Genomic DNA, 56,939 nt, shown 5'->3' with positions numbered 1-56,939 from the left:
GCTTGAGGCCGCGCCGCAGCATGGCCCGCCCGAACACCACGAGGGCCAGCAGGGCGAGCCCGAAGGTGACGGCCTGGATCGTGATCAGCCGGCCCACGGTGTCGTCGATGTCGTCCATGGGCGCCGCGCTGACCAGCACCACGCCGGGCTTCACCTCACACGCGCGCAGCCGGTACGTGCCCTTGCCCTGGATGTGCTCGGTGCGCAGGACCTCCGTGTCAGCGGCGGTCTGCGCCCGGGCCACGGAGGTGAAGTCGTCGACGTCCTCCGGCAGGTCGGCGGGGTCGTCGGGCTTGCGGAGCTCGGCCTTGCCGTCCGACACGTCGTACACGGCGTAGAACCAGCTGTAGTACTTCTTCCCTGTCAGCGTGCCGTAGTCCGCGATGCTCTTGGACTGGGCGATCTGGCCCTGCGCCAACGTCGTGTCGAGCTGGGCCGACAGATAGTCGCGCATATAGGTCGTCAGCGCGGTGCCCACGACCGCGAACACCAAGAGCGACAGCACCCCGAGGCCCAGCGCCAGCCGGGTGCCGAGCCGCAGCCTGCCGTACGACCGCCGCAGCCGCCGGATCACTCGGCCGCCGCCTGCCGGACCACGTAACCGAACCCGCGCACCGTGTGGATGAGCGGCGAGCCGGTGGCGTCCAGCTTGCGGCGCAGCCGGCTGACGACCAGCTCCACCACGTTGGAGCGGCCCCCGAAGCCGTACTCCCACACGTGGTCCAGGATCTGCGCCTTGGTCAGCACGGTCGGGGACTTGCGCATCAGGTAGCGCAGCACCTCGTACTCGGTCGGCGTCAGCGTCAGCGGCTGCTCGCCGCGGCGCACCTCGCGGGTGTCCTCGTCCATCGTCAGGTCCGCCACCCGCAGCACCGAGCGCTGGAAGCCCGGCCCGGCGCTGCGCCGCAGCACGGTCCGCAGCCGGGCCATCAGCTCCTCCACGGCGAACGGCTTGACCAGGTAGTCGTCGCCACCCCGGGTCAGCCCCGCCACCCGGTCGGCGACCCCGTCGCGCGCGGTCAGGAACACCACCGGAACCATCGTCCCGGAGCGGCGCAGCCGGTCCAGGACGCCGAAGCCGTCGATGTCGGGCAGCATCAGGTCGAGCACCACGATGTCCGGGTGGAACTCGGCGGCGCTGCGCAGCGCCTCCTCACCCGTGTTCGCCGTGACCGCGTCCCAGCCCTCGTAGCGGGCGACGGTCGCGACCAGGTCGGCGATGGGCGGATCGTCGTCCACGACCAGGAGTCGTACTTTTTCCACCCGCTCATACTGCGCCACGCACCCGCTCCCGCCACCCCCGGGCACCTCACCCATGTGCTTCGATAAGCACTTGAAAGTTGTACGACAGGAAAACGACAGCTTCCAGCGGCGAAGCTCGGAGTCCTGAGGACCCGATCAAGGAGTTTCGTCCGTGACGACCGTCCAATCGCCACCCGCAGCACCCACGGCGATACGTCCCAAAGTCGTGGCCCGCACCGGCCTCTACGCCCTGCTCGCCGCCAACGCGGCCGTCGTGGCCTTCTTCTTCGTCCAGGCCGGCTTCGACTCGGGCGCTCTGATGGTGCTCGGCCGCTTCACCGGCCTGTACGCCGCTCTGCTCATGGCGTTCCAGCTGCTGCTGGTGGCCCGGCTGCCCTGGCTGGACCGCCGCATCGGCATGGACCGGCTGACCTCCTGGCACCGCTGGGTCGGCTTCGGCCTGCTGTGGACTCTGGTCGGGCACGTGGTCTTCATCACCTTCGGTTACGCGCAGCTGTCGTCGATGGACCCGGTCAGCCAGCTCATCGACCTGGCCGAGACCATCGAGGGCGTACTGCGCGCCCTCGTCGCCTTCGCACTGATCCTGGTGATCGGCGCGGTCTCGGCCCGCTGGGCACGGCGCCGGCTGGCCTACGAGACCTGGCACTTCGTCCACCTCTACACCTACGTCGCCGTGGTGCTGGCCTTCACCCACCAGGTCGCCGTCGGTACGACGTTCACCTCGTCGTCCGCCGCCACTGCGTACTGGTACGGGCTGTGGGGCTGCGCCCTCGGCGCGGTGGCCGTGGGCCGGCTCGTCCTGCCGCTGTGGCGCAACTGGCGCCACCAGCTGCGCGTCTCGGCGGTCGTCCCCGAGACCGACCACGTGGTCTCCGTCTACATCACCGGCCGCGACCTGGACCGGCTGCCCGCCAGCGCCGGCCAGTTCTTCCTGTGGCGGTTCCTGACGAAGGACCGCTGGTGGCATGCGAACCCGTTCTCCCTGTCGGCCGCCCCCGACGGCCGCACCCTGCGGCTCACCGCCAAGGCCGCAGGCGACGGCTCCGCCGCCCTGCGGCACCTCAAGCCCGGCACCCGGGTCTTCGCCGAGGGCCCCTACGGCGCCTTCACCGCGATGCACCGCACCCGGCCCGAGGCCGTGCTCATCGCGGGCGGTGTGGGCGTCACGCCCATCCGGGCCCTCCTCGAGGAGCTGCACGGCCACGCCGTGGTCATCTATCGGGTCGCCACCGACCGGGACGCCGTCCTCTACGACGAGCTGCGCGAGCTCGCCCACGCCAAGGGCGCGGAGCTGCACCTGGTGACCGGCCCGCCCGTCCCCGACCGGCTGGCCGCGGGCGAGCTGGTCCGGCTGGTGCCGGACATCGCCGACCGGGACGTGTTCCTGTGCGGACCGCCGCCGATGATGAACGCGGTGCTGGGCAGCCTGCGCGAGCTGAACGTGCCCAAGCAGCAGACCCACTTCGAGCGCTTCAGCCTGGCGGGATGAGGAGGACGACATCGTGAAGCGAGCCCTGCCCGTCCTGGTCCTCTCCGTCGCCGGCCTCATCCCCGTCTGGCGCTACGAGCCGTCCACCGGCTCGACCGCCACGGAGGCCACCGCCCCCGCCTCCACGCCGTCCGTGTCCTCGTCCCCCGGATCCTCCTCCAAGGTGGTCACGGGCACGCTCGTCCCCACCGAGAAGGGTGACGTACAGGTCGAGGTGACCTACGCGGGCGACAAGATCACGTCCGTGCGCATGCTGAAACAGCCCAACCATCCGCAGACCACGGCCGCGGTGCCGAAGCTGATCGCGGAGACGTTGGAGGCGCAGAGCGCGGACATCGACACCGTCTCCGGGGCGACGATCACCAGCGACGGCTACAAGGAATCGCTCCAGGCCGCGATCGACGCCAAGGGCGCCTGAGGTGCGGCGCGTCGAGCACGTCATGGGGTTCCCCGTGTCGCTGCGGGTCGACGACGAAGACGTCCCCGCGGAGGCCGGGGACGCCGTCTTCGCGTGGCTGCGCGAGGTCGACGAGCGGTTCAGCCCCTTCAAGGCGGGCAGCGAGGTGTCCCGGTTGGACCGGGGCGAGCTGTCCCCGGACGGGCTGAGCGCCGACCTCACCGAGGTGCTCCACCTGTGCGAGGAGTACCGGATCGCCACCGGCGGCGCCTTCGACGTACGGCTGCCCGGACGCGGCCTCGACCCCTGTGCGGTGGTCAAGGGCTGGTCCGTGCAGCGGGCGGCGGAGCTGCTCACGGCGGCCGGCGCGCGGCGGTTCTGCCTGAACGCCGGAGGTGACGTCGTCGTCTCCGGCGGCCCGTGGCGGGTCGGCGTACGGCACCCCGAACACGCCGACAAGCTGTGCACCGTCCTCGCCCTCACCGACGGCGCGGTCGCCACCTCCGCGTGCTACGAGCGCGGCGATCACATCATCGACGGCCGCACCGGCCGCCCCGCCACCGGCCTCCTCGGCGTCACCGTCGTCGCCCCGACCCTGACCGAGGCGGACTCCGTGGCCACCGCCGCCTTCGCGATGGGCCCGGAGGGCATCGACTGGGCGGCCGCGCGGGAGGGGTGCGAGGTGTACGCCGTGGACGCCGGGCGCCGGGTACTGCGGAGCCGTGGGTTCCCGGTGTCAGGTACGTGATCGTCGTCGACGAGACCTCGGTGGCGCCGCCCATGTGGACGCCCACAGCCTGGCCTGCCCGGACGCCGAGACTCGGCCACAGCGCCGCAACACGGGCGGTCTAGACTCACCCGCAACGGCCCGCCCGATCACGGCCAGGGGCGCGGGCAGCGGCTCTGCCAGACCCGAAGGGTGTTCGGCGCTTTGATACGGATAGATTCAGTCACCAAGCGGTATCCGGACGGCACGGTGGCGGTCGACCGGCTCTCCCTGGAGATACCGGACCGCTCGATCACCGTTCTCGTGGGCCCCTCGGGCTGCGGGAAGACGACGACCCTGCGCATGATCAACCGGATGGTCGAGCCCAGTGAGGGCACCATCCTCATCGACGGCAAGGACATCACGCAGCAGCCGGTCAACACCCTGCGCCGGTCCATGGGTTACGTCATCCAGAACGCCGGTCTCTTCCAGCACCGCACGATCGTCGACAACATCGCCACCGTGCCCCGCATGCTCGGCTGGGGCAAGGAGAAAGCGCGGGAGCGGGCCCGTGAACTCATGGGCCGGGTCGGGCTCGACGCCTCCCTCGCCAAGCGGTACCCGTACCAGCTCTCCGGTGGCCAGCAGCAGCGCGTCGGTGTCGCGCGGGCGCTCGCCGCCGATCCGCCGGTGCTGCTGATGGACGAGCCGTTCTCGGCCGTCGACCCCATCGTCCGCAAGGGACTCCAGGACGAACTCCTGCGGATCCAGGACGAGTTGGGCAAGACCATCGTCTTCGTCACGCATGACATCGACGAGGCCGTCAAGCTCGGCACCATGGTCGCCGTGATGCGTACCGGCGGCAAGCTCGCCCAGTTCGCGCCGCCCGCCGAGCTGCTGTCCGACCCCGCCGACGCGTTCGTCGAGGACTTCCTCGGCGCCGACCGCGGCATCCGCCGGCTCTCCTTCTTCCCGTCCTCCGGACTGGAGTTGCTCACCTCCCCGATCGTCGCCGTCGACTCCACCGCCGAGCAGATCGCCGCGCGCGCCACCGAGGACGTCCCCTACCTCCTCGTCACCGACCTGGAGGGCAGGCCCCTCGGCTGGGGCGAGCCGGACGAACTGACCGCCGGGGAGATCGCGCCCGAGCGGCTGCTGCCGTACGGGCGGCCCTTCACGGCCGGTTCGGGCACGCTGCGGGCCGCGCTCGACTGTGCCGTGCTGTCACCCACCGGGTGGGCTGTCGCCGTGGACGGGGACGGCCGGGCCACCGGGGTCGTCTCGCAGCAGACCATCGCCGAGGCGATCCGCGGGGCGCACGCGGAGGGCCGTACGGACGCCAAGGCCGCCCGATGAGCGGCTTCTTCGACATCCCCAGCGACCTCCAGCACAGCTGGCTCGGCCTCGTCGGGCTGCACCTGCGGGAGGCCCTGCTGCCGGTCCTGGCCGGCCTGGTGGTCGCGCTGCCGCTGGCTCAGCTGTGCGTGCGCTTCCGCTGGCTGTACCCGCCGGTGCTGTGGGTGACGACCGTGCTGTACGCCATCCCGTCCCTGGCCTTCTTCGTGGTCCTCATCGACTACACCGGCCAGACCGAGCTCACGGTGATGATCCCGCTCACCGTCTACACCCTCGTCGTGCTCGTCCCGGCGATCGTCGACGGCGTCCGCTCGGTGCCCCAGGAGACCCTGGCCGCTGCCACCGCCATGGGCTTCGGGCCCGTACGCCGTTACGTCCAGGTCCAGTTGCCGATCGCGGTGCCCGCCATCGTCGCCGGTCTGCGGGTGGCGACGGTGTCGAGCATCTCCCTCGTCAGCGTGGGCACCCTGATCGGCAACCAGGGCGCCCTCGGTAACCTGCTCAACGACGCGACCATCTACAACCGGCCCGAACTCGCGTGGAACGCCGTGATCACCATGGCCGTCCTGGCGATCCTCGCCGACGCCGCGCTGGTCCTCGTACGGGTCCTGCTGACCCCCTGGATGCCGAGCGGCACACGCCGCCGCAAGACCGGGGCCCGGCCCGAACCGGCCGCGCCCGCCCTGGAGGACGCAGCCCGGTGATACTCAACTTCGTCAACGCCTTCTTCAGCGACCACGCCCACTGGACCGGTTACGACGGCATCCCCACGCGCGTGGGGGAGCACGTCGGGTACACCCTGCTGGCGCTCGCCCTGGCCGCCGCGATCGGGCTGCCCGTCGGCCTGCTCACCGGTCACTACGGGCGCGGCGGCAACGCCCTCTCCCTCATCGCCACCGCCGGACGGGCCCTGCCCACCTTCGGTCTGCTGGTGCTGATGACGCTGCTGCTGGGCTTCGGCCTGGTGAACGTGATGATCCCGCTGGTCGTTCTCGCCGTCCCGCCGATCCTGGTCACGACGTACGAGGCGATGCGCTCCGTCGACCCCTCCCCGGTGGACGCCGCCCGCGGCATGGGCATGAGCGAGGCGGGCATCCTCTTCCGGGTCGAACTCCCGGTCGCCCTCCCGCTGATCCTCAGCGGCCTGCGCTCGGCGGCCATCCAGATCGTCTCCACGGCCACCATCGCCGCGTACGTCTCCCTCGGGGGCCTCGGCCGCTACATCGTCGACGGCCTCTACCAGCGCAACTACGAGAAGGTCATCGGCGGCGCCTCCTGCGTCGCCGTACTGGCCCTGGCGACCCTGGCCCTGTTCTGGGCGGTCGCCAGGGTCGCGGTCTCCCCGGGGGTGCGCCGGAGCGCCTAACCCCTTTCGACGGTGTCCTGCGGCCGTACGGCGACGGCGTCGACCTCGAACAGCATGCCCGGGAGGGCGAGCGAGGCGACACCGCTCAGGGTCTGGGCGGGCAGACGGTCACCGAAGCGGGCGTGGAGAGCCTTGCCCAGAACCTCCAGCTTGGCGGAGTCGTGGTCGACCACGAACGAGCCCAGCCGGACGACGTGTTCGAAGCCCAGACCCACTGCGCCGAGCGCCGCCCGCAGCCGCTCGAAGGCCAGCTCCACCTGTGCCGCGAAGTCACCGGGGACGGGGGCGCCGGTGGCGTCGGACGCGTACTGACCCGCGATGAAGACGAGTTCGCCGGGCGCCGACACGGCGTGGCTGTAGCCGAAGGGGGTCGGGTCGTGCAGCGTGGGCGGGTTGGTGATCGTGCGCGCGTCGAGGCTCATGGCAGGTGCCAACACCGGTGCCGGGCCGCCCATTCCGGGCCGCCCGCCCAGTGCCGGCTCACGCCTCCGAGCGCGCCAGCGCCAGTTCCAGTACGACCAGCAACGCGTCCCGTACCGAGCCGCGTTCGCGGGCGTCGAAGACGATGACCGGGACGCGGTCGGCCACGTCGAGGGCCCAGCGGACCTCGTCGAGGCCGTGCTCGACCTTGCCGTCGAAGGCATTGACGGCGACGGCGAACGGGATCTGCTTGTGCTCGAAGTAGTCGACGGCCGCGTAGCAGTCGTCCAGGCGGCGGGTGTCGACGATGACCAGCCCGCCGACCGCGCCCTCGACGATGTCGTCCCACATGAACCCGAACCGCTCCTGCCCCGGCGTGCCGAACAGGTACAGCTTCAGGGTGGGGTCGATGGTGAGACAGCCGAAGTCCATCGCGACCGTGGTGGTGGCCTTGCGCGGGGTGTGCGTGAGGTCGTCCACGCCCGCCGCGACCTCGGTGATCGCCGCCTCGGTGGTCAGCGGCTCGATCTCGGAGATCGCGCCGACCGCGGTGGTCTTGCCCACCCCGAAACCGCCCGCGACCACCATCTTCACCGGCAGCGGCGGCCGTACCGCGGCCCGGTCGGCCGCGACGGTGGCGAGCGGTTCAGTCGGAGTCACGGAGTACCCCCCGGGAGTCGGGAATCGCGCGCAGGCCGTCGATGAGCCTGCGCAGTACGGAAGCGTCGTGGGTGACGTCGGCGTCGGGCACGTGCACCGTCAACTGCCCGGCGTCGCGCAGGTCCTCGGCGAGGACCCGTACGACGTTCAGGTGCAGCCGCAGCCGGGCCGCCAGCTCCGCGAGGGACTGCGGCAGGCGGCACGCGGCGACGATGTCGTGCTGCTCGAAGGAGAGCCCGTCGAGCGCGTCGAGTCCGGTGACCGTGGCCACCACCTGGGTCTCGACGGGCATCGTCCGACTGGAGGCGGTACCCGCCACCCGGCCGGCGGTGACCAGGAACGGCCGTACGGCGGGGGCGGGACCGACCTGGGCCGGTACGGGGGGCGGCGCGGAGCCGTCCTCGCCGGCGCCGCTCGCGGTGCGGCCGTCCGCCATCGCTGGTCGTCTTCCTCTCTCGGCCGGCGGTGAGCGTCAGCGCCGCGGTGTGTTCGTGGACTTCGTGGCACCCACGCTGTTCTTCAGCTCCAGCACGAGCTGCGGGTTGAGCGCGGAACCGGCCCGGTTGGCGAACACCGTCATCTCGTAGGCGATGTTCCCCAGCTTGGCCTCCTTGTCCGTGACGACACCGAGCACGGCGCCGCTGCCGATCGCGGAGACCAGGAGGTGGCCGCCCTCCAGGTCGATGATGACCTTGTTGAGACCGCCGAGGCCGTAGTTGCCGGAGGCGCCGGCGGCCAGGCTGGTGATGCCGGAGACGATCGCGGCGAGGCGTTCGGAGTCGGCGGGCTCACGCAACTCCGACACGGCGATGAGCAGGCCGTCGGACGACACGGCGATGGCGTCCACGACGCCCGCGGTCTCGGTGGCGAAACGGTTGAGCAGCCAGGTGAAGTCGGCTGCGGCGGCCTGCAGGTCGGTCGGCGTGGTGCCTCCCGTCGAGGTGTCACCTGTCGACGTGCTCACTGCTCGGCTCCTTCCGGGAGGTGATTCTGGTGCTGCGGTTCACGCGGGCCGGGGTGGTCGTGTCCGTCGCGTGGGGCGGTGGGTCGGGGGTGGTGCGGGTGGTCCTGGACGGGTGGGTGGTCGCCCGCCGAGGGGCGGTCGGCCGTCGTGGGTCTGCCGTCGGCCGTCGTGGGTCGTTCGGCCGTCGTTGTGGGTCTGTCGGCCGTCGTGGGTCGGTCGGCTTTCGTCGGTCTGTCGTCGTCCGTCGCGTGCCGGTCGTTCGAGGCGTGCCTGTCCTTCGGGCGGGGCGTGTCGTGCGGGTCATGTGCGTCCCGCTCGTCCCGCGGGCCGCCGCTGTCTCGGTGCGCGCGCTCCACGGCCGCCTCGAACTCCTCCAGCGCCTGGCGTACGGCGTCGGCGTCGGCGGGGCGGGCTGCCTGGCGCGCGGTCTGCTCGGCGGCACCGGCCGTCGTACGCAGGGTGGCTCCCCGGACGCGTCGGCGCAGGGGGCGTGCGCCGCCGTCGCAGGTGGGGGCGGGCGGGGGAGGCGCCGGGGTGTCCTTCGCCCAGGACGGGGTCGCCCGGATCGGGCCCTCGCTGCGGGGCTGCGGGACGGACGGCGTCTCCCCGGCGGCGGCAGCGGGCGGCAAGGGCGCCTGCGGGCCACCTGCGGCGTCGTCCCGCCTGGGCACACGGCGGGGGAGGGCGCCGGGCTGCTCGCCGGATCCGCCCCGCCCGGCCTGCGCGGGTACGGCCGGCAGGGGGCCCTGGGCCACGGCATTCGCCGTGCGTCCGGTGTCCCGCGCACCGACGGTCGGCTCGGAGACCGTCGCCACCCGCGCGCCGTCGACGTCCGCGTCGGCACCGTCGGCACCGTCGGCCACGGAGGTCACCGGTGTCACGGGCGAACCGTCGGCGGCCACCGTGCTGAGGGTCAGGAGCAAGGTCGACGGGATGGTGATCTCGGAGGTCACACCGCCGCCCGGGGTGCGGGAGAGAGCGACGGCGACATCCCAGCGGCGCGCCAGTGCGCCGACTACGAAGAGGCCGAGGACCTTCGTGGGTACGAGGTCGAGACGCTCGCGGCGGATGAGTCGGGCGTTCTCCTCCTCCAGCCGCTCGGCGCTCATGCCCAGGCCGTGGTCGGCGATGGTGATCAGCGCGCCGTCGGCGCCGTCCCGCACGCTCACCTCGACGGTGCTGTCCGCCGGGGAGAACGACACGGCGTTCTCCAGGAGTTCGGCCACCATCAGGGTGAGGTCGCCGATGATGTCGGGCTCCACCATGACCTCGGCCCGGGCGGACAGCCGGACCCGCTGGTAGCCCTCGATCTGGCCGAGCGCGGCCCGTACCACGTTGGTGAGCGCGGTCGGGCCGGAGTCCAGGACGGTCTCGCGGATGCCGGCGAGCAGCATCAGGCTGTCCGCGTTGCGGCGCAGCCGGACGGCGATGTGGTCGATGCTGTAGAGCCGTTCGAGCAGGGCGGGGTCGGTCTCCCCGCGCTCCACCGCGTCGATCAGCGCCAGTTGGCGGGTGGTGAGGTTGCTGACCCGGCGGCCGACGTTGCCGAACATCTCGGCGGTGTTGCGCCGGCTGAGCACCTGCCGGGCCAGCAGCGCGACCGCGGTGGCCTGCACCCGGTTGAACACCTCGGCGAGCTGGCCGATCTCGTCGCGCGCGGTGACCGGTATCCGGCGCAGCCGCGCCGGCCCGTCGTCCTCGGCGTCGTCGTCGGCGACCCGCGCGAGTTCGCGGTCGGCGACGTCGGCGACCTGCTGGGCGGCGCCGGTGAGGGCCAGCACCGGGCGGACCACGGAGCGGCGGACCAGCACCGAGAAGGCGATCCAGAGGGCGAAGCCGACGAGCGCGAGGGTCAGCAGCAGGCCGGCCCGCCACTGGGCGTCGTCGGCGGCGGAGTCGGCCCGGCCGGCGATCTCGTCGATGAGTGAGGTGGTGATCTTCAGCCGGCTCTCGGCCTGGTCGCGGTAGACGCCGTAGGAGGCCAGCGCGTCCTGGAACGCCTTGCGGGCCTCGGCGGGCGAGTCGGCCTGCAACCCGCTGGGGTCGACGGTGAGTTCGGCGTAGTGCCGGCCGATGGTGGCCTGCGGGACGCTGTGCTCGATGTCACCGAGGGTGTCGGCCTGCGCTTCCGTGGCGAACCGCGCGAAACGTTCCGCCTGGTAGGTGTAGACGGCGTAGTTGCCGACCGCGCCGGTGAACTCGATGAGCGCGTTGGAGTCACCGGTGCGGGCCGAGAACACAGCGGTCTCGTAGGCGGCATGGGCGGCGTCGGCGCGCAGCAGCGAATCGAGCAGGTTGCCGGTGAAGGTGGCGGCGAGGGCGGCGTTGCGGTCCAGGCCGAGGCCGTCGATGACACCCTGGGCGGCGTTGGTGTACGCCGGGTCGATGTTGTCCGCGGGCAGATAGCCCTGCTCGATGGTGTCGCGCAGGCTGTCCAGCCCGGTGATCTCGCGCAGGGCCTGCGCCTCGCCCTCCGGCAGCCGGTCACCGAAGGTCTCGCGCACCGCGCGGACCTGGGAGTCCACCATCACCTGCGCCACCCGGTACGCCGACTGCGAGGGAGTGCCGCCGTCGTTGGTGGCCTCGTGGCGCACGGAGAGCAGGATGGCCTGCTGGTGCTCGGCCTCCAGCCGGTCGACGAGCTTGGCCACCTCGGCGCTGTCCCGGACGAGTTGGGCCGCCGACTCGGCGCTGTCGGACTCCTGGACGAGGTCGGTGATGAGGTAGGCCAGCAGCACCGCCACCACGGCGAGCGGAACGCCCAGCAGGACACTGAGTTTGCGCCGGAACGGCCAGCGATCGGCGAAGGTGTGCATGCCGTGCAGCCGACGGGTCCCGCGCCGCGAGGGCCGTGCGGGCGCGTCCACCTCGTTCGTGGACACCGGACCTCCTTCATGGGGTACGTGACCGGATCTGATCGATGCGGACTGGAACCCCCGTGACCGCTGTGACCGATGTCAACGGTCGTGAGCCTACCGGCTCGTGGAACGGCCGATCGTGTTGCCCTAAGTCAAGAATCCATCACGAAGCGCCGTCGGCCCGATCGGGTTCTGTTTGCTTTCCTTTTACAACCGGTCATGTTTCGAAGCCAATCAGTAACCAGACTGCTCTTGACTGGGCCAGAACCGGCTGGATTGGATCAACTCTGTGATTCCTACCGCGAAGAGCACCTGGCCCACCCCGAAACACCCCGGCGTCGCTGCCGTCGCCGTCGCCGCGGCGGTGCTCGTAGCGGGATGTTCGTCGTCCTCCGGCGACACCAAGGACCCCCTCTCCGGGGGCAAGGCGGACGGCAAGACCGTCGTCGTCGGTTCCAACAACTTCGCCGAGAGCATCCTGCTCGCCGACATCTACGGCGAGGCCCTGAAGGCCAAGGGGGTCGACGTCACCTACAAGCCCAACATCGGCAGCCGCGAGACGACCTACGGCCTGCTGAAGAACGGCTCCATCACCGTCCTGCCCGAGTACAACGGCTCGCTGCTCGCGTACCTGGACGCCAAGGCGGAGCAGAAGTCGAAGGAGACCGTGAACGCGGCGGTCAAGGCCAAGCTCGACAGCAAGCTGACGCTGCTGGAGTCGGCGCCCGCGGAGAACAAGGACTCCGTCACGATCAACGCGGCGACGGCGAAGAAGTACAGCCTGACCTCGCAGTCCACCCTCGCCGACCTCAAGGCGGCCGCGCCGGACCTGGTGATCGGCGGCTCGCCCGAGTTCCAGACCCGGCAGCAGGGTCTGCTCGGCCTGAAGTCGCAGTACGGGCTCGAGTTCAAGTCCTTCAAGGCGCTGGACGCGGGTGGCCCGCTCACCCAGGCCGCGCTGAAGAAGAACACGGTGCAGGCCGCGGACATCTTCACCACGGACCCGACCATCACCAAGGAGAAGTTCGTCGTCCTGCAGGACCCGAAGAACCTCTTCGGCTTCGCGAACGTGACCCCGCTCGTCTACAAGAGCGGACTCTCCCAGGAGGGCGTCGACGCCCTGAACGCGGTCTCCGCGAAGCTCGACACGAAGACGCTGCTCGACCTGGACACCCAGGTGCAGCTGGAGAACAAGGACCCGCTGGACGTGGCCAAGGCGTGGCTGAAGTCCGCCGGTGTCGGCTGACCGTGCCGTGAGCACCACCGCGGACGACCCGACGCGACCGCCCCCGGCCTCCGGGGGCGGTCCCGTCACTCTGGACGGCACCGGCCTCACCGTCGACGAGCTGACACGGCTCGCCGAGGGTGAGGCCGTTCCCGTCGTCGCTCCCGAGGCGTACGAACGGGCCCGCCGCTCCTGGCACTCGGCACAGCGGCTCGCCGCGTCGGGGCGCCTCTACGGCCGCGGCACGGGCGTCGGCGCGCACCGCTCCGTCACCGTCGACGCCGACGACGAGGTCGCGCACGGGCTGCGCGTCCTGCGCAGCCACGCCGGTGGCGCCGGGCCGTTGCTCCCGGCCCGCGAGGTCCGCGCGATGCTCGCCGTCCGCGCCAATCAGCTCCTCGCCGGCGGCTCCGGCATCCAGCCCGCCTTCGTCGACGCCCTCACCGAGGCCCTGACCCTGGGCGTCCACCCCGCCGTCAACACGTACGGCGGCCTGGGCACCGGCGACCTCACGGCCCTGGCCCAGACGGGCCTCACCCTGCTCGGCGAACGTCCCTGGCTGACGGACGCGCCCGCCGGTCTGCCCACCCCCGTCACCCTCCACCCCGGTGACGCGCTCGCGTTGCTCAGCAGCAACGCCCTGGCGCTCGGACAGGCCGGGATCGTCTGCCACGAGGTCGGGGTGCTGTCGCGGGCGACGCATGCCGTGGCCGCGCTGGCGCTGGTCGCGGTGGGCGGGTCGGGGGAGGCGTACGCCGCGTCCGTGCACGCCGTGCGGCCGTACCCGGGGGCGGCCCGGGCGGCCGCGGAGGTGCGGCGGCTGCTGGGGATGGCGGACCAACCGCAGGGCACCGGACGGCGGATCCAGGACCCCTTCGGCTTCCGGGCGTTCCCGCAGGTCCACGGCTGTGCCCTGGACGCCGCCGACATGCTGCGCCGGATCGTCGAGGTGGAGGTCAACTGCCCCTCCGAGAACCCCCTCATCGCCCCCGACGGCAGCACCGCCCACCACCACGGCGGCTTCTTCGCCGCGCCCCTGGGCCTCGCCCTGGACGGACTCGTCCTCGCCCTGCTGCAGACCGCCCAGCTGTCCGTCGCCCGCCTCACGGCCCTCGGCGACCCGGACCTCACCGGCCTGCCCGCGTTCCTCGCGTCGGGTCCCGCGAGCAGTTCGGGCACGATGATCCTGGAGTACACCGCCAACTCGGCCCTCGCCGAACTGCGCGCCTGCGCCGCTCCCGCCTCGGCCGGCCACGCCGTCCTCTCGCACGGCCTGGAGGAGGCAGCCAGCTTCGCCTCCCAGGCCGCCCGTCAGGCCCTGCGCGCGGTGGATGCCTACGCAACCGTCCTGGCCTGCGAACTCGTCACCGCCGTACGGGCGTTGCGACTGCACCCGGTGCCTCCGCCGGCGCCGGTCCTCGCCGTGGCGGCGGCCGCCCTGCCCGAGGGCACGGACGACCGGCCGCTGACGGCGGACGTGACCGCGGCGACGGAACTGCTACCCGCACTCGCCGCGCTGTGAGGCGGGCACGGGCGGGCGGTACCTGAGTGGCCCGGGCTCAGTAGCCGACGTAGAACGTCGCGTCCTGCTTCTCCGTCGTCGTGGAGATCGGGTCGATGCGCAGGACGTAGTTGGAGTGGCGTATGTAGCGGGTCGGGAAGTTGTGCGAGCGGAACGACGACCAGGTCGCGTCCGCCAGGCCCGCCGTGCGGTGGAAGGTCGCGTCCGAGGCGAAGGTCGACGTGCCGTCGTTGACGTCGAGGCGCAGCTCGTAGTCGTAGTGCCGCAGGTACCGGGTCGGGTTGTTGACCGACTGGAAGGAGACCCCCGTGCTGTCGGCCAGCCCCGGCACCAGCTTCCACTGCGAGTCGGGGTACGGGTCGAAGGGGTACGGGTCGATGCGGCCCACGTAGTTGCTGTGCCGCACGTAACGGCCAGGGAAGTTGTACGACTTGAGCCGGTTCCAGGCCGGGGCGCCCCACGCGGCGACCAGGTTGTCGTACTGCGCCGAGGTGATCGGCTGGATGCCGCAGTGCTTGGAGTTGAGCGGCTGGGTGTAGAGGCGCTGGTCGACCGGCGTCCAGGTGCCGGCCGCGAGGTCACTGCTCTGCCAGGCGTAGAAGACGCCGTTGGGGGTGTAGGTGTCTCCCCAGAGGTACCAGGTGCCGGACGACAGCGACTTGACCAGGGTCGGGGCCTCGGTGCCGCCGTGCGAGACCGCGGTGCTGAACGGAGTGAAGCTGCCGGGGTTGAGAGAGGTGGACTTGGTGCCGATGAGGGTGCCGTTCCTGTTGTTCTTGAAGTACAGGTAATTGACGCCGTTCACGCCGACCGCCATGTCACCGTCGATCGCGTCGTAGCCGGGGTCGAAGAAGACCTGCGGGGCCGACGCAGTGACGAAGTCGGTCGTGTAGTTGACCATGATGACGTTGTGGCCGCTGCTGTTGACCGCGGAGTAGATGAGCGCGTACTGCCCGCGGCCCGCGTCCCAGAACGCCTCGGGCGCCCAGCTGTGGGTGTTCATGTCGTGCAGCTTCAGCCGGTGGTAGCCGGTGAAGGTGCGCAGGTCGGTGGAGTTCCAGACGTGGACGTACTGGCTGACGTAGTTCCAGTCGGTGCCCTTGAGGTCGGTGGCCAGCACGACGAACGTGCCGTCCTGCTTGCGCAGGATGAACGGGTCACGCAGCCCGAGCGCCCCCTCGGTCGGCGTGACCACGGGGTTGTTCTGGTTCAGCGGCATCCACTGCAGACCGTCCCGGCTGACGGCCAGGTGCAGGCCGTAGTTGGCCTCGAGCATGGTCGTGGACTCGGTGAAGTACGCCATGACGTACGCCGAGTCGGCCGCCTGCGCGGAGCCGGACCCGAGGGCCAGGCTCAGCGGCACGGCGGCGGCCAGGCCGAGGATCGCGCGGCGGGAGGGTTGGGGGGCCGGGATCATGTGCTCTCCAGGGGGTGCGGGTGCCCTCAGGGCGCGCTCGACAACGAGCGATCGAAATACCGAACGTGGTTCGGTGGAGCGGTCAGAAGGTAGAGCTGGGGCGGGTGAGCGTCAATGAGACGGACGCGCTTGGCGGGAAACCGCCATGCGAAGAGGACGAGGTCCCTGCCCACTCGGGAGGGGCCTCGTCCTCGCGAACGTGGGTTGCCGCGTTGTCACGTCCCTCGGCAGCCGTAGACCGGATTTGATCCGTAGAACGTGGCGTCACCGAACGCGAAACTCCGCCGTCCGCCGTGGCCGGCCAGTACCCCTTGCCGCAGCTGTCTTCGTGCGCGGATCCGGGGGGAGGTGTGCGGACGGGGCGGAGGATCCCGCAGCCTTCAGACGGTGGCGATCAACCGGTCGATCAGCGCGATCAGGACGTCCCGGCACGACTCCCGCTCCCGCGCGTCGCACAGCAGCACCGGCACGTGCTCCGGCAGCGCCAGCGCGTCCCGGACGTCCTCCGGTGGATAGGGGTGCTGCCCGTGGAAGCCGTTGACGCCGACGACGAAGGGGATGCCCCGGCGCTCGAAGAAGTCGACCGCCGCGAAGCTGGCCTGCGGCCGGCGCACGTCCATCAGCACCACCGCGCCCAGCGCGCCCACGGCCAGGTCGTTCCACATGAACCAGAACCGCTGCTGCCCCGGCGTACCGAACAGGTACAGCACCAGGTCGTCGCCGATGGTGATGCGGCCGAAGTCGAGGGCCACGGTGGTGGCACGTTTCTCCTCGATGCCGACGAGGTCGTCGACGCCCAGGCCGGCCACGGTCAGCGGCTCCTCCGTGCGCAGCGGAGCGATCTCACTGACCGAGCCGACCATGGTGGTCTTGCCGACGCCGAAGCCGCCGGCGATGAGGATCTTCACGGTGTCGGGTGCGGCGGTGGGGTCAGAGCCGGCCAAGGCCGTCCCTCACTTTCTGCAGCAGGTCCAGGTCCGGTGTGCCGGAGACGGGATGCGGCGGACGGGCCGTGATCAGGCCCGCCTCCAGCAGGTCGCAGAGCATGATGACGACGACGCTCACCGGGAGGTCGAGATGGGCGGCGAGCTCCGCCACGGCGACCGGCCGCGCGCACAGCCGCAGTATCCGCGCATGCTCGGGCTGCGGCCGGGTGACACGGTCGGGCGGCGGATCCACCGCCGTCACCGTGGTGATGAGGGTGAAGTCGGCTCGGCTCGGCCGGGTTCGTCCGCCCGTGAGGGCGAACGGCCGTACCAGTCTGCCCGCCTCGTCGGCTCCGCTCACCTCACCCGCCGTTGCCGACGGCGGGGCCGACACCGGCCCGCGGGGCCGCGCTGAGATGCTCGCCGATCTTCTTCACCAGCATGTTCATCTGGTACGCCACCACACCGACGTCCGCGCCCGGCCCGGTCAGCACCACCAGATGGGCGCCGGGCCCCGCGGCCGTGAGGATCAGATAGCTGTTGGCCATCTCGATGAGCGCCTGGCGCACCGGACCGCCCCGGAAGTCCAAGCTCACACCCTTGCTGAGGCTCATCAGACCGGACGCCGTCGCCGCCAGCCGTTCGGCGTCGTCGCGCAGGAAGCCGGTCGACTTGCTGACCACCAGCCCGTCGTCGGAGAGCACGACGGCCTGGTTCACGTCGGCGACCCGGTCCACGAGTCCGGTGAGCAACTGGTCGAGAAGGGTGTTCGTGGCGGGGATGGGGCGTGTCATGGCGGTGTCCTTCATGAGCGGTCGGCGGGTGGGGTCGAGTTCGGGGAGGCGCCCGCGGCGGCCGGTTCCTCTACGTCGTACGGCGGTCCTTCGTCGGCCGGCTTCGTTTCGTCGTCTGCTGGAGCCCTTTCTTCGCAGGCCGGCTCCTTCGCTTGGTCGGCCGGCTCCCCTCCTTCGTCGTCCCGCGCCCGGAGCGTGCCGCGCTGGAAGCCGGCGAGCGAGGAAGCGGCGCGTTCCGCGGTGAAGTCGGCGGCGGAGTCGTCCTCCTCGGCGGGCCCGGCCTCCTCACGCAGCTCCACGGCCAGGCTGGTCTGCGGGACGCGCCGGGGCAGCGGGGTGAGTCCGTCGGCCCGGGCGGGCGCCGCGGGGGCGGCGACGGTGGCCGTACGGGCCGCGGCGGCACGGGACGGGAGCACCTCCCGGACGGGCCGCACCGACTCGGCCGCCCCGGTTTCCTCGGTCCCGGCCGGGGCGGCGGGGGCCTCCGGGACCACGATGTCGTGCGGGATCAGCACGATCGCCGTCGTCCCACCGTACGGCGAGGGGCGCAGCGTGACCGCGATGCCGTGTCGGTGGGCGAGCCGGGAGATCACGAACATGCCCAGCCGCAGGTCGTCGGCGAGCCCCACCACGTCGAACTGCGGAGGCTCCGCCAACTGCCCGTTGAGTGAGGCGTAGTCGTCGTCCGACAGCCCCAGGCCCCGGTCCTCGACCTCGATGGCGAGACCTTTGGCCACCACCGAGGCCCGCACCCAGACCGGGCTGGGCGAGGGGGAGTACACGGTCGCGTTGTCGATGAGCTCGGCCAGCAGATGGATCACGTCCGCGACCGCGGGCGGGGCGAGGCACACCTCCTCCTGGGTGTGCACCTCCACCCGCCGGTACTCGGCGACCTCGCCGACCGCGCCGCGCAGGATGTCGATCAGCGCGACCGGCTCGCTCCAGGTGCGCCCCGGCCGCTCACCGCTGATGATCACGAGGTTCTCCTCGTAGCGGCGCAACTGGCTGGCGGTGGAATCCAGTTCGTACAGCCCCTTGAGGACATCGGGGTCCTGGTGCTGGCGTTCCAGCGCGTCCAGCTTGCTGAGCTGGAGGTTCACCAGGTTCTGGCTCTGTCGGGCGATGCCGAGGATCACCTTCTGGAAGCCGCGCCGGATGTCGGCGAGTTCGACCGCGGTGTGCACCGCGGTGCGCTGCGCGGTGTTGAAAGCCTGGGCCACCTGACCCAGTTCGTCGTTGCCGTAGTCGAGCGGGGGTGTCGCCGAGTTCACGTCGACCTTCTCCCCACGGTCGAGCCGTGCAACCACGTCCGGCAGCCGTTCCTGCGCCAGGCCCAGTGTGGCCTCGCGCAGACCGCGCAGCCGGCGGGACAGTGACCGGGTGATCCGCCAGGACATGCCCACGCACAGCAGCAGCGCCATCAGGCCGCCGGCGCTCAGCGACGCGGCCTTCACCAGCAGTCCGTCGGCCCGGTCAGAACTACGTTCGAGGAGTGTGTTCGTCTGCTGCTGGATCAGGTTCGTGTAGTTCTCGGACAGCTTCTTCATCGCGGTGTGCCACCGCTTCGCCGCGTCCGGCAGAACGATCCTGCGGCCGTCACGGCTCGAGATGCGGGCGGCGAGCACCTGGTCCTCCACCGACTCCAGGGTCTGCCACTCGGGGCTCTGCAATATCCGTTCGGTCTGCGCCTTCGCGGCGCCGGTCAGGGCGGGGACGACCTGGTCCTGGACCAGCCAACGGCGTGCTTCCACGAGCTGCGCGTACTCGGTCCACGCCTGGCCGTCCATCTGCCCCGACGGCCAGGCAAGGGTGAGCTGGGCGTCCTCCTGGGACACCAGCTCCGCCGCGTGCTCCAGCGCGACCAGCGGGCCGGCCTGCGAGGTGAGGTCGCCGTCGTCGACCTGGGAGAGCTCCTGGAAGGCGTGGATCTGGTCGTCGATGATCGACGTGTACTGGTCCAGCGCCTGCTCGGCGGTGATGTCGGTGGGGTGGTCCACCTGCCCCCGGTAGTACTCCAGGCTGCCCACCGACGCGACGACCGAGTACATCCGGTCCGCGACCCGGTCGGGCGCCTTCTGGATGGCGTCGGACTGGCGCACCAGCTTCGCCACTGCCTCGTCGGTCTGCTTGCGGGCGGCGTCCAGGGCGGTCCGGGACCCCTTCGGCGAGGCCAGCCACGCCGCGGACAGGCTGCGTTCCCCCTGGAGCGCGAGCGTGGCCTCGGTGCCCATGGCCCCGGTCGACTTGCTCAGGTCCGTCTGCGCGCGCAGCCGCATGCCCTCCGAGAACATCTGGATCGTCGTCACACCCCACATCGCGGCGAGGGTGACGCTGGGGACCAGGGCCAGCAGGATCAGGGAGAGACGTATGGAGCCGAGACGGCGGCGCCGGGCACCTTTCCGTGGAGACATCGTCATCCTTGGGCGATCAGCGGGGAGCGAGGGGAGGGGACTCGGGGTGGGTGAGGTGAGGGACGGTGGGAGGAGTGAGGGACGGTGAGCGGGGGCCGCCCGGTCAGCGGGTTCCGTTGGAGGCGAAATGAGCGACCGCGGCGACGTTCGCCTTGGTGACGAACGCGGGGCCGGTGAGCACCGGCGCCACACCGCCGCCGCTGATATTGCCGTTGGTCTTGTACAGCCACAATGCGTCAACGGCCAGATAGCCCTGGAGATACGGTTGCTGGTCCACGGCGAACTGCACGTCCCCGTCGCGGACCGCCTCGACGAGGTCCTTGTTCAGGTCGAAGGTGGCCACGCGCGCCCTGCTGCCCGCCTTCTTGACCGACTTCACCGCGGCGAGCGCGAACTGCGCGCCCATCGTGACGACCTCGTCGATGCTCGGGTCCTGCTCCAGGCTCGTGGCGACGGCGGCGGACATCGCGTTCATGTCGGTGCCGTCCACGTAGAGCATGTCGGTCTCGCCGCCGAACGTCTTCTTCACGCCCGCGCAGCGCGCCTCCAGGCTGATGTTGCCCCGCTCGTGGATGACGCACAGGGTGTGCTTGACCTTCAGCCCGTTGAGCTTCTCGCCGACGGCCCGGCCCGCGACGCTCTCGTCCTGGCCGAAGTACTCCAGCGCCCCGGCGTCCTGCCAGGCGTTGACACCGGCGTTCAGGCCCACCACCGGAATGCCGGCCGCCTTCGCCTCGGTGACCGGTGCCTTCATCGCCTGCGGCTTGGCCAGGGTCAGCGCGATGCCGTCGACCCGGTCACGCACCGCGTCCCGTACCAGCTCAGCCTGCCCCGCCGGGTCGGAGTCGCTCGCGTACGTCAGGTCGATGTCGTCCTTCGCGGCCGCCGCCTCGGCCCCCTTGCGCACCAACTCCCAGAAGTCGTCGCCACGTCCGCCGTGGGCGACCAGGGCGACCTTGAGCCGTCCGGTGCCCGCCCGGCCCGCCGCGTCCGTGTCCGCGTCGGCCGACGTGCCACCGAACGCGGAACAGCCGGCGAGCAGCAGACATACGGCGGCTGCGAGAGCCGTGACGCGCATGGCTCTGCGGGGGGAGGGAGGCGGGAGGGGATTGTTCATCGGGGGGTGCACCTCGCTGTGCGGCAGAGCAGGAGGAAAGAGCGAGCGTGGCCGGAGCCGCGGGACGGACGCCGGCCGAGACACTTTCGCTGGCTCGGAGCCAACCGTGTGTGACCGGTGGTAGTCAAGTGAGCAACCACATGCAGTGAGTTGCCGCTGCCGCATCGTGATCTTAGCCTCGGAATCAATCCTCCTGTTCCTGGGGCGAGTTGGTGTATTCGCTCGATATTCGGACGTCAGTTTTCCTCAGCGGTGCGGGCACTGAGGCAGGGAAAGCCTCTTCCCCGGGCCTTGGCTGGAACCGATCGGTCCCGTGCCGGGGCCGGGGACCCCGTGCACGGCGCGCGGGCGGGGTGGGCGGGGGACCGGCGCCTAGACTGTTCCGGTCCCGTGACGGGACGCGGTCCGGGCACGGGAGGCGTGAGGCGGTGGCGGTCGGCAGGGGCGGCGGGATCGGCGGAGTCGGCGAACTCGGAGCGGCCGACGGGAGCTTCGCGGATCCGTCCGCCGACGTCCTCGCACGGGCGGCCGAGACCTTCGGGCTGCTGGCCTCGCCCGCCCGGTTGCACATCGTGTGGGCGCTGGCGCAGGGCGAGAGCGACGTGACCGGGCTCGCCGAGCGGATCGGCGGCGCGCTGCCCGCGGTCAGCCAGCACCTGACCAAGCTGAAGCTCGCCGGGCTCGTCCGCTCCCGCCGTGAGGGCCGGCGTCAGGTGTACTTCGTGGACGACCCCGACGTGGTCGACGTCGTACGGCTCGCGGTGGGCCGTCTGACCGGCCGTGCCGCGACCGGGGCCGAGGTCCCCGCGGCACGCCTGCGCGGCGTGTGAGACGTCCGTGGCGCCCGAGACGGCCACCGGGAACACGCCCTCCGCCCTCGGGGTCCTGCGGCGGCTGGAGAGCGGTCCGCGAGGGCTGACCGAGGTGGAGGCCGCCGCCCGGCTCACGGAGTTCGGTGAGAACGCGGTTCCCGTGCCGCGTGCGGTCTCCTGGCCCCGAGTCCTCCTGCGCGGACTGCGGGACCCCTTCACCACCGTCCTTCTGTGTCTCGGCGCCGTCTCCGCCCTCGTGGCCTCCTGGGGCACCGCGGCGGTGATCCTCGTCCTCGTCGCGGTGAGCTGCGTGCTGCGGGCGATCGGGGAGCACCGGGCCGACCGGTCCATGGCGGCTCTGCGCGAACTCGTCACCGGCACGGCCACGGTGCTCCGCCGCGCCCCCGACGGCACCGCACGCGCCCGCGAGATCCCGGTCACCGACCTGGTTCCCGGCGACGTGATCCACCTCGCCCCGGGCGACCTGGTCCCCGCCGACGTCCACCTCCTGAAGGCCCGCGGCCTCACGGTGCACCAGTCGGCGCTCACGGGGGAGTCGGCGCCCGTGCCCAAGGAGGTGGCGGAGGCGGACGTGGCCGCCGGGGTGGAGCGGGACGCCGGTGCTTTCGACCGTCCGTACCTCTGTTCTCAGGGGAGCGGTGTGGTCAGCGGGAGCGCCAAGGCCGTTGTCGTCGGCACCGGAACCCGGACGAGGTTCGCCGCCGGGCAGGGGGAGGCAGGGGCCGGGCGCCGGGAGGCCGGGGCGTTCGACCGGGCCGTGCGCGGGGTGTCCTGGGTGCTGATCCGGTTCACGCTGCTCATGCCGCCGCTGGTGCTGATGGCGGGCGCGGCGCTGGACGGACGCGCCCCGCAGACGCTGCCGTTCGCCGTCGCGGTGGCCGTAGGACTGACTCCCGCTATGCTGCCGGTGATCGTCACCGTCTGCCTGGCCCGCGGCGCGGCGGTCCTCGCCCGCACGCACGACGTGATCGTGAAGCGGCTTCCCGCGCTGCACGACCTGGGCGCGATCGACGTGCTGTGCTTCGACAAGACCGGCACCCTCACCCAGGACCGGCCGGTCCTCGCACGCTCGCTGGGCGCGGACGGACGCGACGACCCGGAGGCGCTGCACTGGGCGGGCGTCAACGCCTGGTGGACCCTCCAACTCGCGGAGGTGCCCACGCCCGACGCGCTCGACGAGGCGGTCCTGGAGGCGACGGGGGCGGTGGGCGAGGAGTACGACGGAGTGGGCGCCGTGCCCTTCGACGCGGTGCGGCGCGTCTCCACGGCCGTGGTCGGCGGCCGCCCGGGCACGCGTTTCCTCGTCACCAAGGGCGCCCCCGAAGCCGTACTGGAGCGCTGTGCGCTGGAGCCCGGCGAGCGGGAACGGCTCCTCGCGCTCGCCGCCCGGGAGGCGGACGCCGGGCTGCGCGTGCTGGCCGTCGCCACCGCCGAACGCCCCGCCCGCGCCCATGCCCGCACATCCGCCGACGAACGCGGGCTGACCTTCCGGGGCTTCCTCACCTTCCGCGACGCGCTCGCCCCGACCGCCACCGACGCCCTGAGGAGGCTGACGTCTCTCGGCGTCACCGTCCTGATCCTCACCGGCGACCACCCGGCCACGGCGGCCCGCACCTGCCACGACCTGGGCCTCGCCCCGGTCACGACGCGACTCGCCGCCGAGTGGAGCCCGGCCCCGGGGGCTCACGCCCCCCACACGCCCACCCTCGTCGCCCGCTGCACCCCCGCCGACAAGGCCCGCCTCGTCGCCGCCCTGCGGGACGCCGGGCACACCGTGGGGTTTCTCGGTGACGGGGTCAACGACGTGCCCGCGCTGCGGGCGGCGGACGTCGGGGTGGCACCCCGGGGTGCTCGGGGCGCGGCCCGGGAGAGTGCCGACGTGGTGCTCGCGGCCAAGGACCTCACGGCGCTGGGGCACGCGATCACCGCCGGCCGGTGCAGCAGCGGCGCCATCGCCTCGTACCTGCGCGTCACGCTCTCCTCGAACTTCGGCAACGTCCTGGCGATGCTCGCCGCCGGCCTGCTGCTGCCGTACCTGCCGATGCTGCCGGCCCAGGTCCTCGCCCAGAACCTCTGCTTCGACGCGGCACAGCTCGCCTTCGCCCACGACGATCCCGGCACCGCCGTACTCGGCCGTCCGACCGTGCTGCGCCCGCCGTCCCTCCTGCGCTTCCTGACCGGCTTCGGCGTGCTGAACGCGGCCGCCGATCTCGCGACCTTCGGCGTCCTGGTGCTGACCTCGTACGGGGCCCGCGCCGGTGACGAGCACACCGTGTTCCACTCCGCCTGGTTCACGGAGAACCTGCTCACCCAGGCGCTGGCGATGGTCCTGCTGCGGACGGGCCGCGCCGACCCCGACCGCCGTCGCACGTGGGGCCCACGGCCTGGTCCCGTCGCCCGGGCGGCGGCGGCCCTCGCCGCCGTAGGGCTCCTGTTGCCGCCCGGACCGCTGGGCCGTGCGCTCGGCATGACGGGGCTGCCGACGTCTTCCTACCTGCTGCTCGGCGTCGTCCTCGGTCTGTACGGGCTCAGCCTGAGGGCTCTTACCCGGCACATGTCTCGGAGTTGTACAGTTGCGCAACGCGGCAATCATTGCTGATGAGCCCGGGACGACCCGGTGAGAGGGAGGGTGCGGTCATGCTCCGCAACGGACTGGAACCCTGGCACCTGCTGGTTGTGGCGATCTTCGCGATCGTCCTGTTCGGCTCCAGGAAGCTGCCGGACACGGCACGGGCGCTCGGCAAGTCGATGCGCATCCTCAAGAGCGAGGCGAAGGCGATGAAGGACGACGATGCCGCGGCCGTCCCGGAAGCAATCCGTACGGCGTCCGCGGAAGCGTCCACGACGGGCACCGCCCCCACCGACTGAACACGCCGCCGCGCCGGCCCCGTCACAGGGGCCGGCGCGGCTGTGGAACGGTCAGGCGGGTCCGCCGGCCTGCTGCTCGAACGAGGACGGTACGGCGGCGGCCTTGGCCTCCCGCCGGGCGTCGTCCCTGCGCTGCCGGCGGCTCTGGCGCGGGTCCTGGTCGGGAACCCACCCGAAGGCGAGGCAACTGCCCACGACGCCGAGGAGCAGCCCGATGAGGAAGCCCCCGATGTTCGAGGTGAGCCACGTGCCCAGGGAGAGCAGGACACCGATGATCGAGTAGAAGAGGCGCTGTGCCGGGTTGAACAGGATCAGCAGCCCGATCAGCACCATCAGGGTAGGCAGGAGGTAGCCGGCCAGACCCTGCATGCCGACGTGCAGGATGACCGGCAGCGGTGCCTTCATCGTCACCAGGATCTCCGCGCCGCCCAGGGTGAGCATCAGCCCGCCGGGGAAGGGTCGGCGCGCGCTCCACTGCCGGAACCGGTTCATTACTTGCAACCCTCGCTGCTGAACTTCATGCGCAGGTCGGGCAGCTTGAACACGGCTGCGGTGGCCGCGTAGTTGTGCTGGTACAGGTCGGTGATGACGACCTTCTCGGCCTGCTGACCGTAGACGCCCGGCATGCCCTTGGTGTCGACCTTGTCGAAGGTGCTGGCGTCCCGGCCGATCTCGATGTTGTTGAACGCGGCGTCACCGGTGATCTCGTCCGAGTCGATGGCCAGGTTCTGGACGGCGACCTTGGTGCCCTTGTTGCCGGCCGTCAGGACGAGCTGGATGCCGCCGAGGTCGACGCTCTGGCAGAGGTTGGTCAGCTTGCCGTTCTTCACCACGGAGGTGACGACCAGCACGTCACCGCCGGTGTCGCCCTGGTTGGGGCTGTTCTCGATCATGTGGTCCAGTGAGCCGAACTGTGCGAAGCCCTCGCCTTCGAGCTTGTCGGCGGTGACGACGAACGGCATCCCGGAGATCGAGAACTGCACGCCGAGGGCTCCCTCGGCGGTGAGGATCGCGAGCCCCGCCGCGACACAGGTCGCGGGCACCGCCATCACGGCGGCCCGGCGCAGCCGGACCCGGCCGCGTCTCTCTGCGGAACCGCTTGCGGGGTTCTCGGGGGTGTTGTCGGCGGACGAGGTGACGTCCGAGGACGAGGCCATGTGTGCTCCCATGGGCATAGTCATGCGGGTTGGGCTTCAGATGGCGCGTTGTCCTGGCGCGGACAGCGGCTGTCGCGCACACCTCCTCACAACTCCCGGAAATCGCAAGGGCTTTCTCGTTACGCGTCAGTAGCCACTTCGGAAGTTACCGATGGTTACACCCAGGGGTCAAGGGCGTTGTGAAAAAAGGGTGTCCATTGTGTGTCACCCGTGGGTCACATGCCAAGCGGAGATCGACAGAGCCGCACTCTCCGCACAACTTTCCGCCGACTTCTTGACGCTGACGGAAGCTCAGGTCTACAACTCTCCCTGGTTCACCGGATCCGTGGCGCCGGATCCGCAGCGTGCCGGCCAACTGGGTGCGCGCTTCCCGGACTTACCTTTCTCACGGGCATGTTCTGCCCCCGAGTCCGCACCTTCCAGCACCACCCTGGCACCGGCACGGCCGCACTTCCCATCCAGGGAACCGTGTCCGGTCGCCCCTCCTGCCCGGCCCGGCCGGAGGCCACCCCCAGCGCCTCCGGCCGGTCACCGGCCGCCGTCGCTGCCGGTCCGTCACGTACGGAGAAGGCGTCACGGACCGGCGGCGGCGGAACCCGCGCCGCGCTCCCCATCAGCGCCCACCGGGCTTTCAAGCCCCTCAACCCGCACTCCGACCCCACGCCGCACGTCCCCACCCACCCCCCGCCGGACCGCACGACTTCTCACGCCGCGCGCCGCGCCTCCCCCACACACGCCGCACGACACCTCAAGCCACTCGCCGCGCCCCCACACCGGACGATCGGTCACACTCGCGCGCGACTCCCACCCCCCCCCCCCAGCCCGCGCGGCCTCCATGCCGCGCGCCGCGCCCCCAACCCCCCACACCGCACGACCAGTCACACCCGCGCGACACCCGAACACCACAAGTCCACATCCAGCCCCACCAGTTCAGCCCCCCACTCCCAGAAATGAGGCACCTTCATGCGTACGCGTTCCCTCCTCACCCTCGTCGGCACCGTCGCCGCTCTCTCGCTCCCCGCCGTCGCGCCCGCCGCGGCGGCCGACACCCCGGTGCTGACCGCGGGCGGCAACGCGGTCGCGGTCGGTGACGTCCTCACCGCGTCCCTGGCCAGTGGCACGGCCGCCACGCTCTACTCCAGCGCCACCGGTACCAGCGGCGTCTCCTGCTCGTCCTCGGCGTTCACCGCCACCGTCACCGACAACCCGACGGCGCCGGGCACGGCGACCGAGTCGCTCACCGGACACACCTTCGGCAGCTGTTCCGCGAATGTCATCGGCGTGCTCGGTGTCACCGGCGTCACGGTCAACAACCTGGCGTACACGACCAGCGTGTCCTCCGACGGCACCGTCCTGGTGACCCCGGCGGCCAACTCCACCATCCAGACCACGGTCGTGCTGCGCACCCTGCTGGGCAGCATCAACTGCGTCTACCAGGCGCCCAGCATCAAGGGTGTGGCGAACAACGCCGACAACAGCATCACCTTCACCGGCCAGGAATTCTCGAAGGTGTCCGGCTCGTCCCTGTGCTTCGCCAAGGGCTACTTCACCGCGAAGTACTCCCCGGTGACGGACGGCACCACGCCGGTCACCGTCAACTGACCCTCATAAAAGGGTAGTTCAGCGCCGACGCAGGCGCAGGAGAAGGGCGGCGCCGCCGGTGAGCACCAACACCGCCGCGGCGCCGCCCGCCAGCATGGGGGCCGACGGGCCGGACCCGCCGCCGGTCGTGGAGGCCACCGGCGCGCTGTCGGGTGCCGTGGAGCGGGCCCGGGCCTCGGCACTCGCCGGGGCCGACGCCGAGACGGGCGCGGAGCCGGAGGGCGTCCGGGTCGCAGTCTGCGCGGTGTCCTCGGCCGAAGCGGATGGCTTGCCCGCCGCCGGGCCCTTCGTCGCCGGCGGCGCCGCGGAAGCCTTCGCCTCCGGGAACACCACGTCGGAGCACGAGTAGTACGTGTCCGGCGTGCTGCTGTTCTGCCACACCGTGTACAGGACATGACGGCCCGTCCGGTCGGACGGCAGCTTCGCGCTCATGCGGTACGAGCCGCCCGTCAGTGCCGGGTCCGTCACCTGCGCGAACGGCCGTTCCGGCAGGTCGGACCAGGTCAGTGGCCTCGTCGGGTCGTAGCCGGGTTTCGTCAGGTAGAACCTGAAGGTGCCGGTGTGCGGGATCGTCGAGACGTAACTCATCTTCATCGTCCCGCCCGGGGTGAGGCGCGTCGACGGCCAGTCGGCGCGGGCGAGGTCGAGGCCCTTGTAGGCGGGCAGGCCTCCGCTGCACAGCTTCCCGTCGGGGATCGTCTGCCGGTCGCGGCCGTTCACGTTCGCCACGCGCAGGTTGTCCCAGGCCGTGAAGGGCGCGCCGTTGGATGCGACGGCGGCCTTGCACGCCGCCGTCCCGGCCCGTTCACCGCCGTCGGGGGAGCAGGCCACCACCCGGCTGACCGGGTTCGTGGGGGCGCCGTGCGCCTGGGCGGGCCCGGCCGCCCACAACCCGAGCAGGAGGGGGCTCGCGGCGGCGGCCGTCAGGGCGGCGGTGCGGTGTGCGGTCATCCGGGGCATCCGGAACGTCTCCTCGGCCGGCACGGAAATCGTCTGCTCCCAGGGAGTACGGGACGACGGCCCGGCGCGTTCAGCGCGTGTCACCCCGACCGCCAGGCGCCCGTCACACGGGCAAAGAAGGACATTCGCTGTCAACCGCCTTACGTCGAGGGTGGGTTTCCGGCCGGATCGAGGGTTTCCCCTGTATCCCTATGACCTCCGCTTTGCCTATCGTTCGAACACAGCTGACCCACAGGTAACCCCTGATCCGGTCGGCTCACGCGCCTGGCCGGCCTTCGCTCCGCTTTTCGACGCACCCCCTCTTCGACGCACCCCCCTCCGCTTCGACGACGAAGCGAATCGAACCGCGCCACTCCGTGCTGCCCAAGTACGGCCACGAAAGGCAAAAGCCCTTGCGTACCTCTCCCTCCCTCAGACGGAAGCTGATATCCGTCGCCGCGGTCTCCGCCGCCCTGTTGACCACCGGCACCGCGTCCGTCGCCGTCGCCCAGGAGTCCGCTCCCCGGGATGCCGCCGCCGTCCCGGCCGCGCAGACCGAGGCCGCCCCCGGCGCCCCCGCCGAGCGCCTCATCGTCGGCTACAAGTCCGACGCGGCCGAGGCCAAGTCGAACCAGGCCGCCGAGGCCGACGCCGCCGTCAAGGGCAAGGAGGCCGGCGAGGACGTCGACTTCCAGCGCCGCCTCGGCACCGGCGCCGCCCTCGTCGACCTGGGCTCGGACCTCACCCGGTCCGACGTCGCCGACGTCGTCGCGCAGTACAAGGCCGACCCGCAGGTCGCCTACGTCGTACCGGACCGCCTGAACCAGCCCAAGGCCGACCCGAACGACACCGAGTACGCCAAGCAGTGGGACCTGTGGGAGACCACGGCGGGCATGAACGTGCCGGGCGCCTGGTCCACCTCGACCGGCGCCGGGGTCACCGTCGCCGTCATCGACACCGGCTACGTGACCCACTCCGACCTCGCCGCCAACATCGTCGGGGGCTACGACTTCATCTCCGACACCGCCGTCTCGGTGGACGGCGACGGCCGTGACAGCAACCCGGCCGACCCGGGCGACTGGTACAACGCCAACGAGTGCGGCTCCGGCATCCCGGCCAGCAACTCCTCCTGGCACGGCACCCACGTGGCCGGCACCATCGCCGCCGCCACCAACAACAACAAGGGTGTCGCGGGCATCGCCTACGGCGCGAAGATCTCCCCGCTGCGCGTGCTCGGCAAGTGCGGCGGCTACGACTCCGACATCATCGACGCCATCACCTGGGCGTCCGGCGGCACCGTCTCCGGCGTCCCCGCCAACTCCAACGTCGCCAAGGTCATCAACATGAGCCTGGGCGGCGACGGCGCCTGCTCCTCGGCGACCCAGAGCGCGATCACCGCTGCCGTGAACCGGGGCACGACCGTCGTCGTCGCCGCGGGCAACGAGAACGACAACGTCGCCAACCACAATCCGGGCAACTGCAACAACGTCATCTCGGTGGCCGCGACCAACCGCACCGGCGCCAAGGCGTCCTACTCCAACTTCGGCTCCCTCGTGGACATCTCGGCGCCCGGCGGCCAGACCAGCACCGGCACCGCGAACGGCATCCTGTCCACGCTGAACTCCGGCACCAAGACGCCGTCGACCGAGAACTACGCGTACTACCAGGGCACCAGCATGGCCACCCCGCACATCGCGGGCCTGGTCGCGCTGATGAAGTCGGCGAACTCGTCGCTGACCCCGGCCCAGATCGAGTCGGCGATCAAGGCCAACGCCCGCGCGCTGCCCGGCTCCTGCTCCGGCGGCTGCGGCGCGGGTCTGGCGGACGCGGCCAAGACGGTGCAGGCGGTGGCCGGGGGCTCCGGCGGCTCCACGGGGGGCACCACCTTCACCAACACCACGGCCTTCTCCATCCCGGACAACGGCTCGGCGATCGAGTCCTCCATCGCCGTCAGCGGCCGCACCGGCAACGCGCCCTCGGCCCTCCAGGTCGGCGTGGACATCACGCACACGTACCGGGGTGACGTGGTCGTCGACCTGGTGGCGCCGGATGGCACGACCTACCGCCTGAAGTCCTCCAGCACCTCGGACTCCGCGGACAACGTCACCACCACCTACACGGTGAACGCCTCCAGCGAGGTCGCCAACGGCACCTGGAAGCTGCGCGTCCAGGACGTGGCCGCACAGGACACGGGCCGGCTCAACAGCTGGAAGCTGACCTTCTGATCCCGAGGTCGACCACGACGGTGACGCCATGAACGGGCGGGCCGGCCGGTGCGGATGGGCGCCGGCCGGCCCGTCTCGCGTCCTCGGGCGTCACACGTGCGTGGGCTCGAGCTCCGCGACCACCGGCTCGAGCGAGGCCAGGACGCGGGCGCCGCGGTCGGCGGCGCTGTCCAGGTGCGGCAGCAGACCCGGCACCGCGATGCTCGGCAGGATGTGGGACCACAGCACCGACAGCCGCTCACCGAGGTCCGCGCGCCCGGTCAGCGCCCGGGACATCAACTGGATGCCGGTGAATGAGCCGACGAGCATCTCCACCGTCTCCCGCGGCCGCACGGTCGGCAGCAACTCGCCCCGCTCCCGCGCCATTTCCAGCAACAGCGTCAGCCGCTCGGCCCACTGCCGGAACGGCTCGCCGTGATCCACGCTCGACGGGGTCTCCTGGTCCACCGCGAGCCGGACACTGCCCCGCAGCAGGGAGTTGCTCAGCAGCCGCTGACCGACCACGAACGTCATGTCGATGATCTCCTGCACCTTGCAGGTCTGCGGCGGCACGGCACCGAACGGCACCTGCTCGTCCAGCACCGCCTGGGCGAGGGACTCCTTCGACGGGAAGTGGAAGTACAGGGCGCCCTTGGTGACTTCGGCACGCTCGAGGACCATGGCGATGGTCGTGGAGGTGTAGCCGTGCTCGTCGAACACCGCGCCCGCGGCTTCCAGGATCGCCCTGCGCGTCCTGATGGCGCGCTCCTGTTTCGCCATAAGAGCCCCTCCGCGGCGCCGAGTCAGTCTGATTTTGCCTTCGTGTTCCCGGAACGGCCCGATCATAGGGGGTCTTCGAGTGATCTCCATTGAAAACAAACCGGTCGCCTCGTACTCTAACGCTCACCGGAGTGGACGGCTCACCGTCCGCCATGGCCTTCGGGGACCGTAGGGAGCGAGATGACTCGACCGCGGCAGGTTGCCGACGCCCCGCTCATGACGGCGACCGTCCCTCGTCAACTCGTACACCGCGCGGCGGTCGCGGAAACCTTTCTGACCGGCTGGAACAGAACCGGGGACGACCAATTCGTGGTCTCGGCGCAGTGGCCACGGTCCCACGGGTTACACGTGTCGTCCGACTGGTCGGCCTACGATCCGCTGCTCGTCGTGGAGACGGTCCGGCAGAGCGGCACGCTCCTCATGCACGCCTGCTACGACGTACCTCTGGACCATCAGTTCGTGCTGCAGGAGTTCCAGGTCGAGACGTTTCCCGCGTACCTGGCCGTCGGCGCGCTGCCGGCCGAGCTCGAGATCGAGGTCGACTTCACCGAGGTGGGCTACCGAGGCACCCGCCCGGCGTCCGCGCGCTACACGGCGCGCGTCCTACGGGCCGGCGCCCTGGTCGCGACCGCCGATGTGGCCTTCACCTGCGTCTCGGCCGCCGTCTTCCAGCGGTTGCGGGGCGGCCGCACACCGGAGGCCGTCTCCGCCGTGCCGCTCCCGCCCGCGCTGCCCGCCGCCGCCGTCCACCGCGTCCTGTCCCCGGACGTGGTCCTCGCCCCTTCCGGCCACCCCGACCGCTGGCAACTCCGCGTCAATACCGGACACCCCGTTTTCTTCGATCACCCCCTCGACCACGTCCCCGGCATGCTCCTTCTGGAGGCCGCCCGCCAGGCCGCCCACCTGCGCGGTGCCGACGGGGAGGTACCCGTGTCCTACCACGCGACCTTCCACCGCTACGCCGAACTGGATCAACCCGCCTGGATCGAGGCGAGCGGCGGTGACGGCGGCAAGGTTCAAGTCGTGGGCACGCAGGGTGAATCGACGGTCTTCGCATGTGTGGTCGGTACCAGCGCAGGGTGAGTTATGGTGTGCGGGGGGTAAGAAACAAACGGCACGACCCGTTCTTTAACGTCCCCAGGAGTGTCCAGCCGATGGCGAGGCAACTACGCGCCGAACAGACCCGGTCGACGATCCTCACGGCCGCCGCCGACCTGTTCGACCGTCATGGGTACGAATCGACCAGCCTGAGCGACATCGTTCAGCACGCCAATGTCACCAAGGGCGCGCTCTACTTCCACTTCGCGGCGAAGGAGGACCTGGCGCACGCCATCATGGAGCTGCAGTCCCAGGCCTCCCGGCGGCTGGCGGGCGAGGTGGACGACCGGGGCTGCTCCTCCCTGGAGGCATTGATGCGCCTGACGTTCGGTCTCGCCCGGCTGTCCGTCGAGGGCCCCATCACCCGAGCCGGCCTCCGGCTCGCCACCGGGGGAGTCGAGGCGCGCGCCCCACTGCGCCACCCCTTCACGGAGTTGCTCGATCTGATCTCGCGTCGGCTCGTCGGCGCGGTCAAGGAGGCCGACCTCCACCCGGACATCGACGTCGACGCCGTCGCCCACTCCCTCGTCAGCTTCTTCGTCGGCACCCGGGTCGTCGGCCGCACCACCGAACCCGTCACCCGGCTCCCGCGCCGGGTCGCCGAGATGTGGCACGTCCTGATCCGCGGCCTGGTCCCGGTGACCCGCCGCCCGCGCTATCTGACCCTGGCCACACGGCTGGAACGCGAGATCAGGGTGTACGAGATGCACTGAGGGACGCCGTGCCGGGCGGTTTCGTGGTCGCAGCGGACGCGGTGACGGACGCCCGGCCGACGGGCCGACCCGGGGCGGGTCCGGGCGGGCGGTACGGTGAGGCGTATGCCCGAGACTCCCTCCGCGCCCGTGATCCTCGGTGACCAGCCCGGCTCCTTCCCGCACGCGGTGCTGGCCGAACGGCACCCCGCGATCGTCCGGCAGGTGCGCGACGCCTTCCCGTACGGGCCGGAGCAGCACCGCGCCCTCGACGCGCTGCTGGAGAGCTGCGCCAAGGGCGTGATCGAGCCCCTGCCCGCCGACGCCCACGACGCCCGGCTGTGGCGGGACTGGGGAGTGGGGGAGCGGACGGGCCGGTCCTGGTTCGACGTGCCGTGGCTGTGGTCCGAGAGCTACTTCTACCGCCGACTCCTCGAAGCCGTCGGTTACTTCGGTCCCGGAGCCTGGCAGGGCATCGACCCCTTCCGCCCCTCCAAGCTCGCCGAGCTCGACGCCCGCGAGACGGACGAGGAACTGACCGCGCTCGACGACCTGGAGGGACGCCCGGCCGGTGAACGCGCCGCGGCTCTGCTGCACGGTTCCCTGTGGGGCAACCGGGCCGACCTGGGCTTCCGTCTCTCCGCCGAGGGCGCCGACATCGCCGCCCCCGCACCCGCCCTGGTCGCCGACGACAGCGACACCCTCTGGTCGCTGCTCCCCGCCTCCGGAACGGGCACCCTCTGCCTGATCGCCGACAACGCCGGCCGTGAGCTCATCCCCGACCTGCTCCTGGTCGCCCACCTCCTGGACCTGGGGCGCGTCGGCCGGGCGGTCCTGTACGTCAAGCCGTACCCGTACTACGTCTCCGACGCCACCACCGCCGACGTCGTCGACGCGCTGCGCCGACTCACGGCGGCTCCGGGCGCGGCCGCCACGTACGGCTGGCGCCTGTGGTCCGCCATGGCCGACGGCAATCTCACCGTGCGGGCCCACCCGTTCGCCGCCGCCCCGCTGCCGTTCGAGGAGATGCCCGCCGACCTCCGCGCGGAGTTGGGCGCGGCCACGCTCACGATCGTCAAGGGCGACCTCAACTACCGCCGCCTGGTCGGCGACCGATGGTGGCCGCCCACCACGAAGTTCGCCGAGGTGACCGCCCACTTCCCGGGCCCGGTCGCCGCCCTGCGCACCCTGAAGTCCGACGTGATCACGGGACTCGACGCCGCCACGGAGGCCGCGCTGGTGGCTGCCGAGGAGCAGCGCTGGCGAACGGGCGGGACGCATGCGCTGATCCAGGTCCGACGCTGACTTGGCATCAACTCCGCCGCGGAGTACGGAACACCGGGCCGATTCACGCGATGGTGTGATCATGTCCCGCTCGGCGGATGGCCGTCGGGAACCCCGGGTAGGGCCCGGCCATGACGCAGCCGTTCGAACTCCCGCACTTCTACCTGCCGCACCCCGCGCGGCTGAACCCCCACGTCGACGAGGCCCGCGCGCACTCGACGCGGTGGGCGCGCGGCATGGGCATGCTGGAGGGGTCCGGGATCTGGGAGCAGGCCGACCTCGACGCGCACGACTACGGACTGCTCTGCGCCTACACCCACCCCGACTGCGACGGCCCGGCCCTCTCGCTCGTCACCGACTGGTACGTGTGGGTGTTCTTCTTCGACGACCACTTCCTCGACATGTACAAGCGCACCCAGGACCGCGCCGCGGGCAAGGCACACCTGGACCGGCTGCCGCTGTTCATGCCGCTGGACCTGTCGACGCCGGTGCCCGAGCCGCAGAACCCGGTCGAGGCGGGCCTCGCCGACCTGTGGGCGCGCACGGTGCCGTCGATGTCCGTCGACTGGCGCCGCCGTTTCGCCGTGGCGACCGAACACCTGCTCAACGAGTCGCTGTGGGAGCTGTCCAACATCAACGAGGGACGGATCGCCAACCCCGTCGAGTACATCGAGATGCGCCGCAAGGTGGGCGGCGCCCCCTGGTCGGCGGGGCTCGTGGAGTACGCGACCGCCGAAGTGCCCGCCGCCGTCGCCGGCACCCGGCCCCTCCGGGTCCTCATGGAGACCTTCTCCGACGCCGTCCACCTGCGCAACGACCTCTTCTCCTACCAGCGCGAGGTCGAGGACGAGGGCGAGAACAGCAACGGCGTGCTCGTCCTGGAGACCTTCTTCGGCTGCACCACCCAGCAGGCCGCCGACACCGTCAACGACATCCTCACCTCCCGCCTGCACCAGTTCGAGCACACCGCGTTCACCGAAGTGCCCGCCGTCGCCCTGGAGCAGGGGCTCGCACCGCACGAGGTGGCGGCCGTCGCCGCGTACACGAAGGGCCTCCAGGACTGGCAGTCCGGCGGTCACGAATGGCACATGCGCTCCAGCCGCTACATGAACAAGGGCGCCAAGTCGACCGCGCCCTGGCAGAGCCTGACCGGCCCCGGCACCTCCGCCGCCGACGTCGGCGCCCTGCTCGCCTCGGCCGCCGCGGAACGTCTGCGGGCCTACCGGCACGTGCCCTTCCAGAAGGTCGGCCCGTCGCGCCTGCCCGACTTCCACATGCCGTTCGAGGTCGAGCTGAGCCCGCACCTGGAGGGCGCCCGCCGCCGCCTCACCGACTGGTCGCACCGGATGGGCATCCTGGAGGAGGGCGTCTGGGACGAGGGCAAGCTCGCCGCGGCCGACCTCCCGCTCTGTTCCGCCGGCCTCGACCCGGACGCGACCGAGGAGGCCCTCGACCTCAGCTCCCAGTGGCTCGCCTGGGGTACCTACGGCGACGACTACTACCCGCTCGTCTTCGGCGCCCGCCGCGACCTGGCCGCCGCCCGCCTGACCACGGCCCGCCTGTCCGACTGCATGCCCGTCGACGGCGGGGAGTTCCCCGTCCCCGTCAACGCCATGGAACGCGCACTGATCGACCTGTGGACGCGTACGACGGCGGAGATGACCCCCGACGGACGGCGCACCCTGAGAGCGGCGGTCGACGTGATGACCGAGAGCTGGGTGTGGGAGGTGTCCAACCAGCTCCACAACCGCATCCCCGACCCCGTCGACTACCTGGAGATGCGGCGCGCCACTTTCGGCTCCGACCTCACCCTCAGCATGTGCCGGATGGGCCAGGGCCCCGCCATCCCGCCGGAGGTCTACCGCAGCGGCCCGGTCCGCTCCCTGGAGAACGCCGCCATCGACTACGCCTGCCTCGTCAACGACGTCTTCTCGTACCAGAAGGAGATCGAGTACGAGGGCGAAATCCACAACGCGATCCTCGTCGTGCAGAACTTCTTCGGCTGCGACTACCCGACCGCGCTCGGCATCGTCCACGACCTGATGACCCAGCGCATGCGGCAGTTCGAGCACGTGGTCGCCCACGAACTGCCCGTTCTCTATGAGGACTTCGGGCTGTCGGACGCGGCCCGGGACGCCATGGGCAACTATGTGGCCGATCTGCAGAACTGGCTGGCCGGCATCCTGAACTGGCACCGGACGGTGGACCGTTACAAGGCGGAACACCTGGCGCGCCGCACCCACGGCTTCGTTCCGGACCTGCCCCCCGCTCCGGTCCTGCCCGCCCGTCACTGAGCCCCGTCACACAGGTTGCCCCGCGCGCCGCGCCGCGTGCTCGGCCGCGGCTCGCGCCAGTCCCCGCACGGCGGGGTGCGGGCGCGAGCCGTCGCCGTGCAGCTCCGGCTGGAAGAGCGTCGCCAGGAAGAAGGGGTGGCCGGGGAGTTCGGCGATCCGCACCTGCCCCTCCGCGTCCCGGCCGGAGAACCGCAGGCCGTGCGCGCGCAGGGTGTCGAGGTGCCGGGACGGCCCGTACCGGCAGGAGTAGCGCTCGACCGTCCGCTCCGTGCCGAACACGGAGTGGGCGAGCGAGCCCGCCTCGACGAGCACGACGTCCTCGTGGCCGGCCAGCGAGCAGGCGAGCGGCTCGATGAGGAAGTCGGCGGCGTCGGGATCGTTCTCGGCGTGCGCCACCCGCGTCAGCCCGCAGACACCGCGCGCGAACTCCAGCAGCGCGTGCTGGAACCCCCCGCAGGTCCCGAGGAAGGGGATGCCCTCCTCCCGCGCGGTGCGGATCGCGGCCAGCACCCCCGCCTCGCTGCGGTACGGACTGCCCGGTACGACCCACACGGCGTCGAAACCCCGTACCGCGCCTTCGGCCTCCGCGTCCTCGGACGGGACCCAGTAGGCGTCGAGGAGGAGCCGCTCGCGGGCGGCGAGCGCGTCGAGCAGCAGGGGGACGCGGGTGTGCGAGACGACGTTGGGGGAGTGGTCGCCGACGAGGGCGACCCTGGCGATCTGAACAGCGTTTTCCGTCATGGCCTCATCCTCGACGCGGCCGCGAGTTCACGTCCAACGATGATTCCTGCACCCTCGATAAGCGGAACTGATGCCGGATGGGACGCTGGTGCCCATGGACCCGCACCTGCTGCGCACCTACGTGACCGTGGCCCGGCTGGCCTCCTTCTCCGAGGCCGCCCGCGCGTTGGGCTACACCCAGTCCGCGGTCTCCCAGCACATCGCCGCGCTCGAACAGGACCTCGGCGCCCCGCTGCTCACCCGCCGCCCCGTCGCCCCCACGGCGGCCGGCGAGCGGCTCCTCGAACACGCGGGTCCGCTGCTGCTGCGTCTGGACGCGGCCCGCGCCGACGTCGCCCGGATCGCGAACGCGCCCGAGCACGGGCTGACGCTCGCGGCGACACCTACCGCGCTCGGCCCCCGAACCCTCGCCGCGCTGCCCGCCGCGGGTGTGACACTGCGCGTGCTGACCCGCGACGAGATCCCCGGGGCCGTCGCCACCGGAGCGGCCGACCTGGGCCTGATCGACGGCCTGGCCGCACCCCACGACCCGCTCCGGCTGCCGGACGTGGCACCGCTGACCACATACGCGGTGGCGGAGGAACCGGTCTGCGTCCTGCTGCCCGGCACGCATCCGCTGGCGCGGCGCCCCACACTGCGCCTCGGCGACCTCTCCGACGCCCGCTGGCTGGACGCCCCCGACGCGGGCCTGCCGCTCGCCCACCTGCGCGCCGCGAACGGCGGCCGCGGCTTCCGCCCCGCACTGCGCTACGACGGCACCGACATACGCACCCTCACCGCCCTCTCCGCGGCCGGCCACGGCCTCACCCTGCTCCCCTCCTCGGCGGCCGCCGACGTCCCGGGCGCCGTCGCCGTCCCCGTCACCCACCCCCGGCTCATCCACCGTGTCGAGCTCCTCCACACGGGAAGCCCGGGAGGAGCGGCGGCGGCTTTGGCCGCGGCGCTGTGACGGCTGCGGTCCGCGCCGCCCACCCGGCCCGTCGAGTGCCGTGACGGCTATGGCTTCCCGCTTGCGACGTCCGGTCAGTCTCACTCTTTCGTGGCACGTCGGGCGCCGGTGTGCCGGGTAGTGCACTCCGGCGGCGATCCGTATCCGCCGGAGGCGGCCCGCACGAGCCGGAGGCGATCCATGGAACAGACAGCGTTGCGTCCCAAGCCCATGCCGGGCGGCGAGCCCGGCACGGGCGGCGGCACGACGGAGGGACCCACGCGGCGCCCGCACGCCGCGCGCCGTCGCGGCGGACTGCTGACGAGCTCACTGTGCGGCCTGCTCGTCGGGACGGTCCTGCTGCTGTCCGGGGCCGGGCTCGGCGTGCTGGGCGCCACGGTGTTCGGCATGAGCGAGCTCACGGATCTGCGACGGCAGGCGGGGCAGGCGGTGTCGGGAGCGGCGGGGGCGGCTGGAGCGGCGGGGGCGGCTGGAGCGACGGGGGCGGCTGGAGCGGCGGGGAGCCGGTCCGGCTCGGCCGGGTCGTCCACGGCGCCGTCCGCCTCGCCGGTGCCCGTCCGCGCGACCCTGGGCCTGGAGGCCGTGGACGCGGAGAAGGTGGGGGCGCTGGTCGTCGGCGTCCACGTGCCCGGCCCCGGCTACTCCGCCGGGCTGGTCCGGGGCGACGTACTCCTCACGCTCGGCGGGACCCGTATCGACTCCGCCGCCGACCTCGCCCGAGCGGTCGGCCGGGCCCGCCCGGGAGCCGAGGTCGTCCTGACGGTGCGCCACCGCGGCGGCGGCTACCAGCAGCTGAAGGCCGTGCCCGGCGTCGTCACTTGAGTCCGTTGTCGCGTGAGGTCCCTCACACGGTCCGGAAGTGGCTCGTGAGCCGCCCCTCGTCGTCCAGGACGTGGAAGGCGAGGCCCACCGGAGTCTCCCGGTCGGCCACCTGCTCGCCCTCCCACGGCAGCTGCGGTGTCCACGTCACCCCGGGACCGGCCACCAGCGGCCGCCCGGCGAAGGAGGTGGCGGCGGGCGGGTGCGCGTGCCCCGTGACCAGCCCGGCGATCTCGGGGCGACGCCCCAGCAGCGCGGCCAGCCGGTCGGGTGCGCACAGTCGGCGGGAGCCGGGCCGGGGGTATCTGTCACACCCTTCGGGCGGCGGGGGAGGGTGGTGCAGCCTCACCGGCGGATGGTGGAACGCGAGCAGCGCCGGTACGGCCCCGTCGAGCTCGTCCAGCGTCGCCTCGATCCAGCCGTACGTCTCCTCGTCCAGCGCCCCCTCCTCCCTGCCGGGAACGCTGGAGTCGCACATCAGCACCGCGCCGCCGTCGAAGACCTGCACGGTGTTGACCGGTCCGTCCGCCGCGGGCAGGCCGAGCAGGGCCTTGCGGTACGGGGCGCGGCTGTCGTGATCGCCCGGGCAGGTGAGCACCGGGAACGGGGCGTCGCCGTCGTCCAGGCCCAGGACGCGGGCGGCCTCCTCGTACTCCGCCTCGGTGCCGTGGTCCGCGATGTCCCCGGTCACGACCAGTGCGTCCGGCTGCCCCGGCAGCTCCCGCAACCGGTCGCACACCCGCCGGGCACGCTCCGTCGCCCGCGCGCTTCCGTCCAGACGCAGATCACTGATGTGTGCGAGAACGAGCACGGCGGTGGCCTCTCTTGCTGTCAAGTAATGCTCAACCCGCATCAAACCATTAGGGCTAATGCCATGGCAATCTTCAGCCGTTAGGATCGCTGTCTCCAGCAGAGCGCACCGCGAACTCGATCGTCAGGAGTCCGGAAACCCCGCTCAACCGGCTCGCGCAGGCCCCCGTGTCCGGGCAGGATGCTGCCCGTAGTCCACACATCCGCTCAGGGAGGCCCGGATGACCGGCCGTACGCCCGCGCCCTTCACCGCCGACGACTACCGGGCCCGCATGGGGCGCGCCGCGCGGGCGGCCGCCGACGCCGGACTCGCCGGCCTCCTCGTGGCGCCGGGCCCGGACCTGGTGTGGCTCACCGGCTACACGCCCACCGCCGTCACCGAACGGCTCACCCTCCTCGTCCTCGCCCCCGGCCAGGACCCCGTCCTCGTCGTCCCCGCACTGGAGGCCCCGGACGCCGCCCAGGCCCCCGGCGTCGCCGCCCTCGCCCTGCACGACTGGACCGACGGCAAGGACCCCTACGCCGCCACCGCCGCCCTCCTCGACGGCGCCGGGCGTTTCGGCATCAGCGACAACGCCTGGGCGATGCACCTGCTCGGCCTGCAGAACGCGCTGCCCGGCACCTCCTACACCTCCCTCACCGACGCGCTGCCCATGCTGCGCGCCGTCAAGGACGCGGCCGAGCTGGACCTGATGGCGGCCGCCGGCGCCGCCGCAGACGCGACGTTCGAGGAGATCCGCGAGGTCCCCTTCGCGGGCCGCAGGGAGTCGGAGGTCGCGGCCGATCTCAGCAGGCTGCTGCGGGAACACGGACACGAGGTCGTCGACTTCACGATCGTCGCCTCCGGACCGAACGGCGCCAACCCCCACCACGAGGTCGGCGACCGCGTCATCGAACGCGGCGACATGGTCGTCCTCGACTTCGGCGGCCTCAAGGACGGCTACGGCTCCGACACCTCCCGCACGGTCCACGTCGGCGAACCGACCGACGAGGAACGCAGGGTCCACGACCTCGTGCGCGAGGCCCAGGAGGCGGGCTTCCGCGCGGTGCGGCCCGGCGTCCCCTGCCAGGAGGTCGACCGGGCCGCCCGCGCCGTCATCGCCGACGCCGGGTACGGCACGTACTTCATCCACCGCACCGGGCACGGCATCGGCGTCACCACCCACGAACCGCCGTACATGATCGAGGGCGAGGAGCTGCCCCTCGTACCCGGCATGTGCTTCTCCGTGGAACCCGGCGTCTACCTGCCCGGGCGCTTCGGCGTGCGGATCGAGGACATCGTCACCGTGACCGAGGACGGCGGCCGCCGCCTCAACGACACCACCCGCGAGATGGTCATAGTGGACTGAGCGACCCAGGAGCCCCCGCACACCCCCGAGCGACAACGGCGCGACCATGACCCAGGCACCGACACCCACCGCGGACACCGTCCACCGGCTCGTCCGTTCCCTGCTCCAGGACCCCCAGACGAAGGCCGGCCAGGCTGTCGGCAACGGCAACGGCAACGGCAACGGCGTGGGCGCCGCCCCCGGGCCGGAGATCCGGCCCGTCGCCGAGGGCGCCGAGCACTCCACCTGGTGGGTCGGCAGCCGCCACGTCCTGCGCCTCGCCCCCGACCGCGACGCCGCCGCGCGCCAGCGCCGCGAACTGCGCCTGCGCGACGTCGTCCGCCCGCACGCCCCGGTCGCGGTGCCCACCAGCGTGGCGCACGGCGAATGGGCACCCGGCCTGACCTACACCCTCGACACCAAGGTGCCCGGCGGCACGGCGGAGCAGTACGACGTGTCGGCGGTCGGCGAGGCCGATCTGGCCGGACTGCTGACGGGCCTGCGCGAGGTACCGGCCCGGCAGGCCGAGGCGCTCGGCGTCCCCCGGGCCGCGCCGCGCTCCCTCGAGGCGCTGCGCCGGATGGCCGTGGCCGCCTCCGCGACCCTCGCGGAGGCGGACGAGTTCGACGCCGGCCGCCTGACCCAGCTCACCCCGCCCGGCGCGGCCCAGCTCGCCGCCCAGCCGAGCGGCGCGGTCCTCGTCCACCACGCCCTCAGAGGCGAACACCTCGTGGTCAGCGCCGACGGCCGGGTGCGCGGCGTCCTCGACTGGACCGACGCCGTGCTCGGCGACCCCGCCGAGGACATCGCGGGGCTCGCCCTCGCCGTCGGGTCCGGTGCCGCCGTCCGCGCCGCCACCCTCGCCGGGTACGGGGCCCGCCCCTGCCTGCGCGGTCTGTGGCTGGCCCGCTGCGACACCGTCGTCCGCCTCGCCGCCCGCATCGAGGGCCGCGGCGAAAGCGGCTCCCTGCCCCTGCTGCGAACCCAGCTGCGCCGGGCCTGGGAGGCGATCCTGCTGGAACGGGTCACCGAACTGCGCGAGGAGGGCCTGGGGGACGAGCTGTGAAAGGTGCGGCACAGCGGAAGACGTGTGACGGGCCTCAATCCTGAATGAGTACCACGCACGACTCCCCGGGCAGCCGCAGCACCCCGTCCGCGCCCGGTACTTCCACCGGCTCCCACGCGGCCAGGACCCGGACGGGGCGGGTGCCCAGGGGGATCTCCGCCGGGTCCTTGCCGAGGTTCACGGCCACGCGTACGTCTCCGCGCCGGAAGCCGAACCAGCGGGCGACGGCGTCGTAGGCCACCTTCGTGTCGGCAAGGTCGGGGTCGGTGAGGTCGGCCTGCGCGTGCCGCAGGGCGATGAGCCGGCGGTACCAGTCGAGCACGCGCGCGTGGGGCTCACGCTCCGGTTCGGACCAGTCCAGGCAGGAACGGTCGCGGGTCGCCGGGTCCTGCGGATCCGGTACGTCCTCCTCGGCCCAGCCGTGCGCGGCGAACTCCCGGCGCCTGCCCCGGCGTACGGCCTCCGCCAGCTCCGGGTCGGTGTGGTCGGTGAAGAACTGCCAGGGCGTGCCCGCCGCCCACTCCTCGCCCATGAACAGCATCGGGGTGAACGGCGCGGTCAGCGTCAGCGTGGCCGCGCAGGCCAGCAGCCCCGGAGAGAGCGTCGCCGACAGACGGTCGCCCTGCGCCCGGTTGCCGACCTGGTCATGGGTCTGGCTGTAGCCGAGCAGCCGGTGTGCCGCCACCCGCGCCCGGTCCAGCGGGCGTCCGTGGCCGCGGCCCCGGAAGCTGGAGTACGTGCCGTCGTGGAAGTAGCCGCCCGTGAGTGTCTTGGCGAGCGCCGCCAGCGGGTCGCGCGCGAAGTCGGCGTAGTAGCCCTGGGACTCACCGGTCAGCGCGGTGTGCAAGGTGTGGTGGAAGTCGTCGTTCCACTGCGCCTGGAGGCCGAGGCCGCCCTCCTCGCGCGGGGTGATCAGCCGCGGGTCGTTCAGGTCGGACTCGGCGATCAGGAACAGCGGCCGGCCCACCTCGGCGGCCAGGGCGTCCACGGCCGCCGACAGCTCCTCCAGGAAGTGGCACGCGCGCGTGTCCTTCAGCGCGTGCACCGCGTCCAGCCGCAGCCCGTCGAGCCGGTAGTCGCGCAGCCACGCCAGGGCGCCGGCGAGGAGATAGGCGCGCACCTCGTCGGAGCCGGGCGCGTCGAGGTTCACGGCCGAGCCCCACGGGGTCTGGTGCCGGTCGGTGAAGTACGGCCCGAAGGCGGGCAGGTAGTTGCCGGAGGGGCCCAGGTGGTTGTGCACCACGTCGAGGACCACGCCCAGGCCGCGTTCGTGCGCCCGGTCGACGAAGCGCTTCAGTGCCTCGGGCCCGCCGTACGGCTCGTGCACCGCCCACAGCGAGACGCCCTCGTACCCCCAGCCGTGCCGCCCGGGGAACGGGCAGACCGGCATCAACTCGACGTGCGTGACGCCCAGTTCGACGAGGTGGTCCAGACGTTCGGCGGCCGCGTCGAAGGTGCCGTCGGGCGTGTAGGTGCCCACGTGCAGCTCGTAGAGGACGGCGCCCTGCAGCGGTCGGCCCGCCCACGGGGTCCGCCACGTGTAGCGGCCCTGGTCGACGACCGCGCTCAGCCCGTCGGGCCCGTCCGGCTGGCGGCGCGAGCGCGGGTCGGGCAGGACGGGGCCGTCGTCCACCGCGAAGCCGTACCGCGTGCCGTCCCGGGCCTCCGCCTCGCCCGTCCACCATCCCTCCCGCCGCGGATCGCGCTCCAACGCGCGCGTGGCGCCGTCGCACTGGAGCGTCACACGATCGGCCTGCGGTGCCCACACCTCGAACTGCACGGACGGTTCCCCTTCGTCTGCTCACCGTGATGTAGCCGGTCCATCGTCCTTCAAAACGAGATCGAACCGCTTCCGTATGCACCCTTTACCGGCGGATCCGTCGGCCACGCGTGCGTGGGCGCCGTTTCTCCGTTTTCTGGACACCCAAGGTCTACTGACCGACAATCAGCAACGTGACGTCGTCCTTCGAGTTCAACACGTATCCCGCTCGACTGTCCGACGCGGAGCGCGACAAGGCGCTGCAGGTGTTGCGTGACGGCGTCGCCATGGGCCGTCTGTCGCACGACACGTTCATCCGGCGCATGGAGCTGGCCCTCGCGGCCCGCCGCTCCGACGAACTCGTGGCGCTCACCGCCGACCTACCCCAGGAGAACCGTCTGGCGCGCCTGGTGTTCGGCACCGTCGAGGCGGTCTCCGGCTTCACCGTACGGCTGCGCAGGGCCTGGCAGGCCGAGCGGCTGCCCAAGCTGCTGCTGCCCCACCCCGGTCACGGGCACCCGCTGCGCATCGGCCGCGACCCGGCGAGCGGACTGCGCCTGAACCACGAGACGGTCTCGCGTGTGCACGCCGAACTCAGCCGCCAGGGCGGCATGTGGGTCCTGCGGGACCTCGGCTCGACCAACGGCACGACCGTCAACGGACGCCGGGTGATCGGCGCGGCCGTCGTCCGCGAGGGCGACCAGGTCTCCTTCGGGCACATGGCGTTCCGGCTCTCCACGGAGTAAGCGCACGACAGACGGGCCGGACCGCGGGTGCGGTCCCGTACCGCGGTGTTGACGTACCCCGCCAGTCGTGACTCACTGTGCGTACACCATGTACATCAGGTGAACCGACGGCACCACGGGGTGGAGGTGTGTGCGCTGCCGCCGCTCCTCCGCTACCCGACCGTCGACGAACTGGGCGCCCGCGCCGCCGCACTGGTCGCCCGCCGCCCGCGGGACGCCCGGCTGCGCCGCATCGGCACCTCCCGCGCGGGCACCCCGCTGTGGCTGCTCTCCGTCGGCCACGGCAGCCGGCACGTGCTCGTCGTCGCCGGACCGCACGCCAACGAGCCGGTGGGCGGCGCCACCGCACTGCGGCTCGCCGAACGCGCCCTCACCGACCCCCGGCTCACCGAGGGCGCCGACGCCACCTGGAACCTGCTGCTGTGCGTCGACCCCGACGGCCTGCGCCGCAACGAGGGCTGGCTCGCGGGCCCGTACACCCTCGGCCACTACTTCCGGAACTTCTTCCGGCCCGGTTTCCTCGAACAGCCCGAATGGCTCCCCGACGGCGCCGTCGGCGCCACCCTGCCCGAGACCCGCGCGCTGCTCGAAATCCAGGACGAACTGCGGCCCTTCCTGCAGTGCTCCCTGCACGGCGTCGATGTCGGCGGCGGATTCGTCGAGCTCACCCACGACCTGCCGGGCCTCGCCCAGCGCGTCGCGCACACCGCCGCCCGCCTCGGCATACCGCGCGAACTCGGCGCGTACGACACCCTGTACTGGCCCGCCCTCGGGCCCGCCGTCTACCGGATACCGCCGCCGCGGCGAGGCGACCTGGCCGCGGCCATCACCGAGGCGGCCGTCGAGTCGACGTGGTTCCACCCGCACCGGCACGGCACCGTCACCGCGGTCGTCGAGGCGCCCATGTGGGGTGTCGCCGCGGTGCAGAACGGCACACCGTCCGCCGACCGGGACGCGGTACTGCGTACGATCAGCCACACCCTCCGTCACGACACCCGTGCCCTGGAGGGCCTCCTGGCCCGTCTGAGGCCCCACCTCACCGATGTCCCGGACGCGGCACGCCTGCTCGCGCCGGTCGACGACTACGTCCTCGTCTGCCCCGGACTCGCCGACGCCTGGGACCCCGACGTCGGCGATCCGACGCGGCCGCTCCCGCCGCTCAGCTCCGCCCACCTGGTCGCCCTGCGCATCGCCGGACGGCGGCTCGCGCTGCGCACGGCGGGCCTCCTGCACCAGCTGGTGACCGGCGCCGGCCGCGATCCGGCCGGGGTGCTGCCGGAGCTGGACCGGCTCGTCGACACGTGGTGCGCCGACTACCGCGACGGCTGCGGGGCACGCTGGACACCGGTCGCACGCCAGGTCGAGTACCAGTCCCGGGTGGTGCTCGCGACGTTCGAACTGGCCGCGCGGCACACGCCCGCCTGCCCCCGTTCGGGTGAGCCGGGCTGGGGGAGCGGGGCGGCCGTGCCGATGCACCTGGAATGACGCGTTCCTCGAAGACGACGGCTGTACGGGGTGCTCTCCTCGCGGCGGCCGCCCTCCTCCTCGCCACCGCCACCCCCGTCGCGGCCTCCCCCGGCGACTGGCTCTACCTCACGCTCACCCGGGGCGGCGCCTCCGTCGACGACTCGCGCGGCACCCTGCTGCTGTGCGACCCGCCCCAGGGCCACCCGCGTGCCGCCGACGCCTGCGCGCAGCTGCGCAGGGCGGGCGGGGACATCGGCCGTATCCCCGCCAAGGACGCCATCTGCACCATGCAGTACGCCCCGGTGACCGTCCACGCGCGCGGGACGTGGGACGGCCGGCCGGTCGCCTACGAGCGGACGTTCTCGAACGGGTGCGTGCTGGCGGCACGTACGGGGTCGGTGTTCGCGCTCGAAGGGTGAGTGCGGGAGCGCTTCGCGGGTGAGTGCGGGAGCGGCTGACGAGTGTGAACCGGAGCGCCGACGCGTCAGTGCGGGAGTGGCTGACGAGTGTGAACCGGAGCGCCGACGCGTGAGTGCGGGAGCGCCCGACCGGTGAGGGTCGGGCGCCCGCCGCTCACACCGGCCTCTCGCGCGCGTGCAGCGCTGCCGCGACCACCGTGCGGGACTGGTGCTCTACCTGGTGTTCCAGGGGCACCCAGCGGGCCCGGAAGCGCTCGGCGAAGGCATCGCTCCAGGTCGCCACCAGCCGCTCCAGTCGGGGTGCCGCGCGGTCGTCGCTCTCCCGCAGGACTCGCAGCAGCATCGCCGCGGCCCGCAACGGCAGACGTCGGCCGAACGCGTCCACGCTGCCGACGTACGCCATCGTGGCGTCCGCCGGCGGCGTGCGCAGCCAGTCCGCGGCCAGCCCCGGGATCAGCTCCAGCGCCCACCGCGCGGACCGCAGCAGCGGCCCGTCCACGCCCTCCAGACGCGGCCGCGCGTCCGCGAGCGCCCGCTCCACCTCCAGCGCGTCCCGCAGCAGCCGGTGCGCGAGGCGCCGCATCGCCGCTGCCGGCGCGGGATGCGGCGCCGGGTCGTCCACCAGGTCGCTCGCCCACATCGGCACCTCGACCACCGCGGTCAGACCGCCGTAGCGGTGCGTGTGGTACCAGGTGCTCTGGCGGGCGTCGTCCGGCATGCTCGGGTGCACCGCGTCCGCGCCCGGCTCGGGCATCACGTGCACGCCGGGTCCCGACGCGGGCCAGCCCGCCGCGTCCGAGGCGCCGGTCTCCACCGGGATGTGCAGTTCGGCAGCCGACTTCGCGAACGGCTCGGCGAGACCGGGTATGTCCCGGGTCAACTGCACCCAGCTGCCGCCCAGGTCGGTCCCGTGCAGCGTCACCTGGAGGTAGGGCCGCAGTTCGTCGATGACCCCGGTCAGGGCGCGTGTCTCCGGGGGCAGCCGGTCCGGAGGCAGCACGGCGGGCGACCACTCCGGCTGCTCGGGACCCGCGGGCCGGAAGAACCCGAGGTGGTACTCCAGCAGACTGCGCGGCGCCGGCGTCACATGCAGGCTCGCCCCGTCGGGGTCCGCGCAGAGCAGGAAGTGCCAGGACGTGCCGTCCCGCAACTCCTCTTCGTGGAGCACTCGTTCGGCGAGGGCGAGGAGTGTGCGGCCGCCGGTCGGCTCGTTCGCGTGGGCGCCGGCGACGACCAGGACGGCCCGGCGGGCGTGGCCCACGGAGAGCAGGTGCAGGGGCCTGCCCGCGCGGGAGACCCCCACTTGTCTGAGCGTGCACAGGGCAGGCCCACGGGCGGCCAACGCCCGCGCGGAAGAGAACAGTTCGACGAGAGTGGGATAGCGCAGCTCCGGCAGTGGACTCACCCCCGTCATGTGTCCGTCCGGCCCCGCATCCGCAGTACCCCACGGTCCCGGTGAACTGTCAAGGACGCGCAGGGGGAGGCGGCCGGGGGCGTCGAAAGTGCTTCCGGGCCGGAAGAGGCATGACGGCCCCTCGCTTGCCAGTGGCGTTCAATGGCTCCACGAAGGCGACTTGGGTTCTACGGGTCGTTGCCCCGTCAGATCCGGCTTTGATCCGGTCTGCTCACGGCGCTTCGAATGGGACTAGTGGAAGGCCTGCGAGATGACCATGCACGATGACCAAGTGGACGTGACCACCGACATCGTCGCGACCTTGATCCAAGAACAGTTCCCTCAGTGGAGCGGCAGGGCGATCCGACGCCTGTCGTCAACCGGGACGGTCAACGCCATCTTCCGCATCGGGAACGACCTCTCTGCGCGTTTCCCACTGCGTCTGGCCGATGCTGCCGAGGCGCTGGCGGTTCTGGAACAGGAAGCCCGGGCGAGCGCGGAGCTGGCACAGGTGTCTCGGTTCCCCGCCCCGCAACCCGTCGCCTTGGGAAGGCCTGGAGCGGGTTACCCCATGCCATGGTCGGTCCAGACATGGCTGCCGGGAACGGTCGCCTCCGATGCCGACCCTAGTGGGTCGGACGCTTTTGCCGAGGACCTTGCGGCCTTCATCGCGGCCCTGCGGGACACCGAGACGCGGGGGCGGCGTTTCAGCGGCGAAAATCGTGGCGGCGTTCTCGCTCACCACGACGATTGGATGGCGAAGTGCTTCGAGGAGAGTGAGGGGCTGCTCGACGTGCCCCGGCTGCGCCAGGTGTGGAGCGACCTTCGGGAGTTGCCACGCACGGGTGCCGACGTGATGAGCCACGGTGACTTGATACCCGGCAATGTACTGGTCGCGGGAGACCGTCTCAGCGGCGTACTCGACACCGGCGGCTTCGGCCCGGCCGACCCCGCGCTGGATCTCGTCAGTGCCTGGCACCTGTTGCAGCCGGGCCCGCGGGAGGTGCTCCGGCGGACACTGGTCTGTGACGACCTGGAGTGGGAGCGCGGCAAGGCATGGGCGTTCGAACAGGCGATGGGTGTCGTCTGGTACTACGTCGAGAGCAATCCGACGATGAGCGGAATGGGGCGCCGGACACTCGACCGCATTCTGGAGTCGATGGAGTGATGTCGCCCGAAGTCCAGTCTCCAAGCTGGTCAACTCCCTCAAGGGCGTCAGCTCCCGCGGGCTCCGCCAGGAATGCGCCGGAAGGGCTCATGCACCATCTTCCGTACGCCGTCCCGCCCCATCCGGTCAGGGGCGGGAATCCGGGTCCCCTGACGGCGGCATGAGGTTCCGGGTGAGCACACCCAACGCCTCCGAGACCTCCCTCAGCCGGTGCGGGTCATCGGATCCGAGTGCCCTGGCGAGAGCATCCTCGATGCCGACGGCGCGAACCTGCGCCACTCGCTCGGAAACCGCGGCGGCCTGACGCACCAGCACACGGCGCCGGTCAACGGGATCCGGCGCCGTCCGCACCGATCCGGCTTCCTTCAGCCGGGCGATGGCCGAGGACACCTGGCTCTGCGGCAGACCGGTGCGGGAGGCGATCTCGCCGACCGCGGTATCGGGATGAGCGGCGATGTCACTGGCCACGATCAGCACCAGGCGGGCGCTGCCCGCATATCGGCCGCCGCCGGTCGGAGGCTCCGGCAAGGCCTCCTCGCCGATCTTCATCAGAGTGCGTCCCAGCAGGAACAGCTCGACTCCGTTCATGCCATCCAATATACATCGAACTCGATTCATCGAGATTGATGTATCTAGTTCGATGTATTACGGTGGTCGAAGGACGCGGCGGAAGGACCGCCCGCCCACAAGGGGGATCACCATGCCCAAGACCACCGGCACACTCACCGTTCCTGGCGCCGTCCTGCACTACCAGGTCCGTGGCGCCGGCCCGCTGCTGCTGATCTCGCAAAGCGGAGAGGGCGACGCCGACCGCAGCACCGACCTCGTCGCCCAACTCGCGGATTCCTACACCGTGGTCACCTACGACCGCCGCGGCCTGTCCCGCAGCCGACTCGACGCCCCCGAGCTGGGCGCCACACTGGCCGAGCACGCCGACGACGTCCACCGCCTCCTGGCCTCTCTCACGGACACCTCCGCACTCATGCTCGGCTGCAGCCTCGGGGCCGTCATCGGCATGCACACCGCCGTGCGGCATCCCGAACAGATCCGTACCCTCATCGCCCACGAGCCGGTCGCCCCACGCCTGCTGCCCGACGATGAGCGCGCCCGCCACGAGCACGAACTCGCCGCCCTTCAGGACCTCTACCTCCGCGACGGCCTCGGCGTCGCCCTCCCGGAGATCGCCAGGACCCTGGGCATCGACCCCGCCGCCACGGACACCGAACCCGATCTGACGCCCCAGCCGATGACCGCCCAGCGCACCGCGAACTTCGACTACTTCATCCGGCACGACTTCACCGCGGTCATTCACGACACCCTCGACACCGCCGCGCTGAAGGACGTCAGCACACGCATCGTGCCCGCTGTCGGGCGCACCACCGCGCGAACCGTCTTCGACCACCAGTGCGCGACAGCCCTGGTCGCACTGCTCGACTGTGAACTGCAGGAGTTGCCCGGCGGCCACAACGGAAACACCAGCCACCCCCGGGCCTACGCCGCGCGTATCCGGCAGATCCTGGACACCGTCGGATGATGCCGAGCGGCCAGGCCCGGCAACCCGCCAGAAATCCGGGCGAGACTGGATTTCTCATGAATCATCCGCGAACCGGGGCCACTTGAAGTCGCGTTGCAGGGCCCACTGAACGCCGCCGTGGCCACCCTCGCGGAGCGCTCACTCACCCACCCGCTCCAGCAGCGTCACCGGCAGCCCCGCGAACAGGTCCGCCACGCGCGCGTGCCCCGTGTACTCCCGCTCCGGAGCGAGCACGTCGACCCAGCGCCCCGCCGGCAGCGCCAGCCGCGTCTCCCGCCAACCGCCCGCCTCCGACAGCCGCAGCGACAACCGCGTCACGGCGGCCACCACCTCACCCGAGCGCGCGAACGCCAGACAGTGCGCCCGCGCGGGGCCTTCCGCGGCCAGCGGCTCGTACGTCGCCGACTCCCCGAAGACACCGGGCCGCCGCCGGCGCAACCGCAGCGCGGCCGCGGTCACCGCGCCCTTGTCGCCGGCGTCCCGCGGCGGGAAGTCCACCGCCCGCCGGTTGTCGGGGTCCACCAGCGCACGGCACTCGCCCTCCGTGCCCTGGTAGACGTCCGGCACCCCCGGCATCGTCAGATGGAGCAGCGCCGCGCCGAGCACGTTCGCCCGGACATGCGGTTCCAGCGCCTCGCGCAGGGCTGCCACCCGGGCGCCCGGCGGCCCGCACGGGCCCGCGGCGAGGAACGCGGCCACCGCCTCCTCGTACGACGGCTCCTGCTCCGTCCAGCTCGTGTAGAGACCCGCCTCGCGCACATGCTTCAGCAGCGCCTGCTCCACCCGCTCCGCGGCGGCGGGCCCGAGCCCGAACACCGTCTGCCAGGCCGCCCACGCCAGCTGCGCGTCCGGCACGCCCTCGCCGGTGCGGGTCGCCTCCGCCAGGGCGTCCGCCCAGCGCTCCGGGCACTCGGTGAGCACGGCCAGCGCGGCCCGTACGTCGGCGCTGCGCTTGGTGTCGTGGGTCGACACGACGGTCCCGGTGGCGGGCCAGTCGCGCTGCACGCGCGCGCAGTACGCGTGGAACTCCTCCGGGGGCAGGGCCGGCCGCCCGGGATCGCCGCCGACCTCGGTGGCCGACAGCAGCGGCACGTACCGGTAGAACGCCGTGTCCTCCACCGACTTGGCCCGCAGCGCGGACGCCGTCTGCGCGAACCGCGTCCGCAGCTCCACCACCTCCGGCCCGTCGCCGCCCGCCCGCCCGAGCAGCAGATTCCGTACGACGTCCACCGCGCCGGCCTCCTCCGGCACCACGAAGGCGAGCCGGGCCTCGGCCGCGGCCTCCTCGGTGAGGACCGCGGCCGCGTCCTGGGAGACGTACGGGCGATAGACCTCCAGCCGGACCAGCAGCTCCTCCAGCGCGGTGCGCAGTGCCCAGGGCGCGCGGTCGCGCAGCGCCGGGTCGGGCGACGTCCCGCACAGCCGGTGCGCGACCCGGGTCAGCCGGTCCACCTCGGCGGCCAGCTCGTGCGAGAGCACCCGGTACGCGGCGCGCCGCACCGTCGCCTCCCACTGCCCGCCCCGGTCGGTCTGCGGCGCCGCGAACCGCCGGTACCGGCCGAGCAGTTCGCCGGCCCCCGCCGGGTCCGTGAGGACGCCGTCGACGTGCCGCAGGGCGTCGTAGCCGGTGGTGCCCGCGACCGGCCAGGAGGCCGGCAGGTGCTCGCCGTCCGCGAGGATCTTCTCCACGACCGTCCAGCGGCCCCCGGTCGCCTCGTGCAGCCGCCGCAGGTAGGCGTCGGGGTCGGCGAGTCCGTCGGGGTGGTCGACGCGCAGCCCGTCGACCACGCCCTCGTGCAGCAGCTGGAGGATCTTGGCGTGGGTGGCCTCGAACACCTCCGGGTCCTCGACCCGCACCCCGATCAGCTCCGAGATGCTGAAGAACCGCCGGTAGTTGAGCTCCGTACGAGCCAGCCGCCACCACACCGGCCGGTACCACTGCGCGTCCAGCAGCCGCGGCAACGGCAGCCCCGCGGTGCCCTCACGCAGCGGGAACGCGTGGTCGTGGTAGCGCAGCACGTCCCCGTCGACGCGCAGGTCGCCGAGCACCGAACCCAGGGGCCCGCCGAGCACCGGGAGCAGCACCTGCCCCTCCTGCGCCTCCCAGTCGATGTCGAACCAGCGCGCGTACGGCGACTCGGAGCCCTCGCGCAGCACTTCCCACAGGGCGCGGTTGTGCCGTGGGGCCATGGCCATGTGGTTCGGCACGATGTCCACCACCAGGCCCAGACCGTGCTCCCGCGCGGTCCGCGAGAGCGCCCGCAGCCCCTCCTCGCCGCCCAACTCCTCACGCACGCGCGCGTGGTCCACGACGTCGTAGCCGTGCGCCGACCCCGGCACGGACTCCAGGACGGGGGACAGATGCAGGTGCGAGACCCCGAGCGAGGCCAGATACGGCACGGCCGCCGCCGCGGCCGTGAAGGGGAACTCGGGCTGCAGCTGCAGCCGGTAGGTGGCCGTCGGAACCGCCGTGTCCACTCGCTCAGATGTCATGCAGACCTACGTACCCGCCCCACCGCCTTTCCTGTCATCGGCCCCGCCACCTGCCCGGACCCTGGCCCATACGAGTGACGCCGACGGCTAGTCCGGCCGTCGCAGTACCGTCATGCTCCGGTCCACCAGCGTCAGCTTGTCGCCCGCCTGGACCTTCGCCTCCGTGCCCGGTGCCACGCCCTCCGGGAGCGCGGTGTCCACCACCACCTGCCACTGCCGGCCGTGGTCGACCGGGACGACGAACTCCAGGGTCTGCGGTGAGGCGTTGACCAGCAGCAGGAAGGAGTCGTCGGCGATGCGCTCCCCGCGCGCGCCGGGTTCGGAGATCGCGTTGCCGTTGAGGAACACCGTCAGTGCCGACGCCGGCGCCGAGTCCCAGTCCCGCTGGGTCATCTCCTTGCCCTCGGGCGTGAACCAGGCGATGTCGGACAGCTCGTCGTGGGTGCCCTCGACGGGCCGGCCGTGGAAGAAGCGCCGCCTGCGGAAGACGGGGTGTTCCTTGCGCAGCCACACCAGCGCGCGCGTGAAGTCGAGCAGCTCGCTGCCGTCCTCGGGCCAGTGCACCCAGGCCAGCTCGCTGTCCTGGCAGTAGGCGTTGTTGTTGCCGCGCTGGGTGCGCCCGAACTCGTCGCCGTGGCTGATCATCGGCACGCCCTGGGAGAGCAGCAGCGTGGCGATGAAGTTCCGGGTCTGCCGCCCGCGCAGCTCCAGCACGCCCGGGTCGTCGGTCTCGCCCTCCGCACCGCAGTTCCACGAGCGGTTGTGGCTCTCGCCGTCCCGGTTGTCCTCGCCGTTGGCGTCGTTGTGCTTGTCGTTGTACGACACCAGGTCGTGCAGGGTGAACCCGTCGTGACAGGTCACGAAGTTGATCGAGGCCAGCGGACGGCGGCCGTCGTCCTGGTAGAGGTCCGACGAACCCGTCAGCCGGGAGGCGAACTCCGCGAGCGTGCGCGGCTCGCCCCGCCACAGGTCCCGCACGGTGTCGCGGTACTTGCCGTTCCACTCGGTCCACAGTGGCGGGAAGTTGCCCACCTGGTAGCCACCCTCACCGACGTCCCACGGCTCGGCGATCAGCTTCACCTGCGAGACGACCGGATCCTGCTGGACCAGGTCGAAGAACGACGACAGCCGGTCGACCTCGTGGAACTGCCGCGCCAGCGTCGCCGCGAGGTCGAAGCGGAACCCGTCGACATGCATCTCGGTGACCCAGTACCGCAGCGAGTCCATGATCAGCTGGAGCACGTGCGGGGAGCGCATCAGCAGGGAGTTGCCGGTCCCCGTGGTGTCCATGTAGTAGCGGGGATCGTCCGCGAGGCGGTAGTAGGACGGGTTGTCCAGGCCCCGGAAGGACAGCGTCGGGCCCAGGTGGTTGCCTTCGGCGGTGTGGTTGTAGACGACGTCCAGGATGACCTCGATGCCGGCCTCGTGCAGCGCCCGCACCGCCGACTTGAACTCCAGGACCTGCTGCCCGCGGTCGCCCCAGGAGGCGTAGGCGTTGTGCGGGGCGAAGAAGCCGATCGTGTTGTAGCCCCAGTAGTTGTTCAGGCCCATGTCGACCAGCCGGTGGTCGTTGACGAACTGGTGCACCGGCATCAGTTCCAGCGCCGTGACGCCGAGCTCCACCAGATGCTCGATGAGCGCTGGATGCGCGAGCCCCGCGTAGGTGCCGCGCAACTCCTCCGGCAGCCCGGGGTGAAGCATGGTGAGGCCCTTGACGTGGGCCTCGTAGATCACCGTGTGGTGGTACTCGGTGCGCGGCCGCCGGTCGTCACCCCAGTCGAAGTACGGGTTGACCACGACCGACGACATCGTGTGCGGGGCCGAGTCGAGGTCGTTGCGCCGCTCGGGCTCGCCGAAGTGGTAGCCGTACACCTCCTCGCCCCAGCGGACCGAACCGCTGATGGCACGCGCGTACGGGTCGAGCAGCAGCTTCGCCGAGTTGCAGCGCAGCCCGTGCTCGGGGGCGTACGGCCCGTGCACCCTGAACCCGTACCGCTGTCCCGGCATCACGCCCGGGAGATACGCGTGCCGCACGAACGCGTCGCTCTCCCGCAGTTCCACCGCCGTCTCCGAGCCGTCGTCGTGCAACAGACACAGCTCTACTCGGTCCGCGGCCTCCGTGAAGACCGCGAAGTTCGTGCCGGCGCCGTCGTACGTGGCACCGAGTGGATACGCCTCTCCAGGCCAGACCTGCATGTACACGACTCTTCCAGGTGTGTGGTGCCCCCGGTGGCACCTTCCTCCGAGTCTCCCCAAAAGTGAGGGAACCACCTACGACTTACGTCCCTCTTACCGGCCGACCAGTGCATACCCGGTATGCCGAATCTGTGGGGCAGAAACGAATACTCCCAAGGGACACAGGGGGAGTAGGGAGAAAACGTGCGCAAGACAGTGCACCGCCACCTGGGAAAGGTGGTGGCCGGCGCGGCCATAGCGGTGGCGGGGACCGCCGCGATGGTCGCGGTCACCCTGCCGGGCACGGCGGGCGCCAAGGAAACGGGCGGGACGAGCGGCGCACCGGCCGCTGAGCAGGCGGCACAGCAGCAGGGCGGCCCGCTTGCCGCGCCGCGGCCCGGCGTCGTCGAGGAGGCGCCCGCCGAGGGGAAGAAGGGCAAGGGCCTCGACCCGCTGACCGACGACGAGACCAAGCGCGTCGAGCAGCTCGCGCTGAACCGGCAGATGCTCACCTCCGGCGAGAACGTCGAGGGCGCCCGCGGCCCGCAGCGCCTCACCGTCGACATCGCCGAGCCGGAGGCCGGCGAACTCGACGCCACCGACGCGCCCCGGCGCGCGGTCGTGACGTTCTACGACTACAAGAGCGACGAACTCGTCACCAGGACCGTCAACCTCGACACCGGCAAGGTCGAGGAGACCTCCCGGCAGCACGGCGTCCAGCCGCCGCTCAGCCGCGACGAGAACACCGAGGCCGCACAGCTGCTGATCGCCGACAAGCTGGGCGCGGACCTGAAGGCCGACTACAAGGACGCCACCGGCAACGAGCTCACCTCGCCGGACCAGCTCCAGCTCAACGCAGCGATCTACCGGGCCACGCCGGGCGCCCAGCCCGCCGCGCTCGACAAGTGCGGCGAACACCGCTGCGTGCGGCTCTTCCCCAAGGTGAAGAACGGGCCGTGGATCGACGCCCGCCACCTCATCGTCGACCTGAGCGCCCGCAAGGTCGCCGTGCTCGACCGCGGCTGAGCCCGCACTCCATCCACTTTTCCACCCTTCCCTCCTGCAAGGGAGTCACTTCTTCATGCGCGTGAACAGTTCCAGCCGTGCCCGCGGGCGCACGGCGGTCGGTCTCTCCCTGGTCGCACTGGCCGCCGGTGTGACGACGGGCGCCGGACCGGCCACCGCCCAGCCGAAGGCCGCCCCCGCACCCGCCGCCGAGTGCAGCGCGGCCTACCGCATCGAGCAGAAGCTCTCCACCGGAACCACCTGGCGGATGTGCTGGCGCTACGACAGCAAGGCCGGCCTCGTCCTGGACAACGTCTCCTACCAGCCCAAGGGCGAGACCAAGCCCATCAAGGTGCTGGAGAGCGCCAGACTGGGTCAGATCGACGTCCCCTACGACGACGGAAGCGTCGAGTACGACGACCTGA

General features: G+C 71.8%; 52 protein-coding genes (2 of these 52 running past the window's edge). 28 read left to right on the top strand and 24 right to left on the bottom strand.

Going from position 1 to position 56,939, the window contains the following annotated elements; genetic code table 11:
- Positions 1 to 574: the 5' end (the start) of a sensor histidine kinase gene (locus IG99_RS09105; protein WP_037671727.1), read on the bottom strand. 872 nt of this gene lie to the left of the window's left edge; 574 of the gene's 1,446 nt are visible here — the first part of the coding sequence; the start codon lies at positions 572 to 574; its stop codon lies beyond the left edge, outside the window.
- Entirely contained in the window at positions 571 to 1,317 is a 747-nt protein-coding gene (locus tag IG99_RS09100) for a response regulator transcription factor (protein ID WP_078947589.1), read from the bottom strand. Before IG99_RS09100 ends, IG99_RS09105 begins: the two co-directional genes overlap by 4 nt.
- Before the next feature lie 97 nt (positions 1,318 to 1,414).
- Here IG99_RS09100 and IG99_RS09095 point away from each other — a divergent pair, with 97 nt between their 5' ends.
- From IG99_RS09095 to IG99_RS09070, 6 genes are all read left to right on the top strand, one after another.
- Complete coding sequence (locus IG99_RS09095) at positions 1,415 to 2,752, top strand: ferredoxin reductase family protein (RefSeq protein ID WP_051865054.1); 1,338 nt, start codon at positions 1,415 to 1,417, stop codon at positions 2,750 to 2,752.
- Between the two features lie 13 nt (positions 2,753 to 2,765).
- Positions 2,766 to 3,170, top strand: coding sequence for an FMN-binding protein (locus IG99_RS09090; protein ID WP_037671722.1), 405 nt, complete (start codon positions 2,766 to 2,768; stop codon positions 3,168 to 3,170).
- 1 nt (position 3,171) lies between these two features.
- Positions 3,172 to 3,897 carry an FAD:protein FMN transferase gene (locus tag IG99_RS09085; RefSeq protein ID WP_037671720.1) on the top strand — a complete coding sequence of 242 codons (726 nt, stop codon included), beginning with the start codon at positions 3,172 to 3,174 and terminating at the stop codon, positions 3,895 to 3,897.
- 183 nt (positions 3,898 to 4,080) lie between these two features.
- Complete coding sequence (locus tag IG99_RS09080) at positions 4,081 to 5,211, top strand: ABC transporter ATP-binding protein (RefSeq protein ID WP_078947624.1); 1,131 nt, start codon at positions 4,081 to 4,083, stop codon at positions 5,209 to 5,211.
- Complete coding sequence (locus tag IG99_RS09075; protein ID WP_037671716.1) at positions 5,208 to 5,915, top strand: ABC transporter permease; 708 nt, start codon at positions 5,208 to 5,210, stop codon at positions 5,913 to 5,915. Before IG99_RS09080 ends, IG99_RS09075 begins: the two co-directional genes overlap by 4 nt.
- Complete coding sequence (locus IG99_RS09070; RefSeq protein ID WP_037671715.1) at positions 5,912 to 6,577, top strand: ABC transporter permease; 666 nt, start codon at positions 5,912 to 5,914, stop codon at positions 6,575 to 6,577. The genes IG99_RS09075 and IG99_RS09070 overlap by 4 nt, the downstream gene beginning before the upstream one ends.
- Here IG99_RS09070 and IG99_RS09065 read toward each other — a convergent pair.
- Genes IG99_RS09065 through IG99_RS09045 form a run of 5 tightly spaced genes read right to left on the bottom strand, consistent with a single transcriptional unit; the run spans position 6,574 to position 11,503 of the window.
- The gene (locus tag IG99_RS09065; protein ID WP_037671714.1) at positions 6,574 to 6,999 is read right to left on the bottom strand and encodes a RidA family protein; all 426 of its coding nucleotides are present in this window, start codon (positions 6,997 to 6,999) and stop codon (positions 6,574 to 6,576) included. The genes IG99_RS09070 and IG99_RS09065 overlap by 4 nt on opposite strands.
- A 58-nt stretch (positions 7,000 to 7,057) precedes the next feature.
- On the bottom strand, positions 7,058 to 7,657 hold the full coding sequence (locus IG99_RS09060; protein ID WP_037671713.1) for a GTP-binding protein: 600 nt from the start codon (positions 7,655 to 7,657) through the stop codon (positions 7,058 to 7,060).
- Positions 7,644 to 8,093 carry a DUF742 domain-containing protein gene (locus IG99_RS09055; protein WP_037671711.1) on the bottom strand — a complete coding sequence of 150 codons (450 nt, stop codon included), beginning with the start codon at positions 8,091 to 8,093 and terminating at the stop codon, positions 7,644 to 7,646. Before IG99_RS09055 ends, IG99_RS09060 begins: the two co-directional genes overlap by 14 nt.
- 36 nt (positions 8,094 to 8,129) lie before the next feature.
- A complete protein-coding gene (locus IG99_RS09050; protein WP_037671710.1) occupies positions 8,130 to 8,621 on the bottom strand; it encodes a roadblock/LC7 domain-containing protein in 492 nt (163 codons plus the stop codon).
- Positions 8,618 to 11,503, bottom strand: coding sequence for a sensor histidine kinase (locus IG99_RS09045; RefSeq protein WP_063768295.1), 2,886 nt, complete (start codon positions 11,501 to 11,503; stop codon positions 8,618 to 8,620). The genes IG99_RS09050 and IG99_RS09045 overlap by 4 nt, the downstream gene beginning before the upstream one ends.
- A 265-nt stretch (positions 11,504 to 11,768) precedes the next feature.
- On the opposite strand from IG99_RS09045, the gene IG99_RS09040 reads away from it, so the two are divergent.
- Positions 11,769 to 12,725, top strand: coding sequence for an ABC transporter substrate-binding protein (locus IG99_RS09040; RefSeq protein WP_051865051.1), 957 nt, complete (start codon positions 11,769 to 11,771; stop codon positions 12,723 to 12,725).
- Between the two features lie 7 nt (positions 12,726 to 12,732).
- Positions 12,733 to 14,226: an aromatic amino acid ammonia-lyase gene (locus tag IG99_RS09035; protein WP_037672224.1), complete on the top strand. Its 1,494-nt coding sequence runs from the start codon at positions 12,733 to 12,735 to the stop codon at positions 14,224 to 14,226.
- A 37-nt stretch (positions 14,227 to 14,263) separates the two neighbouring features.
- Here IG99_RS09035 and IG99_RS09030 read toward each other — a convergent pair whose 3' ends face one another.
- The 6 genes from IG99_RS09030 to IG99_RS09005 all read right to left on the bottom strand — a co-directional run bounded on the left by IG99_RS09030 (position 14,264) and on the right by IG99_RS09005 (position 20,891).
- Positions 14,264 to 15,643, bottom strand: coding sequence for a glycoside hydrolase family 43 protein (locus IG99_RS09030; RefSeq protein ID WP_037671709.1), 1,380 nt, complete (start codon positions 15,641 to 15,643; stop codon positions 14,264 to 14,266).
- A gap of 380 nt (positions 15,644 to 16,023) precedes the next feature.
- Positions 16,024 to 16,587: a GTP-binding protein gene (locus IG99_RS09025; RefSeq protein WP_037671707.1), complete on the bottom strand. Its 564-nt coding sequence runs from the start codon at positions 16,585 to 16,587 to the stop codon at positions 16,024 to 16,026.
- Positions 16,574 to 16,930, bottom strand: coding sequence for a DUF742 domain-containing protein (locus IG99_RS09020; RefSeq protein WP_037671705.1), 357 nt, complete (start codon positions 16,928 to 16,930; stop codon positions 16,574 to 16,576). The genes IG99_RS09025 and IG99_RS09020 overlap by 14 nt, the downstream gene beginning before the upstream one ends.
- Position 16,931: 1 nt before the next feature.
- Positions 16,932 to 17,363 carry a roadblock/LC7 domain-containing protein gene (locus IG99_RS09015; protein WP_037672223.1) on the bottom strand — a complete coding sequence of 144 codons (432 nt, stop codon included), beginning with the start codon at positions 17,361 to 17,363 and terminating at the stop codon, positions 16,932 to 16,934.
- Positions 17,364 to 17,374: 11 nt separating this feature from the next.
- Positions 17,375 to 19,774, bottom strand: a complete 2,400-nt coding sequence (locus IG99_RS09010; protein ID WP_037671703.1) for a sensor histidine kinase — start codon at positions 19,772 to 19,774, stop codon at positions 17,375 to 17,377.
- Positions 19,775 to 19,877: 103 nt separating this feature from the next.
- Positions 19,878 to 20,891, bottom strand: coding sequence for a substrate-binding domain-containing protein (locus tag IG99_RS09005; RefSeq protein ID WP_037671702.1), 1,014 nt, complete (start codon positions 20,889 to 20,891; stop codon positions 19,878 to 19,880).
- Between the two features lie 428 nt (positions 20,892 to 21,319).
- Between IG99_RS09005 and IG99_RS09000 the strand changes: the two genes are divergently transcribed.
- From IG99_RS09000 to tatA, 3 genes are read left to right on the top strand one after another with little or no spacing between them, the layout of a single operon-like run.
- Complete coding sequence (locus tag IG99_RS09000; RefSeq protein ID WP_394297987.1) at positions 21,320 to 21,721, top strand: ArsR/SmtB family transcription factor; 402 nt, start codon at positions 21,320 to 21,322, stop codon at positions 21,719 to 21,721.
- 7 nt (positions 21,722 to 21,728) lie between these two features.
- Positions 21,729 to 24,323, top strand: coding sequence for a magnesium-translocating P-type ATPase (gene mgtA / locus IG99_RS08995; RefSeq protein WP_051865049.1), 2,595 nt, complete (start codon positions 21,729 to 21,731; stop codon positions 24,321 to 24,323).
- 38 nt (positions 24,324 to 24,361) lie between these two features.
- A complete protein-coding gene (tatA, locus tag IG99_RS08990) occupies positions 24,362 to 24,592 on the top strand; it encodes a Sec-independent protein translocase subunit TatA (protein ID WP_037671701.1) in 231 nt (76 codons plus the stop codon).
- A gap of 51 nt (positions 24,593 to 24,643) precedes the next feature.
- Here the strand turns inward: tatA and IG99_RS08985 are convergent, their stop codons facing one another.
- Positions 24,644 to 25,084 (bottom strand): DUF6114 domain-containing protein, encoded by a 441-nt coding sequence (locus tag IG99_RS08985; RefSeq protein WP_051865046.1) that lies wholly within the window; start codon positions 25,082 to 25,084, stop codon positions 24,644 to 24,646.
- Positions 25,084 to 25,749, bottom strand: coding sequence for a DUF6230 family protein (locus tag IG99_RS08980; RefSeq protein ID WP_037671700.1), 666 nt, complete (start codon positions 25,747 to 25,749; stop codon positions 25,084 to 25,086). The genes IG99_RS08985 and IG99_RS08980 overlap by 1 nt, the downstream gene beginning before the upstream one ends.
- A 963-nt stretch (positions 25,750 to 26,712) precedes the next feature.
- On the opposite strand from IG99_RS08980, the gene IG99_RS08975 reads away from it, so the two are divergent.
- Positions 26,713 to 27,351: a hypothetical protein gene (locus tag IG99_RS08975; RefSeq protein ID WP_037671698.1), complete on the top strand. Its 639-nt coding sequence runs from the start codon at positions 26,713 to 26,715 to the stop codon at positions 27,349 to 27,351.
- Between the two features lie 18 nt (positions 27,352 to 27,369).
- Here the strand turns inward: IG99_RS08975 and IG99_RS08970 are convergent, their stop codons facing one another.
- Positions 27,370 to 28,311 carry a lytic polysaccharide monooxygenase gene (locus tag IG99_RS08970; protein WP_037671696.1) on the bottom strand — a complete coding sequence of 314 codons (942 nt, stop codon included), beginning with the start codon at positions 28,309 to 28,311 and terminating at the stop codon, positions 27,370 to 27,372.
- A gap of 392 nt (positions 28,312 to 28,703) precedes the next feature.
- On the opposite strand from IG99_RS08970, the gene IG99_RS08965 reads away from it, so the two are divergent.
- Positions 28,704 to 30,515 (top strand): S8 family peptidase, encoded by a 1,812-nt coding sequence (locus tag IG99_RS08965; RefSeq protein WP_037671694.1) that lies wholly within the window; start codon positions 28,704 to 28,706, stop codon positions 30,513 to 30,515.
- Positions 30,516 to 30,605: 90 nt separating this feature from the next.
- Here the strand turns inward: IG99_RS08965 and IG99_RS08960 are convergent, their stop codons facing one another.
- On the bottom strand, positions 30,606 to 31,274 hold the full coding sequence (locus IG99_RS08960; protein ID WP_037671692.1) for a ScbR family autoregulator-binding transcription factor: 669 nt from the start codon (positions 31,272 to 31,274) through the stop codon (positions 30,606 to 30,608).
- Positions 31,275 to 31,454: 180 nt separating this feature from the next.
- Between IG99_RS08960 and IG99_RS08955 the strand changes: the two genes are divergently transcribed.
- The 4 genes from IG99_RS08955 (at position 31,455) to cyc2 (ending at position 36,642) form a co-directional block, all read left to right on the top strand.
- Positions 31,455 to 32,357, top strand: coding sequence for a ScbA/BarX family gamma-butyrolactone biosynthesis protein (locus IG99_RS08955; protein WP_037671691.1), 903 nt, complete (start codon positions 31,455 to 31,457; stop codon positions 32,355 to 32,357).
- 71 nt (positions 32,358 to 32,428) lie between these two features.
- A complete protein-coding gene (locus IG99_RS08950) occupies positions 32,429 to 33,085 on the top strand; it encodes a ScbR family autoregulator-binding transcription factor (RefSeq protein WP_037671687.1) in 657 nt (218 codons plus the stop codon).
- A 105-nt stretch (positions 33,086 to 33,190) separates the two neighbouring features.
- Positions 33,191 to 34,369 (top strand): damage-control phosphatase ARMT1 family protein, encoded by a 1,179-nt coding sequence (locus IG99_RS08945; RefSeq protein ID WP_037671686.1) that lies wholly within the window; start codon positions 33,191 to 33,193, stop codon positions 34,367 to 34,369.
- Between the two features lie 110 nt (positions 34,370 to 34,479).
- Positions 34,480 to 36,642: a germacradienol/geosmin synthase Cyc2 gene (gene cyc2, locus IG99_RS08940; protein ID WP_037671683.1), complete on the top strand. Its 2,163-nt coding sequence runs from the start codon at positions 34,480 to 34,482 to the stop codon at positions 36,640 to 36,642.
- A gap of 6 nt (positions 36,643 to 36,648) precedes the next feature.
- Here the strand turns inward: cyc2 and IG99_RS08935 are convergent, their stop codons facing one another.
- A complete protein-coding gene (locus IG99_RS08935; RefSeq protein WP_037671681.1) occupies positions 36,649 to 37,383 on the bottom strand; it encodes a CTP synthase C-terminal region-related (seleno)protein in 735 nt (244 codons plus the stop codon).
- Between the two features lie 94 nt (positions 37,384 to 37,477).
- On the opposite strand from IG99_RS08935, the gene IG99_RS08930 reads away from it, so the two are divergent.
- Positions 37,478 to 38,332 (top strand): LysR family transcriptional regulator, encoded by an 855-nt coding sequence (locus IG99_RS08930; protein WP_037671679.1) that lies wholly within the window; start codon positions 37,478 to 37,480, stop codon positions 38,330 to 38,332.
- Positions 38,333 to 38,512: 180 nt separating this feature from the next.
- A complete protein-coding gene (locus IG99_RS08925; RefSeq protein WP_037671678.1) occupies positions 38,513 to 39,154 on the top strand; it encodes a PDZ domain-containing protein in 642 nt (213 codons plus the stop codon).
- A 22-nt stretch (positions 39,155 to 39,176) separates the two neighbouring features.
- Here IG99_RS08925 and IG99_RS08920 read toward each other — a convergent pair whose 3' ends face one another.
- Complete coding sequence (locus IG99_RS08920; RefSeq protein ID WP_199815484.1) at positions 39,177 to 39,962, bottom strand: metallophosphoesterase; 786 nt, start codon at positions 39,960 to 39,962, stop codon at positions 39,177 to 39,179.
- Positions 39,963 to 40,182: 220 nt separating this feature from the next.
- Here IG99_RS08920 and IG99_RS08915 point away from each other — a divergent pair, with 220 nt between their 5' ends.
- A complete protein-coding gene (locus IG99_RS08915; RefSeq protein WP_037671673.1) occupies positions 40,183 to 41,310 on the top strand; it encodes an aminopeptidase P family protein in 1,128 nt (375 codons plus the stop codon).
- 46 nt (positions 41,311 to 41,356) lie between these two features.
- Positions 41,357 to 42,355 carry an aminoglycoside phosphotransferase family protein gene (locus IG99_RS08910; protein WP_037671672.1) on the top strand — a complete coding sequence of 333 codons (999 nt, stop codon included), beginning with the start codon at positions 41,357 to 41,359 and terminating at the stop codon, positions 42,353 to 42,355.
- A 34-nt stretch (positions 42,356 to 42,389) separates the two neighbouring features.
- Here the strand turns inward: IG99_RS08910 and treZ are convergent, their stop codons facing one another.
- Positions 42,390 to 44,135 (bottom strand): malto-oligosyltrehalose trehalohydrolase, encoded by a 1,746-nt coding sequence (gene treZ / locus IG99_RS08905; protein WP_037671671.1) that lies wholly within the window; start codon positions 44,133 to 44,135, stop codon positions 42,390 to 42,392.
- 173 nt (positions 44,136 to 44,308) lie between these two features.
- On the opposite strand from treZ, the gene IG99_RS08900 reads away from it, so the two are divergent.
- The 3 genes from IG99_RS08900 to IG99_RS08890 all read left to right on the top strand — a co-directional run bounded on the left by IG99_RS08900 (position 44,309) and on the right by IG99_RS08890 (position 46,746).
- The gene (locus IG99_RS08900) at positions 44,309 to 44,860 is read left to right on the top strand and encodes a DUF1707 and FHA domain-containing protein (RefSeq protein ID WP_037671669.1); all 552 of its coding nucleotides are present in this window, start codon (positions 44,309 to 44,311) and stop codon (positions 44,858 to 44,860) included.
- A gap of 120 nt (positions 44,861 to 44,980) precedes the next feature.
- Positions 44,981 to 46,345, top strand: coding sequence for a M14 family zinc carboxypeptidase (locus tag IG99_RS08895; RefSeq protein WP_051865156.1), 1,365 nt, complete (start codon positions 44,981 to 44,983; stop codon positions 46,343 to 46,345).
- On the top strand, positions 46,342 to 46,746 hold the full coding sequence (locus IG99_RS08890; RefSeq protein WP_037671667.1) for a subtilase-type protease inhibitor: 405 nt from the start codon (positions 46,342 to 46,344) through the stop codon (positions 46,744 to 46,746). Before IG99_RS08895 ends, IG99_RS08890 begins: the two co-directional genes overlap by 4 nt.
- Positions 46,747 to 46,900: 154 nt before the next feature.
- Here IG99_RS08890 and IG99_RS08885 read toward each other — a convergent pair whose 3' ends face one another.
- Complete coding sequence (locus IG99_RS08885) at positions 46,901 to 48,151, bottom strand: M14 family zinc carboxypeptidase (RefSeq protein WP_037672214.1); 1,251 nt, start codon at positions 48,149 to 48,151, stop codon at positions 46,901 to 46,903.
- Positions 48,152 to 48,410: 259 nt separating this feature from the next.
- On the opposite strand from IG99_RS08885, the gene IG99_RS08880 reads away from it, so the two are divergent.
- The gene (locus IG99_RS08880; protein ID WP_037671665.1) at positions 48,411 to 49,307 is read left to right on the top strand and encodes an aminoglycoside phosphotransferase family protein; all 897 of its coding nucleotides are present in this window, start codon (positions 48,411 to 48,413) and stop codon (positions 49,305 to 49,307) included.
- Between the two features lie 126 nt (positions 49,308 to 49,433).
- On the opposite strand, the gene IG99_RS08875 is transcribed toward IG99_RS08880, so the two are convergent.
- Positions 49,434 to 49,895 (bottom strand): MarR family winged helix-turn-helix transcriptional regulator, encoded by a 462-nt coding sequence (locus IG99_RS08875; RefSeq protein ID WP_037671662.1) that lies wholly within the window; start codon positions 49,893 to 49,895, stop codon positions 49,434 to 49,436.
- A 112-nt stretch (positions 49,896 to 50,007) separates the two neighbouring features.
- On the opposite strand from IG99_RS08875, the gene IG99_RS08870 reads away from it, so the two are divergent.
- Positions 50,008 to 50,841 carry an alpha/beta fold hydrolase gene (locus tag IG99_RS08870; protein ID WP_037671660.1) on the top strand — a complete coding sequence of 278 codons (834 nt, stop codon included), beginning with the start codon at positions 50,008 to 50,010 and terminating at the stop codon, positions 50,839 to 50,841.
- A 138-nt stretch (positions 50,842 to 50,979) separates the two neighbouring features.
- Here the strand turns inward: IG99_RS08870 and treY are convergent, their stop codons facing one another.
- The gene (gene treY / locus IG99_RS08865) at positions 50,980 to 53,334 is read right to left on the bottom strand and encodes a malto-oligosyltrehalose synthase (protein WP_037671658.1); all 2,355 of its coding nucleotides are present in this window, start codon (positions 53,332 to 53,334) and stop codon (positions 50,980 to 50,982) included.
- 87 nt (positions 53,335 to 53,421) lie between these two features.
- Complete coding sequence (gene glgX, locus IG99_RS08860; protein WP_037672213.1) at positions 53,422 to 55,530, bottom strand: glycogen debranching protein GlgX; 2,109 nt, start codon at positions 55,528 to 55,530, stop codon at positions 53,422 to 53,424.
- A 183-nt stretch (positions 55,531 to 55,713) separates the two neighbouring features.
- Between glgX and IG99_RS08855 the strand changes: the two genes are divergently transcribed.
- Together IG99_RS08855 and IG99_RS08850 are read left to right on the top strand one after the other, a co-directional pair.
- Positions 55,714 to 56,535, top strand: a complete 822-nt coding sequence (locus tag IG99_RS08855) for a hypothetical protein (RefSeq protein ID WP_037671655.1) — start codon at positions 55,714 to 55,716, stop codon at positions 56,533 to 56,535.
- Positions 56,536 to 56,590: 55 nt separating this feature from the next.
- Positions 56,591 to 56,939, top strand: the beginning of a protein-coding gene (locus tag IG99_RS08850) for a copper amine oxidase (RefSeq protein WP_037671652.1). The gene runs 962 nt beyond the window's last position; only the first 349 of its 1,311 coding nucleotides appear in the window; it begins with the start codon at positions 56,591 to 56,593; its stop codon lies beyond the right edge, outside the window.

This window comes from Streptomyces griseus subsp. griseus (assembly GCF_000720255.1).
GTDB classification, from domain to species: Bacteria; Actinomycetota; Actinomycetes; order Streptomycetales; family Streptomycetaceae; genus Streptomyces; species Streptomyces griseus_I.
This window is presented reverse-complemented; position numbering and strand designations above follow the sequence as displayed.

What these genes read in the sequence shown, in the direction of transcription:
- glgX (WP_037672213.1), bottom strand. Translation starts at nt 55,530, where the DNA reads ATGCAGGTCTGGCCTGGAGAGGCGTATCCACTCGGTGCCACGTACGAC.
- IG99_RS09010 (WP_037671703.1), bottom strand. Translation starts at nt 19,774, where the DNA reads ATGTCTCCACGGAAAGGTGCCCGGCGCCGCCGTCTCGGCTCCATACGT.
- IG99_RS09100 (WP_078947589.1), bottom strand. Translation starts at nt 1,317, where the DNA reads ATGGGTGAGGTGCCCGGGGGTGGCGGGAGCGGGTGCGTGGCGCAGTAT.
- IG99_RS09030 (WP_037671709.1), bottom strand. Translation starts at nt 15,643, where the DNA reads ATGATCCCGGCCCCCCAACCCTCCCGCCGCGCGATCCTCGGCCTGGCC.
- treY (WP_037671658.1), bottom strand. Translation starts at nt 53,334, where the DNA reads ATGACATCTGAGCGAGTGGACACGGCGGTTCCGACGGCCACCTACCGG.
- IG99_RS09015 (WP_037672223.1), bottom strand. Translation starts at nt 17,363, where the DNA reads ATGACACGCCCCATCCCCGCCACGAACACCCTTCTCGACCAGTTGCTC.
- IG99_RS08960 (WP_037671692.1), bottom strand. Translation starts at nt 31,274, where the DNA reads ATGGCGAAACAGGAGCGCGCCATCAGGACGCGCAGGGCGATCCTGGAA.
- IG99_RS08875 (WP_037671662.1), bottom strand. Translation starts at nt 49,895, where the DNA reads ATGAACGGAGTCGAGCTGTTCCTGCTGGGACGCACTCTGATGAAGATC.
- IG99_RS08935 (WP_037671681.1), bottom strand. Translation starts at nt 37,383, where the DNA reads ATGACGGAAAACGCTGTTCAGATCGCCAGGGTCGCCCTCGTCGGCGAC.
- IG99_RS08980 (WP_037671700.1), bottom strand. Translation starts at nt 25,749, where the DNA reads ATGGCCTCGTCCTCGGACGTCACCTCGTCCGCCGACAACACCCCCGAG.
- cyc2 (WP_037671683.1), top strand. Translation starts at nt 34,480, where the DNA reads ATGACGCAGCCGTTCGAACTCCCGCACTTCTACCTGCCGCACCCCGCG.
- IG99_RS08950 (WP_037671687.1), top strand. Translation starts at nt 32,429, where the DNA reads ATGGCGAGGCAACTACGCGCCGAACAGACCCGGTCGACGATCCTCACG.
- IG99_RS09075 (WP_037671716.1), top strand. Translation starts at nt 5,208, where the DNA reads ATGAGCGGCTTCTTCGACATCCCCAGCGACCTCCAGCACAGCTGGCTC.
- IG99_RS08870 (WP_037671660.1), top strand. Translation starts at nt 50,008, where the DNA reads ATGCCCAAGACCACCGGCACACTCACCGTTCCTGGCGCCGTCCTGCAC.
- IG99_RS08915 (WP_037671673.1), top strand. Translation starts at nt 40,183, where the DNA reads ATGACCGGCCGTACGCCCGCGCCCTTCACCGCCGACGACTACCGGGCC.
- IG99_RS08910 (WP_037671672.1), top strand. Translation starts at nt 41,357, where the DNA reads ATGACCCAGGCACCGACACCCACCGCGGACACCGTCCACCGGCTCGTC.
- IG99_RS09065 (WP_037671714.1), bottom strand. Translation starts at nt 6,999, where the DNA reads ATGAGCCTCGACGCGCGCACGATCACCAACCCGCCCACGCTGCACGAC.
- IG99_RS08955 (WP_037671691.1), top strand. Translation starts at nt 31,455, where the DNA reads ATGACTCGACCGCGGCAGGTTGCCGACGCCCCGCTCATGACGGCGACC.
- IG99_RS08970 (WP_037671696.1), bottom strand. Translation starts at nt 28,311, where the DNA reads ATGCCCCGGATGACCGCACACCGCACCGCCGCCCTGACGGCCGCCGCC.
- IG99_RS08930 (WP_037671679.1), top strand. Translation starts at nt 37,478, where the DNA reads ATGGACCCGCACCTGCTGCGCACCTACGTGACCGTGGCCCGGCTGGCC.
- IG99_RS08985 (WP_051865046.1), bottom strand. Translation starts at nt 25,084, where the DNA reads ATGAACCGGTTCCGGCAGTGGAGCGCGCGCCGACCCTTCCCCGGCGGG.
- IG99_RS09055 (WP_037671711.1), bottom strand. Translation starts at nt 8,093, where the DNA reads ATGGCGGACGGCCGCACCGCGAGCGGCGCCGGCGAGGACGGCTCCGCG.
- IG99_RS08880 (WP_037671665.1), top strand. Translation starts at nt 48,411, where the DNA reads ATGACCATGCACGATGACCAAGTGGACGTGACCACCGACATCGTCGCG.
- IG99_RS08890 (WP_037671667.1), top strand. Translation starts at nt 46,342, where the DNA reads ATGACGCGTTCCTCGAAGACGACGGCTGTACGGGGTGCTCTCCTCGCG.
- IG99_RS09005 (WP_037671702.1), bottom strand. Translation starts at nt 20,891, where the DNA reads ATGAACAATCCCCTCCCGCCTCCCTCCCCCCGCAGAGCCATGCGCGTC.
- tatA (WP_037671701.1), top strand. Translation starts at nt 24,362, where the DNA reads ATGCTCCGCAACGGACTGGAACCCTGGCACCTGCTGGTTGTGGCGATC.
- IG99_RS08925 (WP_037671678.1), top strand. Translation starts at nt 38,513, where the DNA reads ATGGAACAGACAGCGTTGCGTCCCAAGCCCATGCCGGGCGGCGAGCCC.
- IG99_RS08945 (WP_037671686.1), top strand. Translation starts at nt 33,191, where the DNA reads ATGCCCGAGACTCCCTCCGCGCCCGTGATCCTCGGTGACCAGCCCGGC.
- IG99_RS08975 (WP_037671698.1), top strand. Translation starts at nt 26,713, where the DNA reads ATGCGTACGCGTTCCCTCCTCACCCTCGTCGGCACCGTCGCCGCTCTC.